The following is a 54,661-nucleotide window of genomic DNA, read 5'->3' on the forward strand; positions in this document are numbered from 1 at the left end:
CTAGTAGCGCGACGAACGCGACTACCAGCAGCCGCAGCACAGATTTCTTCCGTATTGTTTGGTGTGTCATCTTGTTGAGTTACCCCCAAATAAATTGGAAGTCAAGTGGTGCTGCGGTCGTCAGTTGATCAGCCGAGGCCGGTCGAACGACTGCGACTCGGTGTACCAGGTATCCTCGGTCGCGAAGACCCAGTAGGCCTCACCGGGGTTGAAGTTGCTGACCGTGATGTACTGGTATCCGTTGCCAACCTGGCCGTAGACAGCAGTCGAGCCGGAGACGCCGTCGGACACACTAGCGAGCGCTTCGTTAGTGTTAGCGGCCTGCTGACCTTCCTGCCACTGGCCGACGAGGTTCCAGCCCTCTTCGAGCTGGGTGGCCTGCGGCGTGCCGCCGTCGTCGTAGTCGCTCCCGCCGACGACGTTGTTGACGTTGACTTCGAATTCGGCGGACTCGTTGAGGGTCACGATGTACCCCTGGCCGCCCTGCATCGCGTCGAAGTCCTGCTTGTCGTCAGGCTTCGCCGGGTTGTAGGTCTGCCACTCGCCGCCGTCGTAGGTCATGATGCTGTCGACGTTCTCTTCGCCGCCGAGCTGCGTCACGACCTCGCTGGCGGAGAGCTCACCGGACGCGGCGGGCACGGACACGAAGTTCGCGCCGGCCGAGAGCTGACTTTCGAGGGTAGCGACCTCGGTGTGTCCCGTCGTGTCGTCGAAGTCGCCGAATCTCTCGTGGACGCCACTGGTGAACGTGACGTTGGGTGCGTCACCGGTCTGCACTGCTCCATCCACGGTTACCCTGAGTTGGTTCGGCGCGGTCGGGTGCACGGCCAGAACGTTCTGAGTGTCGACGCCTTCGACGCTGGCGTCAATCTCGTCCGGCTCTTCGTGGATCGAGACCGGCTCGTTGAACTGGACGTCGATGTGGGTGGTGTCACCGTCGTAGCTGGCGATCTCGGCGTCGACCGGCATCGGGTCGTTCGCATCAACGGCAGTCGAGCCGAAGTAACCCCAAGCGGACTCACCGCCAACCGCAGTGATGTCCTCCGCGGAGACATCGTAGTCACCGTCGCGCGGGACCTCGTACGTCGCTTCGTACGTGTAGGTACCGTCGTCGTTCTCGGTCTCCTCGAAGTGGTCCTTGTCGAGAGTCACGTCGAGGTTCTCACCTTCGACGACGAAGTCCTCCGACGAAAGGCGGATCGCCAGTGAGTCGACTTCCTCGTCCGCGTCGAAGCTGACAGTGACGTTCTGACCGTCAGCCGAGACGTCTTCGGAGTAGACGTTGAACCCGACTTCGAAGACGACCGAATTTTCGATCTCCTTGCCCACGGAGTCGGTCGCGTTGGACCAGATGTAGTCGTTTTCGCTGAGAGCCTCTGCGGTCACGTTCTCTTCGAGCGTGAGCGTGGCCATGAGGTTCTCTTCGTCGTACTCGACGCCGACGATTTCGTTGTTCTGGTCGCTCTCGTTCTTGTAGGTGAAGTTCGCCGTGGTCAGGTTTCCGCCGGAGCCGTTGAAGACCTGCTCGGAGAACTGCACCGTGATCTCGTTCGAGCCGTTCGTCGTCATCGCGGGACCGAGCATCTTCGGCGCGTCGCCGTCGGTCAGGTTGACGCTGACGGACGAGTTCACGCCGTTGCTGAGATCGTCGGTACCGCTAACAGCGTTGATCTGGACGGACTCGTTGTTCAGGTCGGCCGGCTGGACGACCTCGGTCGTGTGGATCGTGTAGGTCGTGCTCGCGTCACCGTCACCATGATCGGAGATGGAGACGTTTTCACCGTTGAACTCCGCGCTGGAGACCGGCTCGTTGAACGAGACGACGATTTCGTCAGTGCCCGCGTTCGTCTTGGCGGACGTGACATACGGACTCTCGGTGTCCTTCTCGACCGTGGCGATCACCGAGTCGGTGTGCCCCTGAGCCGAGAGGTCTTCGACCTCGACCTTGATGCCGAGGTTGTCAGTGTCCGAGACCGTCGAGAGGTTGAGTTCCGTACTCAGGTCGAGGTTCTCACCCGGACCGACTTTGCTCTGCGAGTCGTTGATGTCCGCGTTCCCCACGACCGACACGGTCACGTCGACCGTCTCGGACGTGGTGATGCTGAGACCACTGTACGGGTCGACGTTGCCGTTGTTGACATCGGCCGCGCTGTCGAGAGTGACCGAGGGACCGGTCGAGTCGCTCAGCGCGACAGCCTCGGTGCCGACGTTCGCACCGCCAGCGTCCTCGATAGCGCCCTGGCGGGCGTTGACGAGGTCGGTGCCGAGGGCCGAAGCGTCGACAGCGTCGTTGAGTTCGAGGGTGACGTGCGTCTTGCCCTCGTCCATGTACGAGCCCGTGACCGCGTCGATAGAGCTCGCACCGGCGTCGTTGTCGTCCTGATACGCGAAGTCGTCGGTGGTGAACGTTCCGTCGTCACCAACCGGGGAGACGCTCTCGTTGAACTCGACGACGACGGTGTTGGTACCGGCGTCAGCGTCGACGGACGTGATCTTCGGGAGGTACTGGTTGACGTGGAACGTTCCAGTCTCGTTGCTCGCGGCCTCGCCGAGTTCGCTGTCGGACGAGAGCGCGACGTAGTACCCGCTACCGTCGACTTCGGGAATTTCGAGCTTCTCGTCGATGTTGTCAGCGGGCTCGACGTCGCTTGCCGAGCCGAGGTCGGCGACGTGGACATCGCCGTTTGCGTTCTCTTGGTAGAGGTCGAAGCTGACAGTGGTGTTGACCTGGTCCTCGTAGTCGTACGTTACGGTGACGTTGTCACCGGGGCGCACGACGTTACCAACTTCGTCGACGGAGACGTCGTTGATGTCGGGACCCTCGTCGTTGATGACGACGTAGGCTTCTTTGGTCTGGGTGCTGTTCTCGTTGCCGGCACTGTCGGTGACAGTGACGTTCACCGCGTACGCGCCGTCAGTGAGGTTCGCCGAACCGCTATCGTAGTCGTCCAGGTCGATGGACAGCGACTTGCGCGTGTTATCGTCGACGTACTGCGAGTCGTCGATAGTGTACGCGTAGTCGTCACTCGAACCGTTGAGCGTGACGACGACCGACTCGGTGTTGTTCTCGTAGTAGTCGTACGTCACGTCGAGCAGTTCGTCGGACGCCGTACGGACCTCGCTGTTCGGCTTCTCGATGTCGAGCTGGCCGGGCGCGATGTCGTCGATTTCGACGACATCAGTCACAGTCGTATTGGCACTGTTACCGAGCGAGTCCGTCACGTTGACCGTGATATTGTAGGTGCCGTTAGTGAAGCCCTGACCGCTGAAGCTATCAGCCGACGCGTTGTTCAGCGTGAGAGTTTCGGATCCGTCACTATCTGCGAGAACGGTGTAGGTCGCGTTGTTACCGTCACCGTCGGCAAACACGACTTCAACGGAACCGGCACCCATGTTGGGTTCGTCGAAGCTGTAGTCGACAGTGAGGGAGTCACCAGTCCGCTTGTACTGAGTTTTGGTCGGACTGTCGAGAGAGACATTCTTCGGAGCCGTACCGTCAACGTCGAGAGCGCCCTTTTGAACGTCCGTCGCCGTGTTACCTGCCTCGTCCGTCACCGTGACGGTGAGGTTGTAGGTATCAGTACTCAGCCCCGTCGTGTCGAGGATGATCGAGTTGACACCAACATTCGTAGTCGTGTTGGTAGCGTACTCCTGCCCATCCAAGGTGAGAGCGGCCTTTACCGATGCGACACTGGATTCAGCATCGCCAGCAGTAAAGGTCGCGTTGACACTAGTCCCGGGCGCAACCGGAGAGGATTCTTTGATACCTTTAGCTGTTGCGGTGGGCTTTTTATCGTCAATCCGGAGTGCGTTTGCTTCCTCAGCACTACCAGTTAGACTGCCCGATGTGGAATTTGTCTCGGCTACGATGTCGTAAGTGCCGTTGGATAGCGCAGTCAGATCATCGATTGTGACTGAGCTGAAACTTTCGATATCCAGCTTCGTAATTTGGTCAGATCCATTCTCCACAGTGATGTCCACAGAGTTGACTTTATTTGCTGCGGAGACTTCCACAGTAAGGCTGTCACCACTCTGTAGAATCGCTTGTGAGCTCTGTGTCGGCGAATCAATAGTAACCGGCGGTGTATACGTCACCGCGTCACTCTTGGTCTTCTCATTCCCGGAGAAGTCAGTAGCAGTGACGGAGACATCGTTATTTCCGTCGTTCGCGGACACGCCCGAGCCATCAGACGGAATCTGGAAGGTACCGTTGTACGTCTTATCGTTAGACGTAGTCAGTTCCTCCGACTCTCCGAAACCGAATGCACTGAGGTCCGTCGTGACCGTATCGACACCTGCGTCGGCGTTGTCAGTGGCATTCGCACTGACGTAGAGCGTGTCACCGTCGGTGACGGTATCGTCACCGGCATTGTCGCGCACGGTGACATCGGAGACGGTCGGCTGAGTGTTGTCGATGAAGTTGAAGTTCGCCGTTGTGCTCTTGCTCGTATCGCCGCTGGTGATGTCATAGGAGACGGAACCGGTGCTGGTCACGCTACTGGTGTCGTACGTGACATCAAACGAGATCTCGGTAGCGCCGGTCTGGCCGCCATCTGCGAGCGATACTTCGGCCGTATTACCAGCCTGTGAAACTCCGGGATCAAGAGACACTTTGTCTGAGTTACCTGTTGCGGCGTTATCAACCTGCTTGATTGTAGCACCTTTGTCAGTTGCCGTCGACAGGTCGACAGTAACAGTGTCCGTATTGCCGGAGTCAATTGCTATATCGAACGATACTGTTTGTGTGGTCGTACCTTCACTGATGGGGACGTTCCCCGCGCTCCCGCCAGAGAGCGATTCCGTGTTCGCAGCCGCAGTCCCCGCGAACGCCACGGTGCCTCCGAAGACGGAGACGACCATGAGCGCCGAGAGGAAGACGGCGCGAAGCTTGTCGCGTGTTTGTTCTCTAGTCATTTTTGTTTTGTTTGACACGTTTAATGTGCCCCGGCTGGGGAGATATCCAGCCTACGTACTGTAGGCACATACTGTCGGTATATAGGCAGAGCATATAAAGCTATGGAAGGGATACATTTCAGAAGCTCTTAAGTAGAGAAGCCTTTGCGACCCCTGCCATCTTAGAGTCGCCTAAACCGGAGACGGGGGTCAGTAGTTCTGATGTCTTATGTTACAGAAATTAGAGGTTTCCGTCTAATTCAGCTCTGATTAATTCCTCGAACTCCTCCGTCTGACCGTACGTTTCCCGGTGGTCGAGCACGATCCGCCCCTTCTGAGTGACCTCGTACAGACCGCTGTTTTCCGCGGGGCCAACACGCCGGACCAACCCCAAGCTCGACAGGTGCGGGAGCCGCGTGTTGATGTATCCGCGATTCTTATCGAGGATCAACGCGAGATTCTGGGCCGTATTTCGGCCCCGATCGTCGAGGATTTCGAGAATCTCGAAGTCCGTCGGCTTCGCGAGCTTCATCGGTCTCGCTCCGCGAAATTGCCTGAGTGCCGATGCATATACTATAGCTACCTACCGATAGTATTCGGTGAGATCGTACAAAAGGGTTGTGAACGGGAGAAAGAGAGTAGACTTCGAAAGTTTGGAGATCGAGCCCTCAGCTCTCGTCGCGTTCTTCCAGAAGATTATCGATTTCGGCGTCGAAGTCAACGTCCTCGGCGTGATACTTCGATCGGTTCTCCGCCACGGCTCGCCCCTTCTCGGTGATGACGTAGAGCCCGCTGTTGGGGGCCGGACCAACCCGCTCGACGAGTCCGTAATCGGCCAAAACCGGCAATCGCGTGTTCACGTAGGCGCGGTTCTTATCGAGTTCGTGAGCCAGATTAACCGCGTTATCGCGTTTTCCGTCGGCGAGGGCCGCCAAGATATCGAAGTCTGTAGGCGTAGTGAGTTTCATTAATATACGCTACGTTGCGCTCCAGCGTATAAAGTCGGTTGATGCCAGCGACAAAAATACTGAGAGTACATACTTTCAGTATGGAACCGACGAGCGATCGATTCGACCGCTAGAACGGAGGGCAAGGGAGTCTAGAAGTGGTAGAGTAGGCGCTCTCTTAGGATGTATCGGGCGAGTCCTGGAACTCGGCTCCGTCGGTTGCCTGCGCAGCGAGTTCGAGATGTTCGATGATCCGTTCGTGTTCTTCGATCGCTCGTTCGATGTGCCGGCACATCTCTTCGGAGTCTCCGTCCGCATCAGCATGATAGGTGTAGAGAAGGTGCTGTTCGAAAGCACGGGAAGAGTGAGCGTTCGCATCGAGTAATGACTTGGCTACGAGCCACTCCCAGTTCTGCCAGTCGTCGCCGTCGGATACCTCTTCCAATATATCGCGTTTGGCCATGTGTCATCAAGTGAACTCTACTCACATATAAAATATTGTCTTTCTGAAATTTAAGCATCGCATACCTCCGCAATTTAAATGGGAAGAGTCATCCGGGGGAGAACACTACCGACATGGAATCGTTTTAACTATCAATATATTTCGAATCGAAATTCTATTACTGGTACCGCCGCATTCGACGGACATGGAAACGGTTTGTGCGAGTGATTATCACGACATCGTACAGGTCGCCGACCCGAGAGTCTCGCCCGACGGCGAGCGAGTCGCGTTCGTTCGGAAGGTACCGAGCGACGACGAGGAGTACGAGGCGACCGTCTACGTCGTCCCGATCGGCGGCGGCGAACCCCGGCAGTTCACGGTCGCCGAGGGAGTCGACAGCAGTCCGCGGTGGAGCCCGAGCGGCGATCGGCTCGCGTTCGTCAGCACTCGGGGGGCCGACGACGGCCGCCCGCAACTGTGGGTGATGCCGACCGACGGCGGCGAAGCCCGGCGGGTCACCGACGTGGCGGGCGGCGTCTCTCAGATCGCGTGGTCGCCCGACGGGGACAAGATCGCGTTCGTCCAGCAGGCGACGGCCGACGACCGCGAGACGGGTCGGGACACCGGGCTCGACGGCGAGGAGTACGAGCCCGACCAGCCCGACCCCCGCGTCATCGACCGGATGGTCTACCGGGCCGGCGAGCGGTACTTCGACGGCCGGCGCGATCACGTCTACGTCGCGGACCTGCGAGCCGACGGTGACGGCTCGGAAGCCGCGAGCGGTCGGTCGCCGCGAGCGGCCGTCCGGCGGCTCACCGACGGCGACTACGACCACACGACCCCCGAGTGGGGCGACGAGTCGACGCTGTACTTCGGCGTCCGGCGCACCGGCGATCCCGACGACAACATCGACCTCGACGTCGTGGCCTACGACCTCGACGCCGACGGGGAGGCCGAGACCGTGGTCGAGACCACCGCGTGGGGCCCGATGCTGGCGGCCACGGGCGACGGCCGGATCGCCTACGCGGAGACCCCCGAGGAGAACGCCACGCTCCGACAGACGGAACTGAAGGTGATCGACCGCGAGACCGGGACCGTTACCACCCCGACCGAGGACCTCGACCGGACGCTCTCGGCGGACGTGTCGGTCCAGTGGGGCCCCGACGAGTCGGAGCTCTACTTCTCGACGCCCGACGAGGGCGACGTCGCGGTCTGGCGCGCGCCCGGCGACGCGAGCGCCGCCCCCGAGCGCGTGGTCGCGGACGGACACGTCTCGGGCGGGTCGGTCGGCGCGGACGCCGTGGCGTTCGTCAGGTCCGAGTGGGACCACCCCGGCGACGTGTTCGTGACGACGCGGGCCGGCGCCGAGACCAGACGACTCACCCGCGTCAACGCCGACTACCTCGACGACCGGGCGATCGGTCGACCCGAGGAGATCCGCTTCGAGAACGAGTCGGGCGAGCAGATTCAGGGTTGGGTACTGACGCCGCCGGACTTCGATAGCGCGGCGTGGAACGCCGCGGAACAGTCGAGCGGCGACGAGCCGCGAGACCCCGACGAGCAGTACCCCCTCGCGGTCGAGATCCACGGCGGTCCCCACGCGATGTGGTCGACCAGCGGGACGATGTGGCAGGAGTTCCAGGTGTTGGCGGCGCGGGGGTACGTCGTCTTCTGGTCGAACCCCCGCGGGTCGACCGGCTACGGCGAGTCGTTCATGTCCGCGGTCGGCGAGGGCGGCTGGGGGCCGGTCGCCGCCGAGGACGTGCTGGCCGGCGTCGACGACGTGGTCGACCGGGAGTACGTCGACGCGGACGACGTGTTCGTCACCGGCGGGAGCTACGGCGGCTACATGACGACGTGGCTCGTCGGCCACACCGATCGCTTCTCGGGCGCGGTCAGCCAGCGGGGCGTCTACGACCTCAACAGCTTCTACGGGTCGACCGACGCGTTCAAACTCATCGAGTGGGACTTCGACGCGACGCCGTGGGACGACCCCGAGTTCCTCTGGGAGAACTCCCCCGCGGCGTACGCCGATCGGGTCGACACCCCGACCCTGCTCGTCCACAGCGACGACGACTATCGCGTCCCGGTCAGCAACGCCGAGATGCTCTATCTCATGTACAAGAAAAACGGCGTCGAGACCCGGCTGGTCCGATACCCCCGCGAGGGCCACGAGCTCTCGCGGAGCGGCGAGCCCGGCCACGTCGTCGATCGGCTAGAACGCATCGTCCGGTGGTTCGACGGCTACTCCGATCACCGCGACGTGGCGCCGGCGCTCGAACGCGGCGACGAGGGGCTGTCGGCGAGCGAGGACGATCCGGAGGCGAACGGCGAGTAGCGCGACGGCCGGTCCCCTGCGATGTTGTCTCACACCGAGGGCCGTTTCCGACCCCCCGAACGATCGGGCAGATCGGGCGACTGCGACGGGCCGTTCACCTGAAACGAAGGGGTTCGATCGGGGCGAACCGCGGGTCGCGACCGATCGGTCGGTCGGGGCCGGCGGTGTGTCAGTCGACGATGATGTTCGAGTCGCCGTCCTCGATCACGGTCGGGTCCGGCTCGGGCTGCATCTCCGCCTCGTAGCGGTCGATCCAGTCGGCGAAACACTCGGGACAGAGACGCTGGCTGTCGATCTGCGACCGGTCGACGGTGAGTCGGACCGTGCGCGCCAGCGCGTCGGAGACGTCGTCGCCGCAGTCGTCGCACGGGGCGGCGTCCTCGCTTCCCATGGTCGGGCGGTGTCGCGGGCGATATTTAGTTGTTCGCGTCCGGGCCGCGCCGACACGGCCCGGCGCGACCGGCCGGGTTCCCAAGCCTTTTGACTGACTAGTCAGTAAGTCCGATAACGAATGGACGACCGACCGACCCGAGACATCCTCGACGCGACGTATCTCGCGCTCTGCGAGCACGGCTTTGCCGACCTGACCGTCCAGGACATCGCCGCCCACACCGAGACAAGCAAGGCGACGATCCACTACCACTACGACAGCAAGCGAGACCTGTTCGTGGCCTTTCTGGCGGACCTCTACGAGGGCTACACCGACCACATGGACGGGGTGACCCGCGAGTCGCCCCGCGAGGAGCTTTTCGCGCTCGTCGAGGCCTCGCTCGAAGAGGGCGACGACGTGCCGGGCGTCGACTTCCGGACCGCGATGCTCGAGATCAAGGCCCAGTCGCCGTACGACGACGCGTTTCGAGAGCGACTCCGGGAGTTCGACGACTACCTGTTCGAGCGCATCCGATCCGTGGTCGCGGCCGGCATCGAGGCCGGCGAGTTCGACGACGACGTCGACCCCGACCGCGTCGCCGAGTTCCTGACGACCACGATCTCCGGCGCCCACACCCGCCGGGTCGCGGTCGACCACTCGCTCGACCGGCTCCGCGAGACGCTGATCGAGTACGTCGAGCGAAATCTGGTCGCCGACGAGACGGCCGAGGTGAGCGCCTGATGGGCGTCCTCGACTCGCTGTTCCGGGGCCGCGAGGAGTTCGACCTCACGTCGGGCGACGTGGGCAAGCCCCTGTTTTTCCTGTCGCTTCCCATCGTCGTCACCAACCTCTTTCAGACCGCGTACAACCTCGCGGACACCTTCTGGCTGGGCCAGTACAGCACGAACGCGCTTGCGGCCATCAGCTTCGGCTTTCCGATGGTGTTCCTGCTCATCTCGCTGGGGATGGGGCTGTCGGTCGCCGGTAGCGTCCTCGTCGCCCAGCACACCGGCGCCGACGAACCCCGGGAGGCCGAGTACGCCGCGTCCCAGACGGTCACGTTCGCCGTCATCGCCTCGATCATCCTCGGCGGGATCGGCTACGTCTTCGTCGAGGAGTTCCTCGCGCTCCTCGGGGCCTCTCCCGACGTGCTCCCGATGGCGACCAGCTACATGCAGGTCATCTCGCTCGGGCTGGTGTTCATGTTCGGATTCTTCGTGTTCATCTCGCTGATGCGGGGCTACGGCGACACCATCACCCCGATGCTGGTGATGTTCGGGTCGGTCGTGCTCAACATCGCGCTCGACCCGTTCCTCATCTTCGGCTGGGGGCCGTTCCCCGAGCTCGGCATCGAAGGGGCCGCCATCGCGACCGTCTTCTCGCGGGGGCTGGCGATGGCGGTCGGGCTGGCGGTCATGTTCCAGGGGACGCGGGGCGTCCAGATCAACCTCCGGGACATGGGGCCGGACTTCGAGTACCTCCGGCGGCTCCTCCGCATCGGGCTTCCGGCCTCCGTCGAGGGGACCGGCAGGGCGCTGTCGATCAACCTCCTGCTTTTCATCGTCGGGATGTTCCCGACCACGGTCGTCGCGGCGTACGGCATCGGGACCCGGGTGTTCTCGGTCATCTTCCTGCCCGCCATCGCGGTGGCCCGCGGCGTCGAGACCATGACGGGCCAGAACGTCGGGGCCGACAAGCCCGACCGCGCGGCGCAGGCGGCCGGGCTCGCGGCCAAGGTGATGTTCGGCGTGCTCACGGGCGCGGGCGTCGTGGTCTGGTTCGGCGCGGGCGCGATTTCGAGCGTGTTCACGACCGACCCCGAGGTGGTCGCGGTGTCGGCGGAGTTCCTGCGATACGTCGCGCTCTCGTTCGGATTCATCGGGATCATGCGCTCGTACACCGGGAGCTTCCGCGGGGCGGGCAAGACCCTGACCGCGGCGGCCATCTCGGTCCTGATGCTCGGATTCATCCGACTGCCGATCGCGTGGTTCGCCGCCGGGCCGCTCGGCGAGACGGGCATCTGGCTCTCGTTCGCCATCTCGAACGTCGCGGGCGCGGCGATCGCCTACGCGTGGTACCGCCGGGGAACGTGGCGTGACGCCGACCTCACCGAGACCGAGGTCGCCGACGACGACGAACCGGGGGTCGCGGCCACCGACGACTGACCGCCGACCACGCGAACGCTTTTGTTGTGAGGCGTCGACGGTTCGGTGATGGAGGACCGCGACAGAGTCGCCGTCGCAGTCGGTAATCCCGACAACGTCGACCAGCTGGTGCGGACCGCGATCGACGTGGCCCGGGACCGCGGCGGCGAGGTCGTCGTGGTCGCGGTCCGGGTCACGCCCCGGGAGTCGCCGTTCGGGCTGTTCACCGACGAGGTCATCGCCCGTGAGTTGGGCGGCGAGCGCCGGGCGCTGCTCGATCGCGCGGTCGACGTCGCCTCCGGCACCGACGTTCCGGTCCGGGGCCGGCTGTTCGTCGCCGGCTCGGTGGCCGACGGCGTGCTCCACGCGATCGACGAACTCGACTGTGGCTGTCTCGTCGTCGGATGGCAAGACCGCACCCGGGAGAACGCGATCCTCGGGACGAACGTCGACCGGATCGTGCGCCGGGCCGACGCCGACGTGCTCGTCGAGAAGATCGGCGCCGTCGCCGACGGGGTCGAGGCGGTGTTGTTGCCCGTCGCCGAGAGCCCGAACGCCGACCTCGCGGCCGCGGTGGCGCGAGCCATCGCGGCCGGCAACGACGCTCGGGTCGACCTGCTTCGGGTCGCCGACTCGCCCGCACAAGAGCCGGCCGCCCGCGAACTGCTCGCCGACGCGAGCGGACGCTTCGGGTCGGTCCCGGTCGAGACCGAGGTCCGGGTCGGCGACGTCGCCGACGCCATCGTGGCGGCGTCGGCCGACCGGGACGTGACCGTCCTCGGGGCGACCCGAACCGGGCAGATTCGGCGGCGGGTCGTCGGCTCGACGCCGCGAGCGGTCGGGCGGCGCGCCGAGGGGTCGGTGATCGTCGCGAAGAAGCGAACGCCGTCGCTGGTGGGGCGACTACTGGGGCGATAGGGAGTCGGGCGCCGATCAGGCCGTCCGGAACGCCCGGTCGCCCGCGTCGCCGAGTCCGGGGACGATGAACCCCTCGTCGTCGAGGTGGTCGTCGATCGAGACCGTCAGCAGGTCGGCGGTCGGGAACTGCTCGCCCACCCGGAGCAGACCGTCTGGCGCGCTGACCGCCGAGAGCACGAACAGGTGCTCGGGGTCGGGCTGTTCGTCGGTGATGCGGTCCATCACCGCACACATCGTCGAGCCGGTCGCGAGCATCGGGTCGGCCACGATGACGGTGTCGTCGGCCGTGATCTCGGGGAGTTTGACGTAGTCGATGGTGATCGGGAACTCGCCGTCGTCGTTCATTCCGGCCTCCTCGTCGCGGCCGGCCGAGATGACTCCCTGCTTGGCCCGGGGGAACGCCTTCAACAGCCCCTCGACGAACGGGGTCGCGGCCCGCAGAACGTTGATGATGACCACGTCGTCGAGCCCCTTGACGCGCTGGCCGGTCGTCTCGGTCAGCGGCGTCTCGATCGAGACGTACTCGGTCTCCATCGCGCCGTCGATGATCTCGTAGCCGCAGATCCGGCCGAGCTTGACGAGGCCCTTCCGGAACGCGACCTGTTCGGTCTCGACGTCTCGGAGATTCGAGAGGGTGTCTTGAGCGAGCGCGTGCGTGATGAGCTTGGCGTCCCCGCGGTCTTCGATGGTCATGTCTGTGCGTATGGCGGTGACGCGGGGGCTTATCTCTTAATATGGCGAGCCGCCCCGGCCGAACGTCACCGAATCACGAGGTGGGTCACCACGGCCAGCAGCGCCGCGACCGCCGCGATCGTCTGCCACTCGTAGGCCAGCACGTCGAGAAACGACAGCCCCCAGACCACCGCGACCGCGAAGAGGCTCGACAGCACGAGGTTCATCGCGGCGAGCACGCGCGGGTCGCCCTTCGAATCGGTCATCCGGCGGGTATCGCGGCCCGATCGACTTATCTCTTGCCCGACACGGCCGGTAGACCGAAGGTCGCGGGCGACGACTCGACGGCCCGTGCTGGAGAACGATCGGGGAGAGGCGGTCGATCCGGTGCCGTTTCTGGTGGTGGCGACGCTGGGCGCACTCGTCTGCTACAGCTTCGGACCGGGGTACCTGCTGGCGTTCGGGGTCGGGGTGGCCGAAGGGCTCGCGGTCTCGACGGTCGCCGCGCTCGCCACGACCGCGGTGGCCTACCACCGGTTCGTCCGGACCCGCCGGCCCGAACACCGGGGCGAGATCCCGGCCGAGGCGCGAGTCCGGCGACTGCTGGTGGGGGCGCTCGCGGTCGCGGGCGTGTTCGTGCTCCTGTCGGTGCCACTGCTCGGACCGTAACGCTTTCGGGCCGGCGTTCGTAGGGCCGACGATGCGCGAAGTCGAGGCCACGACGTTCGTCCCGGAGTCGCCGACGGTCGTCCGACGGGCGCTCGCGCCCGCGGCGGTGGTCGAGTACGAAGGGAGCTTCGACGTCCGGGGCGTCGAGGAGACCGACGACGGGTGGACGGTGACCGCGGGCGCGCGCGGCCTGACCATGCACCTCGACTTCGAGGAGCGCGAGGACGGCCTCGCCTACCGCCAGCGCGGCGACGGCGGCCCGTTCGACGCGATGGAGACCACCGTCTCGGTCGAGCCCGAAGACGAGGGGAGCCGCGTGAGGATGCGGTCGCGGGTGAGCCTCGGCCTCCCGCTCTCGGCGGTCACCGACCGCGTGGCGGCGTGGAAGCGACGCGGCGAGCTACGACGGGCGCTCGACGCGCTCGCGGCCGACCTCTGAGTCGCAATCGCGGCGTCGCCGGCGGCTCGGCGAGCCGCGGGTGCTGAGACCCGGGACCGACCAACGGCACCCTTTTATCGCCGGGACGATTTCGTGATAAACGATGACACTTGCCGACCGAATCGCGACGTTCCGAAGCCAGGTGGAGGAGTGGCTCCACGGCCTCTACCACGGAATGATCGAGCACCCGGCGTTCGAACTCGTCGAGAAGGAGGCCGAGGACACCGAGGACGCCTTCATGTTCGCGTGCTTCGCCGACGCGTTCGGCATCCCGAGCCCGGCCTCCTACTACACCGCCGAGCTCCTGCCGTACCTCGGCGACGAGTTCGAGCAGTGGGAGCGCCGGATGTGGGACCGCGAGAGCCTCATCGAGCGCAAGGGCCAGCAGTACCACTTCTAAGATGAACAAGTTCGTCTTCTTCGGCGGCAAGGGCGGGGTCGGCAAGACCACGGTGTCGTGTGCCTACGGCCTGAAGTGCGCCGACGCGGGCCTGGAGACGCTCGTCGTCTCGACCGACCCGGCCCACAGCACCGCCGACGTGTTCGACCAGCAGTTCGGCGACGACCCGCGGGCGGTCGAGGGCCGCGAGAACCTCTGGGCGATGGAGATCGACCCCGAAGAGGAGGTCGAGCGCCACATGATGGACATCAAGCGGACGATGACCGATCAGGTGAGCGCCGGGATCGTCAACGAGATCGACCGCCAGATAGAACTGGCCCACCGGACGCCCGGCGCCTACGAGGCCGCGCTGTTCGACCGCTTCATCGACGTGATGCGCGAGGCCGACGAGTACGACCGGGTCGTGTTCGACACCGCGCCGACCGGGGGCACTCTCCGACTGCTCGGACTGCCCGACTTCCTCGAAGGGTGGATCGCGCGCCTGCTGGAGAAACGCACAGAGAGCATCGATCTGTTCGAACGGGCGGCCATCGGCGACCGGGAGGCCCGCAAGAAAGCGAGCGAGGACCCCATCATCGCGCGGCTCACCGAGCGCAAGGAGATGTTCGAGTTCGCCGGCGACACCCTCCGGAACGACGCCTCGTTTTACCTCGTGTTGAACCCCGACGAGCTCTCGATCCGGGAGACCGAGCGAGCGATCAAGGACCTGACCGAGTACGACCTCGGAGTCGCGGGACTGGTCGTCAACAAGGTCGCGCCCGCGCCCGACGCCGGCGAGGACGGGACCGGCGCGCGCTACCTCCGGGAGCGCTACGAGAACGAGCGCGACCGCATCGACCGGATCCGCTCGGAGTTCGACGCCCCCGTCGTCGCCCGGATCGAACAGCGCGTCGAGGAGGTCAAAGGCGACCTGCTCGCGGAGGTCGCGGCCGAACTCGACATCGACGTCCCGACGGTGGAAGCCTGAGTCGACAGCCAGAAAGTTTTCATCGGGAGCGTGTTCGGCCATATGACTCTTTTTTCGCTCGAAACGGAACGATACCGCTTCGGGCCGGCGTCTGACGGCGATTTCGAACTGTCATTTCTAGCTAAAAATCAAGACAATCTTTAAGTCCCTATTTTCCGTGTCTCGGAGTGAGGCGACATACCATGGTACAAGTAATGTGGCTGGTGGTTTCGGTGCTCGCAATATTCACCGTGGGGTACTTCGGGTACTCCAGATACCTCGCCCAGTTCGTCGAACTGGACGGGGACAAAGAGACGCCGGCCCACAAGTACGAGGACGGACAGGAGTATGTACCGGCCAAAAAGCCGGTGCTGTTGGGGCATCACTATTCGAGTATCGCGGGCGGGGCGCCCATCGTCGGGCCCATCACGGCCGGACTCATCTGGGGTTGGGTTCCGGCGCTGCTGTGGATCGCGGTCGGGAACCCCCTGATGGGCGCGGTCCACGACTTCGTGTCGCTGTCGGGGAGTCTCCGACACGAGGGGAAGTCGATCGGGTACATCATCGGCGAGTACATCGGCGACGACGGCAAGAACATGCTGCTGTGGTTCGCGTTCCTGACGATCATCCTCGTCGTCGCCGTGTTCGCGTTCGTGGTGGCGCTGGTGTTCCAGGAGTTCCCCAGCGCGGCCACCGCGAGCATCCTGTACATCGGGCTCGCGTTCGTGTTCGGGGTGTATCTCTACCAGCTCGACGGACCGTTCATCCCCGGGACGATCGTGTTCGTTGCGGGCGTGTTCGCGAGCGTCTGGGTCGGGATTCAGTACCCCATCGCGCTGAGTCAGGGGACGTGGATCCCCATCGTGCTGGGCTACGCGTTCGTCGCGAGCGTCCTGCCGGTGTGGATGCTGCTACAGCCCCGTGACTACCTCTCGTCGTTCCTGCTGTACGCCGGCGTCGGCGGCGCGCTCCTCGCGATCATCGTCGGGACGCTCATCACCACGCCGTCCCAAGCGCTCCAGACGAACATCCCGGCCTACAACGGGTTCTGGGGTAGCGACTCGTTCGGCGTCGTGAGCCCGCTGTTCCCGATGCTGTTCGTCACGATCGCGTGTGGCACCATCAGCGGGTTCCACTCGCTGGTCTCGTCGGGGACGACCGCGAAGCAACTCAACAAGGAGACCGACGCCCGGCTCATCGGCTACGGCGGAATGCTCGGCGAGGGACTGCTCGCCGTGGTCGCGCTGTCGGCGGTCGCGGTCGTCGGCATCACCCCCGAGGGCGCGACCGGCGGTATCGGGCTCGCACTGCCGAACTTCGCGGAGGGCGGCGGCATCATGCTCACCAGCTTCGGCATCCCCGTCGAGTACGGCGCGCCGTTCATGGCGCTGGTCATGGTGAGCTTCCTGCTCACCTCGACCGACACCGCGCTCCGACTCGGTCGGTACATGCTCGAAGAGATCATCGGCACTCCCGAGTCGCAGGTCGAGGAGGTCGCGACCAACCGCTACGCGAACGCCGGCTTCCAGTCGCTGGTCGCGTACGGGCTCATCGCGTCTGGCACCTGGACGCCGCTCTGGCAACTGTTCGGCAGTGCGAACCAGTTGCTCGCGGCGCTCGCGTTGCTGACCGCGACGGTGTGGCTGGCCAACTGGAGCGCGAACAAGCAACTGGTCAGCACCGGCGTGCCGATGGCGATCATGTCGACGATCACCATCCTCGCGCTGGTGTACCTCCAGTACTACCAGAACCTCTACCAGGGCATCATCCTGGGCGAGTCGTCGACGGCGCTGTGGTCGCTGGTGCTCCAGATCGCCATCGGGACGGTGCTCCTGGTGTTGGCGCTCGCACTGCTCCGGAAGGGGTACGGTAACATCCAGCAGGCGCGGCGCGGTCGGGCGGGTGCGCCCGCGACCGACGGCGGCCGACCGCAAGAAGACGACTGATCGACCGACGGCGCTTTCTTTTTTATCGCCAGAGCGACCGGACGAGCCGCTCGACCAGCCCGGGCTCGGCCTCGGGGACGGCGTCCCAGAGCCGGAAGGCGGCCGCCGCATCTGCGTTCGTGCTGGCGACGAGTCGCTCGCGGTCGGGGGCCGCGACGACGAGGTTGAGCTCGTAGCGGCCGTAGAAGCCGAACTTGATGAGCGTCCGGTCGCGGAACCCCTCGACGAACTCCCGGACCGGGTCGGTGAGTTCGGGGACGACGAGGACGAACGTGAACTCGGTCTCGAAGTGCTCCTCGTCGGCGACGATCCAGTCGTCGGCGAGGTCGTGGCCCAGTTCGACGAGCCGTTCGAGTTCGGGAACCGTCGCGGCGTCGGCCCGGCGCGCGAACAGGTGCTCTTTGGCCTCGTGGTTCGCGTAGTTGAGCGCCGGGTGGAACAGCTGTTTGCGATTCTCGACCCGAACCTCGCCGTAGAGGTCGAAGCGCTCGCCCCGGACCCGGTAGCCGTTCTCCAAGTCGAAGCTGTACATCAGCCGATCGCTCACGCGGTCGAGGTACTCGTCGTCCCAGTCGGGCACGTCGTCGGGGACGGCCGCGTCCGGGACCCCGTCGGAAGCGACCGGCTCGTCCGGACCCCCACTACTTTCGCTCATGCGTCCGGATCGTAGGGGTGGACGTCGTCGACCGCCGGCGCGCCGACCGCGAGAACCCGAAGCGTCTCGGTCGCGTCCGCGGGGTTGAACGCCCGCTGGGGGCTGTCGGGCTCGACGACGAACAGTTCGTCCTCGTCGGCGACCAGTTCGCCGTCGGGAGTCTCGACGTGGAGCGCCCCGGAGACGACGTAGAACAGTTCCTCCTGGTCGTCGTGGTAGTGGTACGCCAGCGGAATCTGGTCGCCGGGGGCCGCCTCGTAGAGGTTGACCGCCGCGTTCTCCAGCCCCGCGAGGTCGCCGAGCGCGCGCTGGACGCACGGTCGATCGGGCGTCGGGTCGACCGACGACGGGTCGATGACGTGGTATCCCATGTGTGACCACAGTTCGCAGGAGTTTAAATACCCTCGGACGCCGAGAGCCCCCGCGGGCGCCTCGCGGGCCGGCCGCGCGAGCCCTCGAAACCGCCGAAACCTTAAGAGTCGACGCGTCCAACGATCGGACACGACTCACACATGGACGACAAGCGAACCGAGGCGTGTGGTCGGTGTTCGATGACCGCCGTCGTCTCGATGACGACCGACGACGGCGAGCGCGAATCCGCCGGGCACAACCCCTTCGACGGCGAGCGCATCGAGGTCGAGGAGGCCGAGTTGAAGGCGGTCAACCGCCACGTCGTCTTGCTCGGGCGGCTCAAGCGCCGACTCGACGAGATGGCGACCCGGCTGACGTACGGTCGCTGAGGGCGGTTCGACCCGGCCTCAGCCGCCGCCCACCGCGACCGACAGGTTTCGCTCCGCGACGGTCACGTTCGTCCCGCGCACGAACTCGTCGGGGCCGGCGAGCACGACCGTCCACTCCTCGCCCGGCGACCGGACGTCGATCGTCGCGCCGTCGACCGTCCAGGTCCCGTTCGCGGCGGGCGCGCGCGCGTCGAGCGACGCCGCGAACGCCGCGGCGAACTCGCTGGCGTTCGCCGCGTCGTCCCACCGCAACGCCCACACGTAGCTCGCGTTGCCGGACGCGCGCCGGAACGTGTACAGCGTATCGTTGCCCCAGCCGGCGGCCCCGCGGACGGCGCGCGACTCGCCGAGCCCGTTTTCGAGCGCGGTCCGGACGAACGCCTCGCCGAGGGTGTCGGTCCCGACCTGCCGCCAAGCCGACCCGGTGGCGTTCGCGGTCGCGGGGAGCGACCGGGCGGGTTCGGCTCCGGGCGGGTAGCCGTGGAGCACCTGTTCGCTCGTCCGGGGCGGTCGCTCGTAGACCGCCGCCAGCCGGGCGGGCGAGTCGATCCGGCTCGCGACGTAGCGGTGGCCGGCGATGTACTGGCGGTTCGCGTACCGCTGGCGGCTCCCGGGCGCGAGCCGGCGGTCGTACGCGGTGTAGAACTCGGAGTTGAGCCGGTCGCCGTCGGCGTAGCGCCGGAGGTACGCGTCGGTCGCGAACACCGCCGCGCCCTCTATCACGCTCCGGACCACGAAGCTGGTGTCCGTAGTCGATCGCGGGAGCGCGCGCCGGAGTTCGGCGCTCCGGCGGTTCTTGAACTGGACGTAGTGGACGTACTCGTGGGCCAACACCCACTCGATCGAGGCGGCGGTGTGGTTCGCCGGCGGGTACAGCCGGATGCCGCCGAACAGAGTGGTGATGCCGTTGGGAATCCGGCGGCGCTCCGACCGGGTGAGAGTCGACTCGAACTCGACGCCCGCGAGCTTCCAGAACCGGTAGAGATGAGGTCGACGGTCGGGGTCGGCAGTCGTGTTGTCCGTCGGAGTCTCGTCGGTCGCGTCGGTAGCCGTCGTCTCGTTGTCGAACCGGTCGACGACGTGTACGTACTCCGGCGGGGTGACGTTGGTGCCGAGAACGCGCTGGACGCGGGCGAAGACCCGCGTCTGGTTCACCGGTAGCGGCGCGCCCCGGGCCTCGATGGTGTCGTCGTCGCTGTCGGCCGTGCGAGTCTCGCCCGTCGTCGTTTCGGCCGGGTCCGACGCCGTCGGCTGTTCGGTGGCGGTGCCCGGCGCCGCCGTCTCGGAGGGCCGGTCGGCGACGGCACGCTCTTGGTCGCTGACAGCGGTCGGGGCGGTACAGCCGGCGGTCACCAGCAACGCGGCGACGAGTAATGTCGCCGTCCGGGAAGACGCGGCCATGTCAGGCGGTCGTCGTCTGATCGGCGGTCGTGTTTCGGGCGGTCGTCTCCTCGGTCGTCGTGTTCAGTTGGTCGTCGAGCGAGACGGCCGTCTCGGCCGCCGCCGGGAGTTCGACCGACACGTCGTCGCCGTAGCCCGAAAAGCGGAGCCGGAGTTCCTGGTGGAGGTCCATCTCCTGACCGCGGACGGACACGGTGGAGTTGATCGACGTGTCGGACTTGACCGGGAGGTGGGTGTCTTTCGCGATCCAGTACGTGACCGAGACGTTCTCGACCGTGCCGACCTGCCTGTTGGTCACGTTGGCCGAGAGGTTGGCGTACCGCTCCGGATCGGGGGCGGCCCTCAGGACGTAGGTTTCGGTACCGTCGACCGTCTGTTCGCCCACCAACTCGGCGCTCGAGATGTTCAGGAGTTCGCGCTGTCGGGTGAGCGTGTCGAGGGCCGACCACCGCTGGGAGAAGTTACCCGAGAGGTTCTGGCGGACCCACTTCGAGGAGAACGTCCGGGTGAACTGCGGGCTCCGCTGGTAGAGCGTCCGATCCACCACGTAGGTCGAGACGGTGCTCGACCGGCCGGCCACTCGGGCGGTCCGGTTGATGCGGAGTTCGCGGTCGAGTCGGTTCACCGCGCCGGTCGAGTTGGTGACCGTCCGGCGCCGGACGTTGTTCGACGAGACGACGGTGTCGATGTGGGCGCCGATGCGGTACGTCTCGACGTCGGCCATCGCCGAGACGCCGGTCCGCTTGACAGCGGTGGCGTTCGCCGACGACGCGGAGATCGTGTCGTCGGTCGCGGCGGAGTCGGTCTGCGTCTCGGTAGCCGCGGTCGCGTCGGTCGCGGCGGAGTCGGTCGCGGCGGAGTCGGTCGCGGCGGAGTCGGTCGTGGTTTCGAGGTCGGTCGTGGTTTCGAGGTCGGTCGTGGTCCCGGGGTCGGTCCCGCCGCCCGAACAGCCCGCCAGAACGACGAGCGCGGCCAACAGGAAGGCGATGAACGCGTTCCGTGGACGTGACATTCGGAAAGTGGTCGGTTCCTGACAGCATAAAAGCTCCGATTGCGCAACCGACGCGACGTTCACGCGCCGGATCGGCGGGAGAGTGACATCCCAAACCGCCGGAGGACGGAACGGGGCATCGATAGCCCGACTCTCGCGGCCGGGGCAGGCGAGCGCCCCGCGTCATCGGTAGTCGCTACGGCGGGGCGCCGGCGAGGGACAAAAGATAAACCCGCCCGCGCCTTACGGTCGCCGACCAGAATGGAAGAAAGCGTTTCGGGCTTCAAGCTCCGCGGGAACTGGGGCGACATCGTCGAACACGGGGAGCGCATCACCGAAGCCCTCCGCGAGGCCGACGCCTCCGGCGACGCGTACGAGGAGTGGGACGAGTGGCGACCCAAGCACCACGAGCGACTCGGCGAGGACGTCTCGGAGAAGACCTCCGAGCAGGCCTCGGTCGCCGAGGGCAAAGGCGAACAGGAAGGAAAGGCTCCCGACGACGACCTCAAGACCGCGGGCGAGAAGATCAGCGAATCCTACGAGAAACTCGAAGAGGAGAAAACCGACGAGGCCGTCGACAAGTGGCAAGACTCGGTCAACTACGTCGCGCGGGCCGCCGACTCCGCGAGCCGAAAGGCGATCCGGAAGGTCGAGGACACCGTCTACCAGAAGGTGATGACCCGGCTCGCGCCCTACTACTTCGACAACGACCTCATCAGCGCCAACGTCCAGCGGGTCGGCCGCGGCGACGGCGAACCCGAGTTCGTCTTCGAGGTCAACGTCAACGACGACGACCTCAAGGAGATGGTCTCCGAGAAGCTCGCGGACTACGAGAGCGAGATCGACCGCTGGCACGTCGACACCGAGAAGCGCACCGACACCGTCGAGGCCGCCGAGGGCGTCGAGCCTCCGGCCGAGCCCGAGGAGTCGACGCCCAACACGAACTGACCGCCCGGGCGTGCCAACGGGCTCGCACGGAGAGTTCGGCCGCAGGCCGGTACACTATTCTATCGCCGGTGATAGGTTGAGATATGGTCGCGAGCGGCGTCGTCACGTTGGTAATCGCTGGCATCGCTAGCCTGTTCATGGCGTGGGCCATCGGCGCGGGATCGTCGGGGTCCACCCCGTTCGCGCCGGCGGTCGGCGCGAACGCCATCTCGGTGATGCGGGCGGGGTTTCTGGTCGGACTGCTCGGGTTCGGGGGTGCGGTCTTGCAGGGCGCAAGCGTCTCGGAGGCGGTCGGGACCGAGCTCATCGGCGGCGTCGAGCTCACCGCGATCGCCGCGACGACGGGGCTGCTCGTCGCGGCCGCGCTGGTCGCGTTCGGCGTTTTCACCGGCTATCCGATCGCGACCGCGTTCACCGTCACGGGCGCCATCGTCGGCGTGGGGCTGGCGATGGGCGGCGAGCCCGCGTGGGCGAAGTACCGCCAGATCTCGGCGCTGTGGATCCTGACCCCGTTCGTCGGGAGCGCGTTCGCCTACACCACCGCCAAGCTGCTCCGGTCCGAACGCACCGCCGAGCGGGTCGTGATCCCGCTTCTGGGCGGGTTCGTCGGCCTCATCATCGCCAACATCAAGTTCGCGATTCTGGGACCGGGCGACGCGAGCCGGTCGATCGCCCAGAGCGCCGCGGCGAGCCTCGACCTCGCGACGGTCGCGGGGCTCGATCTCGGACAGGTCCTCGCCTCGCTCGCAATCGGCGGGGCCGCCGCCGGGTTGCTCTTCGCGGACGTGAACAGCGACCTCGAAGCCGGACAGCGTCACTTCCTGCTCGCGCTCGGGAGCCTCGTCGCGTTCTCGGCCGGCGGATCGCAGGTCGGGCTCGCCATCGGACCGCTGGTCCCGCTGTTGGACCCGTTCGAGATCCCGCTGGTCCCGGTGCTGGTCGGAGGCGGACTCGGCCTGCTCGCGGGTTCGTGGACCGGTGCGCCCCGCATGATCAAGGCCATCGCGCAGGATTACTCGGCGCTCGGGCCCCGGCGCTCGATCGCGGCGCTCATCCCCTCGTTCGCGATCGCGCAGGTCGCGGTCTTTTTCGGGATTCCGGTGTCGTTCAACGAGATTATCGTCAGCGCGATCGTCGGGAGCGGCTACGCCGCGGAGGGCGGCGGCGTGAGCCGCCGGAAGATGGGCTTTACCGTGCTCGCGTGGCTCGGCTCGCTGGTGTTGGCGATAGCGGTCGGCTACGGCGCGTTCGCGGCGATACGGATGGTGTGAGAAGACCGATCGCAGTCGGGACGCTCGCGGTCACCCCTCGGTTTCGACGCCGTCTTCCAGTTCGGATTCGGCGTCGCCGTCGACTTCCTCGCGCTCGGCCGGGTCGAGTTTCGTCACGCGGGCCTTCATGATCCGGGTGTTCTCGACCTGATCGACGTGGAGGCGGACCCCGTCGTAGGTGATGTCTTCGCCCTCCTCGACCAGCCGGCCCGCTCGGTTGAAGATGAACCCCGCGATGGTCTCGAACTCCTCGCCCTCGGGGAGATCGATGTCGAGTGCCTCGTTGACCTCGTCGATGTTGAGTTCGCCCTGCACGATGACGGTGTCGTCGTCGACGTACTCGACCGGCTCTTCTTCCTCGCCTTCGAGGATGTCGCCGACGATCTCCTCGACCATGTCCTCCATCGTCACCAGCCCCTCCGTGGTGCCGAACTCGTCGATGACGATGACCATCTGCATCCGGTTCTCGCGCATCTCGGTCAGCAGTTCGTCGACGTTCTTGCTCTCGGGGACGTGGAGCGTGGGCTGGATGACATCTTCGAGCGAGAGGTCGTCGTTCTCTCCGTACGTGTTCTCCCGGACGAGGTCCCGGATGTGGATGATGCCGATGACGTTGTCGAGGCTCCCCTCGTAGACCGGGACGCGCTCGTGGCCGCTCTGGACCAGCGTCTCGATGGCCTCGTCGATGCTGGCGGTCTTGGACACCGCGGTCATGTCGAGTCGCGGGGTCATCACCTCCTTGGCGATGGTGTTGTTGAACCGGAAGATGCGCTGGAGCATCTCGCGCTCGTCCTCTTCGAGGACGCCCTCGCGCTCGCCGGTCTCGATCATGTCCTGAATCTCGTCGCGGGTGACGTACGAACTCTCGATTGCCGACCCGCCGCCGGTGACCTGATTGATAACGCGAGTGAGATAATCGAAGAAGACGACCAGCGGGAGCAGGAAGTACTCGGAGTACTTCAGGGGTCTGGCGATGCGAAGCGACCACGACTCGGTGTTCTCGACCGCGTAGGACTTGGGCGCGCTCTCGCCGAACAGCAAGACGAGCGCGGTGATGCCGAAGGTGGCGACCGCGACCGCCTCCCCCTGCGAGAGGTGGAACGCGAGCACCCCGGTCGCGATCGACGACATCGCGATGTTGACGATGTTGTTGCCGACCAGAATGGTGACCAGCAGTCGGTGGGGGTCGCTCTTGAGCGCGGCGACGGTGTCGGCGCCCGGCATCCCGTCCTCGACCAGCGCGTCGACCCGGTGTTTCGGGAGCGAGAACATCGCGATTTCCGACGACGAGAAAAACGCCGAGAGCCCGATGAGAACGAGGATAGCGACTGCTCCGAGCCACGTCAGGAGCCCCTCCGTGAGGGTGACCCCGAGGATCTCGGCGGCGGGGGTCGCCTGCGCGAGCGCGAGTAGGGGTATCTGGGGAGACACCATTTAACAGTCCATCTTCACAGTCGGAAGGATTAACTCTTTATTCTTTTCCCCGGATAGGACTTCGAACTGCCGGGAGCGAAGACCTTACACCCGCTTCGGTCCAATCGTCGTCTATGAGCCACTCGACCGACGATCCGTCGATCACCCTGTATCGCTTGCAGGCGTGTCCGTACTGCGAGCGCGTCGTCCGCAAACTCGACGAGTACGGTCTCGACTACCGATCGCGGTTCGTCGAGCCGATGCACAGCGACCGCAACGCGGTCAAGCGCGCCAGCGGCAAGCGGTCGGTCCCCGCCATCGTCGACGAGTCGACCGGCGTCACGATGAGCGAGAGCGGGAACATCGTCGAGTACCTCGACCGGACCTACGGAGGGGCCGAGTAATGGTCGAGTTCGACGTCGTCGACCTCCCCGAGACCGATCACGTCGCCGAGGGCGACACCGCGCCGGACTTCACTCGACCGCTGGTCACCGACGAGTACTGGGAGGACGCCGCGCTGTCGGACCTCGCCGAGGAGGGGCCGGTACTGCTCGTGTTCTACCCGATGGACGGCGCCTTTCCCGCGACGTACGTCTGGAACGAACTGCGCGACCGGGCGTGGGAGGACGACTACGACGTGACGGTCGTCGGCCTGTCGATCTCCGACCCGTACGCCCACAAACAGCTCGTCGAGGAGCGCGGGATGGACTACCGGCTGTTCTCGGACCCCCAGAACGGGGTCGCCGAGTCGTACGGCGTCGTCCACGACCTCGACGGGATGGCGGGCGTGAGCGAGCCCCGGCCCGCGGCGTTCCTGCTCGACGAGGACCGGACCGTCGAGTACGCGTGGGTCGCCGAGGAGTGGCCCGACTTCCCCGACTACGACGAGATCGAGGCGGCGCTCGACGCCGCGTAGCGTTCTCGACCGACGCGCCTTTTTCGCCCGGACACGAACCGTCTCCCGATGAGTCTCGACCCCGAGGACGTCGACCGGGCCGCGACCGCGATCCGGAACGGCGAACTCGTCGTCTACCCGACCGAGACGGTGTACGGGCTCGGCGCGGACGCGCTCGACGAGTCGGCGATCGAGCGCGTCTTCGAGGCCAAGCGGCGGTCCCGCGACAAGCCGGTGTCGCTTGGGGTGCCCAGCCCGGACGCCGCGCTGGAGTACGTCCGGGCGACCGACCGCGAGCGCCGGTTCATGCGGGAGTTTCTGCCCGGACCGGTGACCGTGCTCTGCGAGAAGCGCCCGACGGTCCCCGACGTGCTGACCGCCGGGCGCGACCGGGTCGGCGTCCGAGTGCCCGACCACGAGGACGCGCTGGCGCTCCTCGAAGCGGTCGCCCCCATCACGGCCACCAGCGCGAACGTCAGCGGGCGACCGAGCGCGACCCGCGCCGCCGAGCTGGACGACGAGATCCGCGAGGCCGCCGCGGCGGTGCTGGACGGGGGCGAGACCGGCGGGACCGGGAGCACCGTCGTGAACGTCGAGACCGACGAGATCCACCGACGCGGACCAAGCGCCGACCGGATCGAGTCGTGGCTGGCGACCGACTCAGAGGCCGAGTAGCGACTTCAACGAGCGCGTTTTCACGCCACACTCTGCTCGGTACTCGCAGGGCTCGCACTTGGCGTCGTCGCCGAGCCGGGGCGGCGGGCCGTCGAGCGCTCGCACGGTCTCGACCGCGCGCCGATAGGCCGCCTTCCGGCGGGTCGTGAGGTCGAGTTCGCGCACGATCCCGTGGCCGGGGTACTCCGCGAACGCGCGTTCGACCGACCGCTCGCGCTCCCACGACAGCGCCTTCGCCGCCGCGACCATCCGGACCGACTGGGGCTCCCAGACCCCTTGTTCGGGCGGCGACCCCGCGAAGACCATCGACGGCGCGGGCGCGAGCTCGGACGCGTCGAACTCCAGCACCTTGTGGACGACGCCGCGACACTCCCGCCCGTCGAGCAGTCGCTCGCGGCCGGTCGGCGCGCGGAGTTCGGGCCACGCCGCCGGGAACCGCTCGCGAGCGCGTTCGAGGTTCCGGCGGAACGCCGCCGGAGTCACCGCGATCGGGAGGTCGGCGAGGCTGTCGTCGGACGCCCCGAGTAGCTCCTCGTACCGGAACGCGAGGTTCCGACAGTCGGCCACCTCGTCGGGAACGGACCGTTCGTCCTCTTTTCGCCGGTAGTAGAGCTTCCGCGGGCAGTAGGCCGCGGTCGCGAGGTCGCTGAAGGCGATGGGTGACACGCCGCGAGTTGCCCCCGGCTTCGGATTTAAATGTACGGACGAAAGGAGGAGGAGGAGGAAACGGCAGACAGCGACATTAGCTCACGCCGGATTGCGGACGCTCGGTTCGGGGGACCTCCGTCCAGCAAACAACACGACAGCGCGCCGAAGGCGCACACACCGACGATTCTCCCGCGAGCGAGGAGCCCTCGGCGAGTGCCCGAGCGGACCGAGGGCGCGAGAGAGGGGGTGAGGACGTGTCGTCGAGAGCGGAGCGACCGACGGCTCGGGAGAACAAGGTTCTCCCGGTGTTTTTGACCGAGCGTTTGCAAGGGCGGCGCGTTTATGCGCCGCCCGCAGGAAAAGGCCCTAGAAGGAAACGTTCGTCTCCATCCCCTCGGTGGCGTCGTCGAGCCCGTCTTTCTGCATCTCTTCGGTCATCCGGTCCGAGAGCTCCCGGTCCCGGAGGACGTTCTCGAACTCGTCGGTGAACCGGTCGTTGACCGTTCGCATCTCCCGCTTGGTCTCGATGATCCGGCGGTAGCGCCGGATCGTCGACTCGCTCACGTCGAGCGCGTCGGCGCAGTCGGCGGTCGAGGCCTCCTCGTCGAGGAGTTCGCGGAGTTCGTCGAGGTCGAACGGGGCGTCGGCGTCGGCGTCCCGGAGGAGGTGGAGGTCGACTCGCGCGCGGGCGACCGTCTTCCCGAGGGAGGCGTCGCCCAGTTCCCGGGCGATCTCGGCGTCCGAGTCGCCCGCGTAGTAGCCGCGAACGACGGTGACGAGCTCCTCGTCCGAGAGCGTCGTCCCGAAATCGTAGCGCTCGCGCATCTGGGCGACGACGGCTTCGAGGCGCTCGTGCAGTTCCGTCTCCGAGCTCAGCGAGCCGTGGGTCTCCTCCTGGCGCTCGGTGACGGTAGATTCGTCGGTGACATCCATGAAGATGTCCCGGAGTTCTTCGGTTTTCTCGTCCATGCCCTCTGATTTCTGCCGGACGCGTCCTCGGGTTAAAAGCCTGTCGCCGACGGCCGACCGGATCGTCAACCGAAGTTTTGATTTCGGTTGACGGCCCAGCCACGCCCATGAGTACGGACACGGCGTCGGTCGAACTGGTCGGCGAAGAGGCGGTCGAGAACGTCGCGCGCGCGGCGCTACTCGCCGCGCTCACGGGCGCGTTCGCGTACGTCTCGTTCCCCAATCCCGTCTCGCCGGTGACGATCAGCCTGCAGGTCCTCGGCGTCTTCCTCGCGGGACTGCTCCTCGGGCCGGTCTGGGGCGGGCTGTCGATGGTGCTGTATCTCGCCGCGGGCGCGGTCGGCGCGCCGGTGTTCGCGGGCGGGTCGAGCGGGATCGGATCGCTGGTGGGCCAGAGCGGCGGCTACCTCTGGTCGTACCCCGTCGCGGCCTTCGTCGTCGGCGCGATCGCCCACGGCGGGCTCGTCATCCGGGATCCCGCCGAGCAGAGTCTCGTTCGACTCGTGGGTGCGATGGTCGTCGGCACCGCGATCATCTACGCGTTCGGGACGATCGGGCTCTCGGTCGTACTCGGACTCTCGCTCCGGGAGGCGTTTCTCGCCGGCGCGGTCGCGTTCATCCCCGCCGAAGCGTTCAAGATCGCGGCCGCGATCGGCATCGTCCGGAGCGACCAGATCGCCGCCGAATAGATGATCGAGACCCGCGACCTCGTGCATCGGTACGGCGACGACGGGCCGCGGGCGGTCGACGGCGTCTCGCTCGCGATCCCTGACGGCGAGTTCGTCCTGCTGGCGGGCGCGAACGGGAGCGGCAAGACCACGCTTGTCCGTCACTTCAACGGCCTGTTGGCGCCGGATTCGGGCGAGGTGCTCGTCGAGGGCACGCCCGTCGGCGAGGACCTCGTCGGCGCCCGGACGACGGTCGCGATGGTGTTCCAACAGCCCCGCGACGCGTTCGTCGCCGCGACAGTGGGCGCCGACGTTGCGTTCGGCCCCGAGAATCTGGGACTCGCCCGCGCGGAGGTCGACCGCCGGGTCGGAGACGCCCTCGATGCGGTCGGGATGGCGGGGCGGGGCGACGAGCGCATCGGCGAGCTGTCGGGCGGCGAGCGCGAGCGAGTCGCGATCGCGGGCGCGCTCGCGATGGCGCCCGATCACCTCGTGCTCGACGAGCCGTTCACCGGGCTGGACGCCCCGTCCCGCGAATCGGTAGTGTCACACCTCCGCGCGCTCAGCGAGTCGGGCACCGGGGTCGTGGTCGTGACCCACGACCTCCGGGACGTGTGGGACCTCGCCGACCGCGTGGTCGCGCTCGCCGACGGGCGGGTCGCGGTCGACGCGCCGCCGACCGACGCCCGCGACCGCCTCGCCGACCTCGGAGTCCGGGCGCCGTGACCCTCTCGTACCGGCCGGACGACACGTTCGCCCACCGGCTCGACCCCCGGGCGAAACTCGGGTTTCAGGCCGCGTTCGCGCTGGCGGCGTTCGCGCACACCACGCCCCGCGGCCTGCTCGCGCTGACCGGCGTGACCGCGGTCGCGCTCCGGGTCTCGGGCGCGTCGGCCCGCGAGGCGATGTGGGCCTATCGGTTCGCGCTCCCGCTCTTGGCGGCGGGCCCGGTGTTCGCGGCCGCGACGCTCGGCCCGCCGTGGGTCCGCCCCGCCGAGGGTTTCGACACCGCGCTGGCGAGCTACCGGGTGGTGCTCGTGTTGCTCGTGAGCGCGGCGTACCTCCGGTCGACGCCGGTCCGGGAGTCGCGGGCCGCGATCCAGCACCTCGTGCCCGGGCGGGCCGGCCAGTTTCTCGGCGCGGGCGTCGGCTTCGTGTTCAGGTTCTTCCCCGTGCTTCGCGGGGACCTCCGGCGGATCCGGGACGCCTCGGCCGCCCGACTCGGCGGCGAGCAGTCGGTGGTCGACCGGATTCGGCGGGTCGGGGTCGCCGGGCTGGCGCGGGCGCTCGCGCGAGCCGACCGGTTCGCGGTCGCGCTCCGGGCGCGGTGTTTCGCGTGGAACCCGACGCTCCCACACCTGTCGCTCTCGCGGACCGACGTGCCGGTGATCGCCGCGTCCGTCGCGCTCGCGGCGTGGGCGGTGGTCTGACCGGAAGCTGTTCACGTTCTTATAGTATCGGATCGAACTATCCCGGAAGCCGTGGTATTTGGCCCCATGGGGCTGTTTCGGGGGACTAAACTGGCAGTCGTGGGCGCTCTCGGTGCGGTGATCGGGTGGTGGATCGACGCCGAGGGAACCGTCCGGCAGTACGAGTCCGTCGAGTGGCTACTCGAACGCCCGGCGCTCCGGGGAGTCGTCTTCGAACACGCCGCGCTGGTCGACTGGAGCGTCGGCGCGTTCGTCGCCGTGGTCGCGATCGACCTGCTCGGAACGATCGGAGCCCGAAACCGAGACGAGACGGTCAGTTCGACGCTGGGCGTCGGAAAGGGCGTCGTCGCGGTCGGGGCGGCCGTCCTCGGAGCGAGCTACGCCGACGCGCTGTTCGGGGCGCTGGTTCGGCGCGCGCCCGCCGCCGCCGAGTTGGTCCGGACGTCTCTGGGCGGCGAGGCGGCGTTCGGCTTCGCGGTCGGGCTCTGGATCGGGGCGGTGGTCGCCGACGAGGCGCGACTCTGAAAAACGATAAACTCGAAGTCTGTTTTTCGAAGGTGGGAGCGTCCGAGTCGGTAAAACTTAAGCGAATCCTGTCCACCGTGTAAGGCATGGACAACTTCGTCGTGATGCAGGCGGGGAGCGAGGTCACCCGCCCGACGTTCTGGAGGATCGGCCACATCGGCGAGGCCATCTTCTACTACCTCGCGTTCGTGGCGATAGCCATCTTCGCGTACGGCGTCTACGACCGGTTCGCCACCTACGCTCGGGGGACCGAATCGTGGTTCGACCGCCTCGACGGGCTGGCCGGTCGGGTCGGGTCGGCCGCGAAGATCGTCTTCTCGAACGAAAAGCAGTTCGATCGGGACCTCTACGCGGGCGTGATGCACGCGTTCATCCTCTGGGGGTTCCTGACGCTGCTCATCGGGACGACCATCCTGATGATCGACATGGACTTCTGGACGAAGCTGTTCGGGCAGGACTCCTTTTTCGTCGACGAGTTCTACCTCTCGTACTCGCTGGTGATGGACGCGATGGGGCTGTTGTTCGTCGTCGGAGTCGGGATGGCGATCTACCGGCGCTACTGGGTCCGGAACGGCCGGCTGTGGGGGAAACACACCTCCGCCGAGGACGACCTGTTCGTCTGGACGCTGTTCTTGCTCGGGGTCGGCGGCTACGTCACCGAGGGCGTCCGCATCCTCGGCACGAGCGCGACCCGCGACGTCTCGTTCGAGACCGTGAGCTTCGTCGGCTGGTTCGTCTACGACGTGTTGCGAGTCGTCGGCGTCGACGCCGAGATGGCGACCGCCGCCTATCCCGTGGTCTGGTGGTCCCACGCGCTGCTGGCGCTGGCGTTCGTCGCCGCGATCCCGTACGCCAAGCCGTTCCACATGATCTCGTCGTTCGCGAACGTCGTGACCCGCGACGAGAAGGCCGGCAAGCGGCTCCCGGGCGTGCCCGACGACGCCAGCCCCGAGGAGATCGGCCACGGCTCGATCGAGGACTTCTCGTGGAAGGAACTGCTCGACCACGACGCCTGTACCAAGTGCGGCCGGTGTTCGTCGGTCTGTCCCGCGAAGGCGTCGGGGCGCCCGCTCGACCCCCGGGACGTGATTCTCGACCTCAAGCAGTACCGCGAGGACCTCGACGCGGGCCGCACCGAGGAAAAGCCCATCGTCGCCGACGGCGGGAGTTCGGTCGTCGCCGCCGAGACGATGGAGTCGTGCATGTCGTGTATGGCCTGCATGGACGCCTGCCCGGTCGAGATCGAACACGTCGAGCAGTTCACCCAGATGAACCGTCGGCTGACCGAGTCGGGCCAGATGGACCCCAACGTCCAGGACGCGATGATGAACGTGTTCCAGAACGGCAACACGTTCGGCGAGCCCGACCGCAAGCGCCCCGACTGGGCCGACGACCTCGACTTCGAGGTGCCCGACGCCCGCGACGAACCCGTCGAGTACCTCTGGTACGTCGGCGACTACCCGAGCTTCGACGAGCGCAACCGGAAGGTCGCCCGGTCGCTGGCGACCATCTTCGAGGAGGCCGGCGTCTCCTACGGCATCCTCTACGACGACGAGCAGGCCGACGGCAACGACGTGCGCCGGGTCGGCGAGGAGGGCCTCTACGAGATGCTCGTCGAGGACAACGCCGCCGCCATCGCGGACTGCGAGTACGACAAGATCGTCTGTACCGACCCCCACAGCTACAACACCTTCCAGAACGAGTACCCCGAGTTCGACGCCTGCGAGTGGACCGCCGAGGACGTGTTCCACTACACCCAGATCGTCGAGGACCTGTTCCGGGATGGCGCGCTCGGGCTCGCCGGCGACGAACTCGACTACACGGTCACCTACCACGATCCCTGTCACCTCGGGCGGTACAACGGCGAGTTCGAGGCGCCCCGCGAGATCGTGGCGGGGACCGGCTGTACGCTCGACGAGATGCCCCGCAACCGCGAGGACAGCTTCTGCTGTGGCGGCGGTGGCGGCGGGCTCTGGATGGACTTCGACGAGGACCCCAAGCCGAGCGAGGAGCGCCTGCGGGAGGCGCTCGAAGACACCGACGCGGGCGGGGCGGTCGAGAAGTTCGTCGTCGCGTGTCCGATGTGCATGACGATGTACGAGGACGGCCGGAAGACCGGCGGCTACGAGGACGACATCGAGGTAGTGGACGTCTCGGAACTCCTCGTGGAAGCCATCGGCGCGAAAGACCGCATCGAGGTCGCGGCCGACTGACCCCGCGGTCCGATCCCGCGGGGCGTCCGTGTTCTACGACCCGCGCCGAAGCGTCGCCACTCCGGAAGAGACGTCCGAAAAAGACCGCGCGTCCCGGCGCGCGGAAGTGCGCCCGCGTGGAGTTTCATTGCATGGCACGCGATGAAGCTGGCACGCGAGCGCGACCGTTGCTACGGTTCGAGCGTTGTTATGTCTGACGCCTCTGCGAACGTCGCCGAAGCGCCACCGCCTACAGGAAGCCGAGGAACCCGATCTCGACGGCGTACAGCGCGGCGGCCGCGAGCCACGTCTGGAAGGCCAGCGTTCCCACCGCTGACAGCACCACGAACTCCCAGTCGCGCATCTCCGCGAACCCCGCCGGGACCGTGAGCATCCCGCGGGTGAAAAGCAGGGCGTTGCTCACCGGCACGACGATCCGACCCCACCGCTGGAACCAGCCGTCGAACCGGTCGAGTTGGCCCTCGTCGATCCGGAACCAGCGTTTGCCGAGGAGGTACTCCCGGCCGCCCCGCTTGGCGAGCAAGAAGAGGGCGTACTGGCCGATCGTCGCGCCGACCACCGCGACGAGGATGACCGCCGCGATCGACGAGAGGTCGCTCGGGCCCTCCGCGAGCAGGGTCACCCCGAGCGGGACCAGACTCTCGCTGGGCGCGAAGTACAGCAGCATCGCGCCCTCGAGGATCAGGATCAAAAACAGCGCGAGCAGTCCGTACTGGTCGAGCCACTGGCGGGCGAGCTCCTCGTTCCCGATGAAAAAGAGACCGACGCCGACCACCGCGGCGAGCACGATGCCGACAGTCAGCAACAACAGCCCGTTGTCCGCGAAAAATTCCCGGATCCGACCGGTGTCGGTCGCGTTCGACAGCACCAGCCCCGCCAGAAGGAGGGCGACTCCGGAAGCGAGCGGCACGTCTGCGACCAGCGCGAGCGAGGACACGTCCATCAGCTACCACGTCAGTGCGGGCGATTAAATGCGTTGTGACCGCGAACGATGCGGTTTTGGGACCGGGGCCGCAAGGGCCGATATGAATCTCACCGACCGACCGCGCCGGCTCCGGCGCGACGGCGTCCGCGGGATGGTCAGCGAGACCGACGTGACCGCGTCGGACCTCATCGCGCCCGTCTTCGTCGACGCGACGACCGACGAGCGAGTCCCCATCGAATCGATGCCCGGCCACGAGCGCGTCCCCGTCGAGGAGGCGGTCGCGCGCGTCGAGGAGGTGCGCTCGACCGGGGTCGAGTCGGTGATGGTGTTCGGGATCCCCGAGTCGAAAGACGAGCGGGGCACTCGGGCGTGGGCCGACGACGGCGTCGTCCAGGAGGCGACCCGCCGGATCGTCGACGACACCGACGCCTACGTCATCACCGACGTCTGTCTCTGTGAGTACACCGACCACGGCCACTGCGGGGTTCTGGAGGAGGGCGCCCGCGACGGCGCCGACCCCCGGCTGACCGTCGAGAACGACGAGACCCTCGATCTCCTCGGGAAGATCGCGGTCTCGCACGCCGCGGCCGGGGCCGACATGGTCGCGCCCTCGGGGATGATCGACGGGATGGTCGGGGCGATCCGGTCGGCGCTCGACGACGCGGCGTTCCGGGACGTGCCGATCATGAGCTACGCCGCCAAGTACGAGTCGGCGTTCTACGGCCCGTTCCGGGACGCCGCCGACGGCGCGCCGGCGTTCGGCGACCGCCGACACTACCAGATGGACCCCGCCAACAGGCGCGAGGCGATGCGGGAAGTGCGCCTCGACGTCGAGCAGGGCGCGGACGCGCTGATGGTCAAGCCGGCGCTCCCGTACCTCGACGTCGTCCGGGACGTTCGCGAGGAGTTCGACCACCCGGTCGCGGCGTACAACGTCTCGGGAGAGTACGCGATGCTCCACGCGGCGGCCGAGAAGGGGTGGCTCGACCTCGAAGCGGCGGCGCTGGAGTCGCTGATCTCGATCAAGCGCGCCGGGGCTGATCTGATCCTGACGTACTTCGCCGAGGACGTGGCCGAACGGCTCTGAGAGCGCCGGGAACAGAGCGCTTCTCCCGGCCGTTCGGATGGGTGCTCACGCGCGAGATGCTCCGACGCCGACCGCCTCGCGCCGGCGATCCCGGTGGACGAACGGTCGGAAGTCGACCGGTCGACCGGGGCGTTTCTGGACGGAATACAGCCTTATATCGGTAGTATCCGATTATGTATCTCACGGGCGTCGACCGACCAGATTAATTTTTGTATCATCTCAACGCGTATCCTTATGTAGCGCTTTGCCGTCACGATATATCGTAATGCAACAACCGAATGCAGAAGAATACGAGATATTCCTGCACAGTCGTCCAGACGATTTGGTCGAAGTGCCGGCCGAGGTGAGAGAATGACGGCCGCGCCGATGCAGGTCGACCCCGAGGTGCTGGCGAACGGCGTCAACCTCGTGTGGGTGTTGGTCGTGTCGTTTCTCATCTTCTTCATGCACGCCGGCTTCGCCATGCTCGAAGCCGGGCAGGTGCGCTCGAAGAACGTCGCGAACCAGCTCACGAAGAACCTCCTGACGTGGAGCGTCGGCGTCGTAGCGTTCTTCTTCGTCGGCGCCGGCCTCTCGTCGGTCGTCGGCGCGGTCACCGGCGCCGGCGAGGCGGCCGCGTTCGCCACGCTCGACGGCGGGGATCCGAACGCGTGGGTCGACTGGCTGTTCGGGGCGGTGTTCGCGATGACCGCCGCGACCATCGTCTCGGGGGCGGTCGCGGGCCGCGTGAAGCTCCGGGCGTACGTCTCGTACACGCTGTTGCTCGCGGCGGTCATCTACCCGGTCGTCACGGGGTTCACCTGGGGGCTGGGCTTTCTCGAACAGCTCGGGTTCACCGACTTCGCCGGCGGCATGATCGTCCACGGGATGGGCGGGGTCGCCGGGCTGACCGCCGCCTACGTGCTCGGCCCGCGGCTGGAGCGGTACAACGACGACGGCTCGGCCAACGTCATCCCCGGCCACTCGCTGACCTTCGCGGTTCTCGGGACCCTCGTCCTCGCGTTCGGCTGGTACGGCTTCAACGTCGGCACCGCCGCGACCGTCTTCGCGGTCGAGGACGGGGCGCTCGCGCTCGGCGACTTCGCGTACGTCGGCCGGGTCGCGCTCAACACCACGCTCGGGATGGCCGCCGGCGCCGTCGGCGCGGCCGCGGTGTCGCTGTACAAGACCGAGAAAGTCGACACTCTCTACGTCGCAAACGGCCTGCTCGCCGGGCTGGTCGGCGTGACCGCAAGCGCCGACCTCCTCACCTGGTACGGCGGGATCGCGTCGGGCTTTCTCGCGGGCGCCCAGCTACCGATCGTCTTCGAGTTCGTGGAGACGCGGCTCAAGATCGACGACGTGTGTGCAGTGTTTCCGGTCCACGGCTCGGCGGGGATGCTCGGCGCGATCCTCCTGCCGTTCTTCAGCGTCGAGGGGTTCACCGTCGGCCAACTGATCGCGCAGGTGGTCGGCGTCGGCGTCATCACGCTCTGGACGGTCGCGGCGACCGGCGCGGTGTTCGGGCTGTTCCGCGCGGTCGGGCAGGCCCGCGTCTCCCGCGAACACGAACTCGACGGCCTCGACAGCGCCGAGCACGGCGTCGACACCTACCCCGAGTTCGGCCGCCCCGACGTGACCGAGGGCGGAGCCAACGCGGTCCGGACCGACGGGGGCGAACTCCCCAACGCCGGCGAGATCAAGCTGGTGACCGCCGTCGTGCGCCCCGATCGCCTCGGGGAGGTCAAGACCGCACTCGCGCGGGTCGGCGCACCGTCGATCACGGTGACCGACGTCTCGGGCCGCGGGAGCCAGCCCGCCAAGACCGGCCAGTGGCGCGGCGAGGAGTACACGGTCGACCTCCACCAGAAGGTGAAAATCGAGTGCGCGGTCGCGGACGTGCCCGCCGACGAGGTCGTCGAGGCGATCCGGGAGGCCGCCGACACCGGCGAGCCCGGCGACGGGAAGATCTTCGTGCTTCCGGTCGAGGACGCGGTGCAGGTCCGGACCGGCGCGCGCGGGACGGAAGCGGTGTAGTCGCGACCGCTCGCTTCGGCGACGACCGTTTTTTGCCAAAATCTATGACATCACGTCCGTGATCGGGCCGTGTGTCCCGCGATCGAGCGACCGCTCGCGACCGCGATCCCGCCCCGGCCGACGAGCCGAGCACACGCCGGAACGTTCTGATCGGGGCCGGTGTCGCCCTCGTGACCGCGCCACTGTTGCCGTTGGCCCCGCTCTGTGGCGGCGGGGTCGCCGGCTACCTCGAACGATCGGACCTCGCCGGGGGCGCGCGGGTCGGCGCGCTCTCGGGCGGCGTCGCCGCCGTCCAGGTGTTCCTGATCGCGTGGTTCGTCGTCAGTTTCTTGTTCGTCGGGTTCGCGCCGTTCTTCGCGATCTCGACGGTGTTCGCCGTCGCGATCGCCGGCGTCGTCGCGGCCTATCTCGTCGTCGCGGGCGCGCTCGGTGGCGCGGCCGGCGCGTACCTCCGACGCGAGCGGTGACCGACGCGCCCGGTGCGGACGTGCCACTTTTTTAACGTCGTGTCGAGACCGTTCCGGTAACCGTGTCCGACGCCGACGGAGAGATCCCACTGTCGCCCGAGTCGCTCGACAGCGGAACGAACGTGCTCGTCGCCGGAGAGCCCCTGACGAGAAAGCGCTCGGTGATGGTGGAACTGCTGGACACGCCCGATCGGGGAGCCATCCTCGCTTCGACCAAACAGCCCGCGGCCCGGCTTCGCGAGGAGTTCGGCCGGCGCTACGACGCCGACGAGTGGGAGCTTCGGTTCGTCGACTGCGTGACCAAGCGCCGATCGATCGACGCCGTCCGGGAGACCGAGACGACCCGGTACGTGACCGATCCCGGCGACCTCACCGGGATCGGGATCGAGTTCTCGGGGTTCATGCGGGAGTTCTACCACAGCGACGACATCGGCCACGCCCGGCTCGGGTTCGACTCGCTGTCGCCGGTGCTCATGTACGCCGACATCCGACGGGTCTACCAGTTCCTCCACGTCATCACCGGCAGGGTCGCGAGCTCCGGCTTCGCGGGGGTGTTCACCCTCGACACCGTCGGGGGCGACCGGCAGGTCGCAAAGCAGTTGACGCAGGTGTTCGACGCGGTCGTGGAGGTCCGAGAGACCGACGACGCCACCGAACTCCGGGTCCGGGGCGACGACTTCGGTCCCCGGTCGTGGACGCGGTTCTGAGCCGGTTACTCGTCCTGGAGGTGCTGTTTCGCCAGATCGACCATCGGAGACTCGCGCCGGTCGAAGACGAACGCGAGCCCGGACCACTCCCGGTAGGGAAAGTGTGCGACCTGCACGTTCTCGTACCACCGGATCGTGGCGTCGAGACTCCCGAAGTCGAACAGCGGCTCCTCGCGGGGCGGGTCGCCCAGCCCCTTCATCACGAGGGTCTCGATGCGGGCTTCGAGTTCGTCGTCGGTGTGGCGCTCGCGGACGTCCTCGCGGACGAACAGCACGTCCGACTCGTCGGCGCTGAACCGGACCGCGAGCCGGAGCGGGGCGTCCTCGCGGTCCCGGAGCTGGTGGATCAGCTCGCGGATGTCGTCGTTGACGTCGGCCATCTCGTCTTCGATCTCGTCCAGTTCCTCGTCGAGGTTCTCGCGGGGGTCCTGTGGCGCGTCGACCATGTCGTTGAACGGACCGAGACGCGGTCGAGACATAACAGTTGGTGAAACCCGCGCCCGTCTCGGCCGGGTCGCCGAGACAGAAATGGACTTCACGCAGGAGTCCGAACCACCGTCCATGCACGACGATCGCTCGCGTGAACTGTACGACCGGGCGCTCTCGGTCCTGCCGGGCGGGGTCAGCTCCCCCGTCCGGGCGACCCGCCCGTACCCCTTCTTCGTCGAGCGCGGCGACGGCGCACACGTCGTCGACGCCGACGGCAACAAGTACGTCGACTACGTGATGGGCTACGGCCCGCTCTTGCTCGGCCACGATCTGCCCCAGGCGGTCGAGTCGGCGATCCAGTCCCAGCTCGCCGACGGCCCGATGTACGGCGCGCCCGCGGAGGTCGAAGTCGAGCTCGCGGAGTTCATCGCGCGCCACGTCCGGAGCGTCGAGATGGTCCGGTTCGTCAACTCGGGGACCGAGGCGACCACCTCGGCGGTGCGGCTCGCGCGCGGGTACACCGGCCGGGACAAGATCGTCGTGATGCAGGGGGGCTACCACGGCGCCCAGCCCTCGACGCTGGTCGAGGGCAAGTCCGGCGGGATCGGCTCGCCCATCTCCGACGGCATCCCAGAGGCGTTCGCCGAGGAGACCATCACCGTCCCGTTCAACGACGCCGAGGCGGTCCGGGCGGTGTTCGAGGAGCGCGGCGACGAGATCGCGGCCGTCCTCGCCGAGCCGATTTTGGGCAACTGCGCGTCGGTCGGCCCGGTCGAGGGGTACCTCGAAACCCTCCGGGAGGTCACCGACGACCACGGGGCGCTGTTGGTCTTCGACGAGGTGATGACCGGCTTCCGGGTCGGCGGCCTCCAGTGTGCGCAGGGGAAGTTCGGGGTCGAACCCGACCTCACCACGCTCGCGAAGGTCATCGGCGGCGGCTTCCCGGTCGGGGCGGTCGGCGGCCCCGCAGAGATCATAGAGCAGTTCACCCCGACCGGCGACGTGTTCCAGGCCGGGACGTACTCGGGCCACCCGCTGTCGCTGACCGCGGGCCTCGAGACGCTCCGGTTCGCCGCGAAAAACGACGTGTACGACCACGTCAACGAACTCGGCGAGACGCTCCGGAGCGGCCTCACCGACATCCTCGAAGACCGCGCGCCCGAGTACACCGTCACGGGCCACGACAGCATGTTCAAGGTCGTGTTCACCCGCGAGGGGCCCCGCGACCCCGAGGGCCAGTGTGAGGCGGGCTGTCGACAGGACCCCGACTGTCCGCGGTACGACCACTGTCCGAAGAACAGCGCCGACGTCGACGCCGCAGAAACCGAGCGCTGGGAGCGGCTGTTCTGGCCCGCGATGCGCGAGCAGGGCGTGTTCCTCACCGCCAACCAGTACGAGTCGCAGTTCCTCAGCTACGCCCACACCGAGGAGGACGTCGAGGAGACCCTCGAAGCCTACAAGGAAGCGCTTTAGCCGACGGTCGTGCGACATCGGTTTACCGATCGGCTCCTAACCACCCGATATGAGTTCCGGCTACGCGCGCAGGACCGACGGCTCACACCACTGGTACTGGGTCGCGGCCATCCCCGGAGCGTTCGTCCTCTGGCTGGCGACGCTCGCGTGGCTCGCCGTCGCGTCGTCGTTCGAGGCGTTCTCGTTCGGGACGCGGATGATCGAGCTCTCGATGGTCGCGCTCGGCGTCCCGTTCGCCTTCCTCACCGCCTACTTCCCGGTGGCGGTGTACCGCGACGCCAGCTACGTCGACCGGACCAGCGGCAAGTGGGCGCCGATGCCGATGCGCCAGGCGCTGGCGGCCCTGCCGGGGCTGGCGTTGCTGGTCGTCACCGGGATCGCGGTGGTCCTCACGTCGGGGAGCCCGGTGGTCCCGATCATCGTGGGGTTCGTCGCGGACGTGCCGTTCGCGGTGTACTACCTCCGCAAGCGGAGCGAGCGCGTCGGGGTCCCCGGGTTCCCGTGAGCCGGCTCAGAGCCCGAGGTCGAGCGCGCGGTTCGTCACGAGGACCGTGAACCCGGTCGCCATCACCGCCGACAGCAGGCCGAACGAGACGCTCCAGCCGGCGAAATCCGCCAGTCCGCCGACCACGACGCTCCCGGTCGCGCCGAGGAGCATGTACACCGTCCGGACGAGGCCGAACCCCGCGCCCCGCTCTTCGTCCGAGAGCTTGTCGATGAACCGCGACTGGACCGGCGCGCCCCAGCTCATCGCCACCCCAGCGAGCACGACGCCGACCGCGAACGTCGCCAGGCCCGACCCGAGCGCGAGCGTCCCGTACCCGAGCACGCCCAGTCCCATCGACAGCGACGCGGCCGCGTCCCGGTCGAACCGGTCCGAGAGCCACCCCATCGCGGGCTGGGTCGCGCCGTGGACAACGAAGTACAGCGAGAACAGCGCGCTGGCGGTCGTCGCGGTCAGCCCGTGGTGGACTTCGAGGAACGTCGGCAGAAAGGAGGCGGTCGCCTGCCAGGTGAACGCCCCCGCGACCGCCAACACCGTGGTGTAGGCGATCTCGGGTCTGGCGAGCAGTTCCGCGACGGGTCCGAGCGCGAACCGATCGCGCATCGGCTGGTCGGGACGGGTAGGCTCGGTCGGGCGGACCCTGGCGGCGAACGCGACGAACGTCGGGGCCGCCACGACGGCCCCGAGCAAGAGCGCGGGCCGCCAGCCGTACCGGGCGGCGACCGCGGCGGCCGCGACCGGGACCAGCAGGCCCGCGAGCGGGCCGCCCGCGACGTGGATGCCGATCGCGCGCCCGATGTTCTGGAAGTGCTTCGAGATGAACGTCGTCGCGACGCTGTAATGGAGCCCCGCCGCGCCGCCGAGGGTCACCGCGAACACCGCGAACGCGGGGTACGACGGCGAGGCCGCGAGCAGTAGGCTCGCCAGCGTCGTGAGCCCGACCGCGGTCAGGATCACTCGGCGCTCGCCGTACCGGTCGCCGAGGACGCCGCTCGGAAACTGCGCGAGCGCGTAGGCCGCCCACATCCCGGAGAGGGCGATCCCGACCCCACCGGTCGAGACGCCGAACGAGTCGGTGATGTCGGGGACGACCGGGCTGATCGCCAGCCGGGCCGCCATCGTGGCGAAGAACGCGACGGTGGCGAGCGCGAGCACTGTGTTGCGGTATCGCCACCTCACTGGTCGTCGGTTCGGCCGGCCCCCCGAAGTGGTTTTCGAGTCCGGCAAGGGCGTCGCCGCCCGCCCGGAGACGGACAGAAGCGGAGACCCCTCAGCGAGGCCACAGCGGCGTCTCGATGCCGCGGAGCGACGCGGCGACCTTCGCCGCGTACAGCGCGACACCGACGAGGAGCCCCGCGACGCAGACCAGATACGCCTCGGTCGGCGAGAGCACTCCGAGGAGCGGATTCGCCGGGAAGGGGTAGAAGGGCCGGACGTCGGCGTACAGTGTGGCGTCGAGGGCGACGTGGGCGTACACCCCGGTCAGGGCGGCGGCCGCGACGCCGACCGTCGAGCGCGGTTGGGCCAGCCCTACCGGTCGGAGAGCGCGGTTCACCCCGGGCTTGGCGACGAAAGCGAGGACGGCGAGAGCGGCCGCGAGGAGCGTCCCGACCGCGAGCGTGTGGAGCGGACCGTGAATCGGCCCCGAGAGGACGCCGAAGAACACCAGTACCGCGCGGGCGTCGACGACGACGTTCGCGGCGAGAAACGTCGGGAAGTCGAGCCACCGGAAACAGAGCAGTCCGAGGCCCGCTCCGACGCCGAGATGCAACGGCGTGAAGGGCATACGCCTGACACGTCTCCGGAGCCACTTGTATCGGGGCGTTCCGAGCCGACGACGGGGGATTGCGAAGGTGGTTTCAACCTCGGACGCGGACACTCGGGCATGAGCACACGCGCGACCCAGATACGCCTCGCCACGCGGGGGTCGGACCTCGCCCGCCGGCAGGCCGCCGAGGTCCGAGCCGCCCTGGAGGACCGGCGCTTCGAGGTCGAACTGGTCGAGGTCGAGACGACCGGCGACGAGATCCGGGACGAGCTCATCCACCGGCTCGGCAAGACCGGGGCGTTCGTCCGGAGCCTCGACGAGAAGGTGCTGTCGGGGGAGCTCGACGGCGCCATCCACTCGATGAAGGACATGCCGACCGACCACCCCGACGACCTGATCGTCGCGGCTATCCCCGAGCGCGCCAGCGCCAACGACGTGCTGATCACGCCCGACGGGGCGACGCTCGACGAACTCCCCGACGGCGCGGTCGTGGGCACGTCGAGCCTGCGCCGGAAGGCACAGGTGTTACACCGCCGGCCCGACCTGACGGTCGAACCGCTCCGCGGGAACGTCGACACGCGAGCCGAGAAGCTACTCGCGCCCGCCCTGCAGGCCGAACACGAGGCTCGGACCGAGGCCGAGAAAGAGCAACGTAGCGCCGAAGCGATGGCGAAGAAGGGCCACAAAAAGGAGTACGAGGGCGAGTTCGACCGCACCGTCGAGGAGTGGTTCAACGACCTCGCCGAGGTCGAGCGCCGGGCCCTAGAGCGGGAGGTCGATACCGAGTACGACGCGATCGTGCTCGCGCAGGCGGGACTCGAACGCAGCGGGCTGGCCCACCACCTCGAGTACGCCGAGCTACCGACCGGCGAGTTCGTGCCCGCGCCGGGGCAGGGCGCGCTGGCGGTGACGACCCTCGACAGCGAGCTGGCGGGCGACGTCAACACCGTGCTCGACCACCCCCGAACGCGGGTCGAGACCACGGTCGAGCGAACCGTTCTGGCGGAGCTTGGCGGGGGCTGTGTCGCCCCGATCGGCGTCCACGGCCTGATTCAGGGCGAGGGCGTCCACGTCGACGTGCAGGTGTTCTCACAGGACGGCACCGAGAAGATCGAGGCGACCCGCGATCTGCCGGTCGAGAACCACGTCTCGGCCGCCAAGGAGCTGGCGGCCGAGCTCCGCGAGCGGGGCGCGGCCGAACTCATCGAGGCCGCCCAACGCGACGAGCCGGCGCCGGAGGGCAAGCGGGAATGAGCCGGGACGTTCGGGTCGCCGTCTTCCGCCCGGACGACGAGCGCCTCGACGACGCGGTCGAGCTACTCGACTCGCTGGGCGCCGACCCCGTGGCCGACCCGATGCTCGAAGTCCGGCCGACCGGGGCGTCCCCCGAGCCCGGCGAGTACGTCGTCCTGACGAGCAAGACCGGCGTCGAGCTGGCGGCCGAGGCGGGCTGGGAGCCCGGCGACGCCGCGGTCTGTGCCATCGGATCGAGCACCGCCGACGCGCTCCGCGAGCACGGCTACGAGGTCGACGTGGTCCCCGATGAGTACACCTCCGCGGGGCTGGTCGCGGCGCTCGAAGACCGGGTCGACGGCGCGCGCGTCGAAGTCGCCCGGAGCGACCACGGGAGCGCGGTGCTGACCGAGGGGCTCGCCGAGGCCGGCGCGGACGTCCACGAGACGGTGCTCTACCGGCTCGTCAGACCCGAGGGCTCGGGCGAGTCGGCCGCGCTCGCGGCCGACGGCGACCTCGACGCCGCGCTCTTTACCTCCTCGCTCACGGTCGAGCACCTCCTCGACGCCGCCGCCGAGCGCGGCGTCCGCGAGGCCGCCGTCGCGGGGCTGAACGACGCCGTCGTCGGCGCGATCGGCCCGCCGACCCGCGAGACGGCCGAGGCCGCCGGCATCGAGGTCGACGTGGTGCCCGAGGCGGCGGACTTCGAGGCGCTCGCGTGCGCGGTCGTGGAGGCGGCCGCCCCGACCTACCACGAGTAGCGCCCTCGGCCGGGCCGGCGACGGCCGACGCCCGGCGAACACCCCGAGGGCGGCAGAGTCGCGACACCGTACCAAAGACCTTTACAGCCGGATTCGGGACATTAAATCGATGGACAGCACCGCCGGAGAGCGGGTCTACTACGTTATCAGCGACCTCCACATCGGCGGGGACGAGCAACTGGAGGAGGTCGAGTTTCTCGACGAACTGCTCGGCTTCCTCGAACGGCTGGCCGAGACGGACGAGAACGCCGAGCTGGTGATCAACGGCGACGCCTTCGGGCTGTGGGAGTTCACCTCGGTCGACGGAATCGAGAAGTTCGACGTCCTCGAGGAGACCTACCCGGCGCTGTTCGAACAGCTCCGGGCGACCGGCGAGAACGTCCAGATCACGCTGTTGGCCGGCAACCACGACCACGAGCTCGCGGCCTACGACGCGTACGTCGAGCGGTTCGCCGAATACAACGTCGAACTCGTCCAATCGGAGTCGATCACCCGTCGCGTCGGCGAGCGCACGATCCACTTCGAACACGGCCACCAGCGCGACTCGAACAACCGGATCGACGACTGGGAGAACCCCAACGCCACGCCGCTCGGATACTACTACAACACGCTCGTTACCAGTCGGGCGGGCAAGCTCTCCGAGCGGGGCCGGTACAACTGGCTGAAGGACGTGCAGGCGGTCACGCCCACCGAGCGGATGCCGGTCTGGCTGTTCTCGAAGTACTTCTACCGGGAGATGAATCCCCTCCTGCGGTACGCGCTCGTCCCGTTCTTGTTGCTGTTCAACGTCAGCGCGCTCCTCGCGGTGCTCGCGGGGCTCGATCTGGTCGGGGTCTGGTCGATGCCCGTCGACTCGCTCGCCGGGTTCCTCGCGCAGTTCGGGGCGGCCGGGACGGCGGTCTACCTGCTCCTCGTGGTCAACGTGGCGGTCACCGGACTCCTGTTGCTGGTGGGCGTCCCGCTGTATCTGCTCCGTCGGGACATCAGACAGACCATCGACCGCTTCGGCGTCTTCGAGACCGAACTCACCGTCGACGCCGAGGCACCCTACGAGGAGGCCGCCCGCGAGATCTTCGCGGAGTCGCCCGAGACGGCGATCTTCTGCTACGGTCACACCCACCGCCCGTCAGTGGGGTCGGTCGGCGACGGCCTGCTGGTCAACACCGGGACGTGGCTCAAGCGCCTCCACCGCCGCGACGGCGTTATCGGGGTCCTGCCGCCGGTGTTTTACCCGTCCTATCAGCTGTGTGCGGTCCGCATCGCCGCCGAGTCCGAGGGCGTGGCGGTCGAGTACGAGGAGATAGAGAAGCCGAGCCCGAGCCCGGAAGAGCTGACGCTCACCGAGCGTCTGCTCACCCTCGGCCGGAAGCCGAACCCCGACCTGCCCGACCGAGCGGTCGTCGAGAACGAAGCGCCCGATTCGACGCCCGACGTCGTCGAGACGGTCGAGCGAAGCGAGCGCGGAGCCGAGCGGCCGCGGACCGATAGCTGAGGTTTATACGTAATACCGACCAAGCCCCTCTCGAATGGCTTGCGCTGGTCCCGTCCCCGCCCTCGCGGAGCGCGCCGCGGCGTGTGCCGGCCGCCTCCGGGGGGCCGACGACGTGCTACTCGCGTCGCACATCGACGCCGACGGCCTGACGAGCGCCGCGATCGCGGCGTCGGCGCTCGAACGCGCCGGAATTTCGTTCGAGACCGTCTTCAGCAAACAGCTCGACGCCGAAGAGCTCGCGGCCATCGCGGCGACCGACTACGACACCGTGCTGTTCACCGACTTCGGGAGCGGCCAACTCGATATCATCAGCGACCACGAGGCCGCCGGCGACTTCACGCCGGTGATCGCAGACCACCACCGGCCCGCCGAGGCCGAGACCGAGTTCCACCTCAACCCTCTCCTGTTCGACATCGACGGCTCCTCGGAGCTGTCCGGGGCGGGCGCGAGCTACGTGCTCGCGCGGGCGCTCGAACCCGAGGCGGGGGACAACCGCGATCTGGCGGCGCTCGCGGTCGTTGGCGCGGTCGGCGACATGCAGACCACCGACGGCGAGCTGGTGGGTGCGAACCGCTCGATCGTCGAGGAGGGCGTCGCGGCCGGCGTCCTCGAGACGAGCACCGACCTCGCGCTGTACGGCAAACAGACCCGCCCGCTCCCCAAACTGCTCGAGTACGCCAGCGACGTCTACATCCCCGGCGTCTCGAACGACCAGAACGGCGCGATCCGGTTTCTCGACGGGCTCGACATCGACCTCAAGGCCGACGACGGCGAGTGGCGCCGGTGGGTCGACCTCTCGGACGACGAGCGCCAGACCGTCGCCAGCGCGCTGGTCCAGCGCGCCGTCTCGAAAGGGGTCAGCGCCGACCGGATCGACGGTCTGATCGGGACCACCTACACCCTCACCGACGAGCCCGCCGGGACGGAGCTTCGGGACGTCAGCGAGTTCTCGACGCTACTGAACGCGACCGCCAGATACGAGCGCGCAGACGTGGGGCTGGCGGTGTGTCTCGGCGACCGCGGGGCCGCCCTGGAGCGGGCCCGGACGCTCCTCGCGAACCACCGCCGGAACCTCTCGGAGGGCCTCCAGTGGGTCAAAGAGTCGGGGGTCACCCGCGAGGACCACGTCCAGTGGTTCCACGCCGGGGATCGGATCCGCGAGACCATCGTCGGGATCATCGCCGGGATGGCGGTCGGGGCCGACGGCGTCGAGCGCGGGACGCCGATCGTCGCCTTCGCCGAGAAGAACGACGAGGAGGTGAAAGTGTCGGCGCGCGGAACGCCGTCGCTCACCCGGCGCGGACTCGATCTCTCGGCCGTGATGGGCGAAGCCTCGCGGGCCGTCGGCGGCGACGGCGGCGGCCACGACGTGGCCGCGGGCGCGACGGTGCCGAAGGGGACCGAAGAAGAGTTCCTCGCGCTGGCCGACGAACTCGTCGGCGAACAGCTGTCGTAGTTCTACGCCACGATCCCACCGTGCGAGGCCGCGACTGTCGCGACGTTTCTCGGGGGTCCTGTCGATCGACGCCTTCCGACGCCGGCCTCCGGACGAGGTTCGGGCACGCCGCCGAAGATACGACGACCGCACGATAGCGTCGCGGCGGGCGTACGCATCTCGATTTTATATCGCGATATGGAGTTTATTACAACGATCGAACACCGTCCCGGCGTCCGGTGCGATCGCCCCGCACCGGCCGACTTTTACCCGCGCTGGTCCAACGCCGACGTATGGCCGACTTCGACCCGGAGCGGTTCGAGGACAAGTACGCGAACTACTTCAACGAGCTCCAGAAGGCGTACAAGAACGCCTTCGAGCGGATGAACGACCGGTACGACTCCGAGCTCGTCCACGCCATCGACCAGCAGGTGCTCAACGAGAGCGAGCCCTTCTACGAGAGTAGCGCGGAGCGGAGCTCCGCGGACGATTCGAGCGGGCGGAGCCCGCGAGAACACGACGGCGAGTTCCGCGTCGAACTCCCCGAGAACCCCGCCGACCGACTGCAGGGCGTGCTCGTCGACGAGGAGAAACTGGACGAACTGCTCGACGTCTACGTCGAGACGATCGAGACCGAACTGCGCCGCGTGTTCGATTTCGAGAAGTGAGTCCCTCGCGAGTCGTGGCCGTGGCCGCTCGGCGCAATAACAGTAGTTGGTAGGACGATTTTTTATTCGACGGGTCGAAACCGTCCGTTCAGTACAGGGCTGTACTGGGCGTTGCACTTAGTTCCTCTTTCAACGCGACCAGTGCTATCCGATGAGCGAATTCGAGCAGTAAGACGAGAACTGAGCGAAGCGGGATACCCCGGATTCGAGTTTCGATAACGGGGAAATCGTCCTCGGATCTCTCCGGTTTGTGGGTGGTCGGGAACTACCGCGAGACGGGAAACTCAACCCAGAGAGTCTCCCACGGCCGTTTCGGATTGTCGAGTGGCTACCACTCGTTTCGGCCACGCCGGCCGACCCGGAGTACGCCCCGGATATAATCCACGGGATTGCAGAGAAACACGGGCTAAAGGTCGTGATCATCGGCGTGGACGAAGCGCAGGTCCGGATCACACTCTGCGATCCCACTGATGAGACTCGGGCAGAGTCGCGATTAGCGACTTCCTTGGGGATTTAGCCACTCCAGCCCCATATCTATTCTGAGTAACTAAACCGGACTACCAGCCTTGGTAAATCACATGGCGCTATATAGAATTGTCGAAGTGGCGCTACGTTTCGCCGAACGGAAAAGAACACGCGAGATACGGCTCGAAGCGCTTCTGGATCGGAACCCCAAACAGAGTAGCTGAACCGGGTCGCGGGGTCGTCTCAGTCGGACGGGCGGCGCGTTCGTGCTCCTTCGGCGTCGGCGGGAGCGAGAGACGGATAGACGAACGCGGCGATCGCTCGCTTCGCCTGTTCGGGCGCGTCGTCGTGATCGAGAGAGATCCTGCGGGCGCGAGCGGCGTGGATGACGTCGGTGATGAACTGAGAGGTGTCCTCGACGTCGACCGCGCGAAAGCTCCCGCGCTCGATGCCTGCCCGCAGGACGTGCTCGATGTTGCCCCGGATGACCTCGTAGTGTTCGTTGAACGCCTCGCGGTGGGCCTCGTTGTGTTGGGCCTGGGCGAACAGTTCGTGGTACACCTTCATGCGCTCCCAGTGGTCGAACCTCTCGCCGAGTTCGGGGCCGAGAAGACACTGATCGATCCGGCCGTCCAGCGCCTCCCACGGGTTCTCGTCGTCGCCGAGTTTCGACTGGCTCTCGTACTGCCCGATGAGGTACTCCAGAAACGACGAGATGAGGTCGTGTTTCCCGTCGAAGTGGTAGTGGATGAGCGTCCGACTCTTCTCGAACTCCTCGCCGATGTCCCGGACCCGGAGGTCGGAGTAGCCGTGCTCGCTGAGCGCGCGGAACGTGGCCTCCATGATCGCTTCCCGCGTGTCGGGGGCCGTCTGCGAGGCGGTCATACCCCTCACTACGCGCGAGGACCCTAAAGATCCGTGGAGACGAAACGACGCGGCTGTGCGGGCGAGGCCTGTCCGATCGTCGGGACGGACTGAGAGGGCTCTCGCCGGACAACTCGAAAGCGTCGCGGCGCGAGACTCGCCTCGTGGGGCTCGAAACGGGATGCCAACCGTTCGTCCTCGACTCGACCCGTCGGAGTCTCACCGCGCGCCGTCGGGACGTTGGGGCTCGGCCGTCAAGTATCTTTACCAAATGGTCAATCTTATCCCGGTCGAGCGCCTCCTCACAGCCATGACATCGCGCGAGGCTACCGACGGACGAGTCGGGCCGGTCGCCGGCCAGACGGTCCGACACGGGACCGGCGTCAACTCGAATCGGGCCTTCCCGACGGACGCCCATCCGACCCACCTCGACCCGTTCGTGCTGTTCGAACGGTTCTACATCGACCCCGAGAAGGGGTTTCCGATGCACCGCCACGAGGGGTTCGAAATCGTCTCCTACATGATCGAAGGCGGGATGGACCACGAGGACTCGCTCGGCGTCGAACACACCGCCTACGAGAACGAGGCGATGCGGATCACGACGGGAAGCGGCATCCGACACTCGGAGTTTCCCGCCGACGGCGCGGCGTGCAACGGGCTCCAGTTCTGGGTCAATCTCCCGCGCGCGGACAAAGACGCCGACCCGGACTACGCCGACGCGACCACCGACGAGCTCCCGATCCGCGAGCTGGACGGCGCGACCGTACGGACCGTCGTCGGCGACGGCTCGCCGATCGAACTCCGCACGCCGATGGAGTACCTCGACGCCCGCGTCTCCGACGGCTGGACGTGGGAGCCCGACGAGGAGTGGACCGGCTTCGTCTACGGCGTCGAAGGCGCGGGGACCGTCGACGGAGACGCCTTCGGCGAGGGCGACGTACTGCCGGTCGCGGACGGCCGGAGCGTCCGACTGGAGAGCGACGAGACGCTCCGGGCGGTCGCGGTGGCGGGGCGACCGCACGGCGAACCCATCCGACAGCGCGGCCCGTTCGTGCTCTGAACTGGCCGGGTCGGCGCCGCAAGCGCCGCCGGGACCGTCCGGGGCCCGCGGGCCGGGAGGGTGAACCAAAGGCCTAAGACCGCGGACTCCCTATCGGTCACCATGAGCACGGACACTCAGGACGACGGGAACGACCTCGAAGAGCGGGTCACCAACTTCCTGCGGCGCAACTTCCCCCAGATCCAGATGCACGGGGGGAGCGCGGCGATCCAGAACATCGACCGCGAGACCGGAGAGGTCCACATCCAGCTCGGCGGCGCGTGCAGCGGGTGTGGCATCTCGCCGATGACGATCCAGGCGATCAAGAGCCGGATGGTCAAAGAGATCCCCGAGATCGAGCAGGTCCACGCCGACACCGGCATGGACGCCGGCGGTCACGGCGGTGGCGGCGGCATGAGCCCGTCGTTCCCCGGCGAGACCACCGACGACGGCGACGACGACGACGAGGGACCGCAGGCCCCGTTCTAAGTCCGGATTTCCGGGCCGAAACGGCCTCGTTCTTCGCGTACAGACCGGCTAACATCAGGATATTTATCCCGTCGCGGGTTGGACGGTGTTCGTATGACCAACGACGACGCCGCGGGGAACGTCGTGTTCGTGGTCATGGACACGGTTCGCAAGAGCCACCTCTCAGTCTATGGCTACGACGAGCCGACGACGCCCGGCCTCGAGCGGTTCGCCGACGAGGCCGCCGTCTTCGAGCAGGCGGTCGCCCCCGCGCCGTGGACCCTACCCGTCCACGCGTCGCTGTTCACCGGGATGTACCCGAGCGAACACGGCGCGAGCCAGGAGAACCCCTATCTGGAGGGCGCGACGACGCTCGCGGAGTCGCTCTCGTCGGCCGGCTACGAGACCGCGTGTTACTCCTCGAACGCGTGGATCACGCCCTACACCCACCTCACCGACGGCTTCGACGATCAGGACAACTTCTTCGAGGTGATGCCCGGCGAGTTCCTCTCGGGGCCGCTGGCGAAGGCCTGGAAGACGATGAACGACAACGACTCGCTCCGGAAGGTCGCCGACTACCTCGTGAGCGTCGGCAACAAGATCCACGAGTACACCGCCTCGGGCGAGGGCGCCGACTCGAAGACCCCGCAGGTGATCGACCGGACCATCGAGTTCATCGACGACGCCGACTCCGAGTACTTCGCGTTCGTCAACCTGATGGACGCCCACCTGCCCTATCACCCGCCCGAGGAGTACAGGGCGGAGTTCGCGCCCGGCGTCGACTCCACCGAAGTGTGCCAGAACTCCAAGGAGTACAACTGCGGCGCCCGCGAGATCGACGACGAGGAGTGGACCGCCATCGAGGGGCTCTACGACGCCGAGATCCGCCACATCGACGCCCAGCTCCAGCGGCTGTTCGGCTGGATGCGCGAGAACGACGAGTGGGACGACACCATGGTCGTCGTCTGCGCCGACCACGGCGAACTCCACGGCGAACACGGCCTCTACGGCCACGAGTTCTGCATCTACGATCCGCTTGTCAACGTCCCGCTGATGGTCAAACACCCCGAGGTGGACGCCGAGCGCCGCGAGTCCCAGCAGGTCGAACTGCTCGACCTCTATCACACCGTGCTCGACCACGCCGGAGTCGACGCCGACCGCGCGACCGTCCCGCTGGACCGGACGCGGTCGCTCCTCGACGCCGACTACCGTGAGTTCGCCGAGAGCGACGCGGGGGCGGCCCCGGGGAGCCACCCCGGCGACGGCGAGTACGCCTTCGTGGAGTACTACCGCCCCGTCGTCGAGCTCAAACAGCTCGAACAGAAGGCCAGCGACGCCGGGATCACCCTCGACGAGGACTCGAGATTCTACTCTCGGATGCGGGCCGCCCGCCGCCCCGACGCGAAGTACATCCGCAACGAGCGCATCGCCGACGAGTTCTACCACCTCGATTCGGACCCCGGCGAGCGCGACGACGCGCGCGGAGCGGACAGCGACGAGGAGGTCGAACTCGAAGCCGCGCTCTCGACGTTCGAGGAGAGCGTCGGCGGCGAGTGGAAGGCGGTCGACGACGAGGACGTGCTCGGCGAGATGAGCGACGACGCGAAAGACCGCCTGCAGGATCTGGGGTACATCGACTGACCGCCCGCGTGCTTACACCGAGTCGACGCCGACGACGCTCACCACGGCGCCCCCGATCCCGATCGGAACCCAGTAGATTGCCCCCCGAAAGAGGATGACGGCGGCGAACGCCGTCTCCCAGCCGACCCCGATCCCCGGGAGACTCGAGAGGAGCGTGACCAACACCGCCTCGATCCCGCCCGCGCCGCCCGGGAGCGGCGTGACCCCCGCGATCGCGCCGACCGGAACCACGAACAGGAGCACGTCGAACGGGATCGGCGAGCCGATGGCGACGAACGCCAGCCAGAGCGCGATCATCTGGAACACCCACCCGAGCGTCGAGGCGCCGAGGGTGAGCGCCAGCCCCCGCCGGTTGGTCGCCACGCGCTCGATCGAGTCGAAAAACTCCGACACCCGGTGTTCTATCTTCTCGGGGCTGAGCGCGACGTCGACCGGCAGGACGCGCGAGACCCACTCGAGGGCGGGCGCGAGCACACGCGCGACGGTCCGTCGGAGCGCGCTCCGGTGGCGCCACCCGAAGAACGCCGCCACCGGGACCGCGACCGAGAGGCCGACGATCGCGGCCGTGGCGATCCGGAGCTGGCGGCCAAACGACGTCTGGGTCGCGTAGAACCCCGCCCCGAGCAACGAGAGCGTGATCGAGGGGACGAAGTTGAGCGAGTCGACGCTCGCGATGGCCGCCAGTCCGCGCTCGTACTCGGTGTCGGCCACCTTCGAGATCAACAGCGCGGTAACCGGCTCGCCGCCGGCCTGTCCGAACGGCGTGATGTTGTTCGAGAACATCGCGCCGTTCAGGACGAAAAACGACTTCGCGAACGAGATGTCCGATCCGAGAACGTGGAGGACCGTCCGGAGGCCGTACCCCCAGGCGGCGAGCCACCCCAGCGTGGCCGCGACGAGCAACGCGACCGTCTCCGGGTCCGCCTGCCGGAGCTCGCGGAGCAGGTCCTCGACTCCGACGAAGTAGAGCAACAGCCCCAGGATGGCGAAGGTGCCGAGGAATCCGAGCGCGGTTGTGCGCAACTGCGCGCCGTTCATGGGCGATGCTTGCCGCCTGCACTAATCAGTATGTCGGAACTCCCGCTCGAAACGCGGGCGAGAGCCGCTTCGCGCCGGGTTAGGGGCGGCTTTCGGCGTTGGCGTCGGCCCACGCCCCCAACAGGTTCGCCAGCGTTCGGTTGACCGGGGCCGCGACGCCGAGTTCGTCGGCGTGGGCCGCGACGTGGCCGTTGATCGCTTCGACCTCGGTGTGGCGGCCGGCGAGCACGTCCTGGAGGGTCGAGGACGCGTTCTCGGCGGTGTCGGCCGCCACCGCGTCGAGCGCTCGGACCGCGTCGGCGTCCGAGAGTTCGATCCCGGCGGCCCGCGCGACGCGGGCGGTCTCGCGGGCGGCGTCGGTCGCGACCGCGCGAGCGGGACCGGACCGAACCCCGCCGTTCTGCGTCCGGGCGAGCGCCGTGGTCGCGTTGATGCCCGCGTTGACCGCGAGCTTCCGCCAGCGCCGGCGGGGCATGTCGTCGGCGACGGTCGTCTCGATGCCGGCCGCCCGGAAGGCCCGCCCCGCCTCGTCGGCGACTTCGGCGGTGCCGCCCCCGCGGGGGCCGAGGACGACCTCGCCCTCGCCGGTACACGCGACCACGCCCGGCCCGGTCAGGCGCGCGCCGTAGGTCGCGGTGCCGGCAAGCACCGGACACTCGAGGCGGTCGGCGAGGATCGCCTCGTTTCCCATCCCGTTCTGGAGCGAGAGCGCGGCGTCGAACGCGCCGGTGGCGAGCGCCTCGGCGGCCGCCTCGGTGTCGAACGCCTTGACCGTCACCACCGCGAGGTCGGCCCCGAGGCCGGTCCCGTCGGTGGTGGCCGCGGGCGAGACCGAAAAGTCGTACGTCCCCTCGACGCGGAGTCCCGACTCGCGGACGGTCGCGACGTGGGGGTCCCGGCCGACGAGCGTGACCGCGTGCTCGCGGGCGAGCAAGCCCCCGACGAGGCTCCCGAGGCTCCCCGCACCGAAGACGACGATCTCCATGTCCGAGCCTTGTGCTCGCGGGTAGAAAAGTCGCCCCGTCTCGGGTCCGCGCGAGTGGCCGTGGCGGGCGAGGTCGCTGGTAGCCCAACCGTTAACCCGCCGAGTCCCCGAGGGCGGGGCATGGAACTCTCCGTCGTCGACCTCTCGCCGGTCCCCGAGGGCGGGACCGCGACCGACGCCTACGCGAACACCGTCGAAGCCGCACGACAGGCCGAACGACTCGGCTACACGCGGTTCTGGGTGGCCGAACACCACGGCATGGCCGACACGCTGGCGGGCACGACGCCAGAGGTAGTGCTTGGCCACCTCGCGGCCGAGACCGACGCCATCCGGCTCGGGTCGGGCGCGGTGTTGCTCAACCACTACAGCCCGTTCAAGGTGGCCGAGCAGTTCGGCGCGCTCGACGCGCTGGCGCCCGGGCGCGTCGACGCCGGGCTCGGGCGGGCGAACGGCTCGCCGGCGGTCGACCGGGCGCTCGGCACCGAGCGCCACGTCCAGAACCCCGACGAGGACCACGCCGAGAAGGTCGAGGCGGTCGTCAGCCACCTCTACGACGAGTTCCCCGACGACCACGCCTACGCCGACCTGCAGGTCCCGCGGTCGGGCGACGATCCCCCGGCCCCGTGGCT

56 protein-coding genes (1 of these 56 cut by a window edge) are annotated in these 54,661 nt (G+C 67.4%); 35 read left to right on the forward strand and 21 right to left on the reverse strand.

The window, feature by feature from the left end:
- Positions 1-120: 120 nt before the first annotated feature.
- The 4 genes from EPY72_RS16675 to EPY72_RS16690 form a co-directional block, all read right to left on the reverse strand.
- A complete protein-coding gene (locus EPY72_RS16675) occupies positions 121-4,914 on the reverse strand; it encodes a surface glycoprotein (protein WP_135807154.1) in 4,794 nt (1,597 codons plus the stop codon).
- A 220-nt stretch (positions 4,915-5,134) separates the two neighbouring features.
- Complete coding sequence (locus EPY72_RS16680) at positions 5,135-5,425, reverse strand: winged helix-turn-helix domain-containing protein (RefSeq protein WP_135807155.1); 291 nt, start codon at positions 5,423-5,425, stop codon at positions 5,135-5,137.
- 136 nt (positions 5,426-5,561) lie between these two features.
- Positions 5,562-5,861: a MarR family winged helix-turn-helix transcriptional regulator gene (locus EPY72_RS16685; protein ID WP_135807156.1), complete on the reverse strand. Its 300-nt coding sequence runs from the start codon at positions 5,859-5,861 to the stop codon at positions 5,562-5,564.
- Positions 5,862-6,018: 157 nt separating this feature from the next.
- Positions 6,019-6,303 carry a DUF8103 family protein gene (locus EPY72_RS16690; RefSeq protein ID WP_135807157.1) on the reverse strand — a complete coding sequence of 95 codons (285 nt, stop codon included), beginning with the start codon at positions 6,301-6,303 and terminating at the stop codon, positions 6,019-6,021.
- A gap of 184 nt (positions 6,304-6,487) precedes the next feature.
- Here EPY72_RS16690 and EPY72_RS16695 point away from each other — a divergent pair, with 184 nt between their 5' ends.
- Positions 6,488-8,620 carry an alpha/beta hydrolase family protein gene (locus tag EPY72_RS16695; protein WP_135807158.1) on the forward strand — a complete coding sequence of 711 codons (2,133 nt, stop codon included), beginning with the start codon at positions 6,488-6,490 and terminating at the stop codon, positions 8,618-8,620.
- Positions 8,621-8,789: 169 nt separating this feature from the next.
- On the opposite strand, the gene EPY72_RS16700 is transcribed toward EPY72_RS16695, so the two are convergent.
- Positions 8,790-9,011 carry a DUF7569 family protein gene (locus EPY72_RS16700; RefSeq protein WP_135807159.1) on the reverse strand — a complete coding sequence of 74 codons (222 nt, stop codon included), beginning with the start codon at positions 9,009-9,011 and terminating at the stop codon, positions 8,790-8,792.
- Between the two features lie 120 nt (positions 9,012-9,131).
- Between EPY72_RS16700 and EPY72_RS16705 the strand changes: the two genes are divergently transcribed.
- Genes EPY72_RS16705 through EPY72_RS16715 form a run of 3 tightly spaced genes read left to right on the forward strand, consistent with a single transcriptional unit; the run spans position 9,132 to position 12,052 of the window.
- Positions 9,132-9,731, forward strand: a complete 600-nt coding sequence (locus EPY72_RS16705; RefSeq protein ID WP_134671192.1) for a TetR/AcrR family transcriptional regulator — start codon at positions 9,132-9,134, stop codon at positions 9,729-9,731.
- The gene (locus EPY72_RS16710; RefSeq protein WP_134671193.1) at positions 9,731-11,155 is read left to right on the forward strand and encodes an MATE family efflux transporter; all 1,425 of its coding nucleotides are present in this window, start codon (positions 9,731-9,733) and stop codon (positions 11,153-11,155) included. Before EPY72_RS16705 ends, EPY72_RS16710 begins: the two co-directional genes overlap by 1 nt.
- 48 nt (positions 11,156-11,203) lie before the next feature.
- Entirely contained in the window at positions 11,204-12,052 is an 849-nt protein-coding gene (locus EPY72_RS16715; RefSeq protein ID WP_134671194.1) for a universal stress protein, read from the forward strand.
- Positions 12,053-12,067: 15 nt separating this feature from the next.
- Here the strand turns inward: EPY72_RS16715 and upp are convergent, their stop codons facing one another.
- Positions 12,068-12,745 carry a uracil phosphoribosyltransferase gene (upp, locus tag EPY72_RS16720; protein ID WP_134671195.1) on the reverse strand — a complete coding sequence of 226 codons (678 nt, stop codon included), beginning with the start codon at positions 12,743-12,745 and terminating at the stop codon, positions 12,068-12,070.
- Between the two features lie 65 nt (positions 12,746-12,810).
- Positions 12,811-12,990, reverse strand: coding sequence for a DUF8107 family protein (locus EPY72_RS16725; RefSeq protein ID WP_134671196.1), 180 nt, complete (start codon positions 12,988-12,990; stop codon positions 12,811-12,813).
- Positions 12,991-13,075: 85 nt separating this feature from the next.
- Here EPY72_RS16725 and EPY72_RS16730 point away from each other — a divergent pair, with 85 nt between their 5' ends.
- From EPY72_RS16730 to EPY72_RS16750, 5 genes are all read left to right on the forward strand, one after another.
- Positions 13,076-13,393 (forward strand): hypothetical protein, encoded by a 318-nt coding sequence (locus tag EPY72_RS16730; RefSeq protein WP_134671197.1) that lies wholly within the window; start codon positions 13,076-13,078, stop codon positions 13,391-13,393.
- Positions 13,394-13,424: 31 nt separating this feature from the next.
- Positions 13,425-13,832 (forward strand): SRPBCC family protein, encoded by a 408-nt coding sequence (locus EPY72_RS16735; RefSeq protein WP_135807160.1) that lies wholly within the window; start codon positions 13,425-13,427, stop codon positions 13,830-13,832.
- Positions 13,833-13,935: 103 nt separating this feature from the next.
- Positions 13,936-14,232, forward strand: a complete 297-nt coding sequence (locus tag EPY72_RS16740) for a DUF7990 family protein (protein WP_134671199.1) — start codon at positions 13,936-13,938, stop codon at positions 14,230-14,232.
- Between the two features lies 1 nt (position 14,233).
- Positions 14,234-15,199 carry an ArsA family ATPase gene (locus EPY72_RS16745; protein WP_135807161.1) on the forward strand — a complete coding sequence of 322 codons (966 nt, stop codon included), beginning with the start codon at positions 14,234-14,236 and terminating at the stop codon, positions 15,197-15,199.
- Between the two features lie 182 nt (positions 15,200-15,381).
- Positions 15,382-17,124 carry a carbon starvation CstA family protein gene (locus tag EPY72_RS16750; protein ID WP_134671201.1) on the forward strand — a complete coding sequence of 581 codons (1,743 nt, stop codon included), beginning with the start codon at positions 15,382-15,384 and terminating at the stop codon, positions 17,122-17,124.
- A 22-nt stretch (positions 17,125-17,146) separates the two neighbouring features.
- On the opposite strand, the gene EPY72_RS16755 is transcribed toward EPY72_RS16750, so the two are convergent.
- Together EPY72_RS16755 and EPY72_RS16760 are read right to left on the reverse strand one after the other, a co-directional pair.
- Positions 17,147-17,779 carry a DUF8052 family protein gene (locus EPY72_RS16755; RefSeq protein ID WP_134671202.1) on the reverse strand — a complete coding sequence of 211 codons (633 nt, stop codon included), beginning with the start codon at positions 17,777-17,779 and terminating at the stop codon, positions 17,147-17,149.
- Positions 17,776-18,150 carry a cupin domain-containing protein gene (locus EPY72_RS16760; protein WP_134671203.1) on the reverse strand — a complete coding sequence of 125 codons (375 nt, stop codon included), beginning with the start codon at positions 18,148-18,150 and terminating at the stop codon, positions 17,776-17,778. The genes EPY72_RS16755 and EPY72_RS16760 overlap by 4 nt, the downstream gene beginning before the upstream one ends.
- A 141-nt stretch (positions 18,151-18,291) precedes the next feature.
- On the opposite strand from EPY72_RS16760, the gene EPY72_RS16765 reads away from it, so the two are divergent.
- Positions 18,292-18,519 carry a DUF8007 family protein gene (locus EPY72_RS16765; protein ID WP_134671204.1) on the forward strand — a complete coding sequence of 76 codons (228 nt, stop codon included), beginning with the start codon at positions 18,292-18,294 and terminating at the stop codon, positions 18,517-18,519.
- A gap of 18 nt (positions 18,520-18,537) precedes the next feature.
- Here EPY72_RS16765 and EPY72_RS16770 read toward each other — a convergent pair whose 3' ends face one another.
- Both EPY72_RS16770 and EPY72_RS16775 read right to left on the reverse strand, forming a co-directional pair.
- A complete protein-coding gene (locus tag EPY72_RS16770) occupies positions 18,538-19,920 on the reverse strand; it encodes a hypothetical protein (protein WP_135807162.1) in 1,383 nt (460 codons plus the stop codon).
- A gap of 1 nt (position 19,921) precedes the next feature.
- Positions 19,922-20,932 (reverse strand): DUF6612 family protein, encoded by a 1,011-nt coding sequence (locus tag EPY72_RS16775; protein WP_135807163.1) that lies wholly within the window; start codon positions 20,930-20,932, stop codon positions 19,922-19,924.
- Between the two features lie 240 nt (positions 20,933-21,172).
- Here EPY72_RS16775 and EPY72_RS16780 point away from each other — a divergent pair, with 240 nt between their 5' ends.
- Positions 21,173-21,859 carry a DUF5828 family protein gene (locus EPY72_RS16780; RefSeq protein WP_134671207.1) on the forward strand — a complete coding sequence of 229 codons (687 nt, stop codon included), beginning with the start codon at positions 21,173-21,175 and terminating at the stop codon, positions 21,857-21,859.
- Between the two features lie 83 nt (positions 21,860-21,942).
- Positions 21,943-23,130 carry an inorganic phosphate transporter gene (locus EPY72_RS16785; RefSeq protein ID WP_134671208.1) on the forward strand — a complete coding sequence of 396 codons (1,188 nt, stop codon included), beginning with the start codon at positions 21,943-21,945 and terminating at the stop codon, positions 23,128-23,130.
- A gap of 30 nt (positions 23,131-23,160) precedes the next feature.
- On the opposite strand, the gene EPY72_RS16790 is transcribed toward EPY72_RS16785, so the two are convergent.
- On the reverse strand, positions 23,161-24,564 hold the full coding sequence (locus tag EPY72_RS16790) for a hemolysin family protein (RefSeq protein WP_134671209.1): 1,404 nt from the start codon (positions 24,562-24,564) through the stop codon (positions 23,161-23,163).
- Between the two features lie 113 nt (positions 24,565-24,677).
- Between EPY72_RS16790 and EPY72_RS16795 the strand changes: the two genes are divergently transcribed.
- From EPY72_RS16795 to EPY72_RS16805, 3 genes are read left to right on the forward strand one after another with little or no spacing between them, the layout of a single operon-like run.
- A complete protein-coding gene (locus EPY72_RS16795) occupies positions 24,678-24,947 on the forward strand; it encodes a glutaredoxin family protein (protein WP_134671210.1) in 270 nt (89 codons plus the stop codon).
- Positions 24,947-25,459: a redoxin domain-containing protein gene (locus tag EPY72_RS16800; protein WP_134671211.1), complete on the forward strand. Its 513-nt coding sequence runs from the start codon at positions 24,947-24,949 to the stop codon at positions 25,457-25,459. Before EPY72_RS16795 ends, EPY72_RS16800 begins: the two co-directional genes overlap by 1 nt.
- A gap of 48 nt (positions 25,460-25,507) precedes the next feature.
- Positions 25,508-26,113, forward strand: coding sequence for an L-threonylcarbamoyladenylate synthase (locus EPY72_RS16805; protein ID WP_135807164.1), 606 nt, complete (start codon positions 25,508-25,510; stop codon positions 26,111-26,113).
- Here the strand turns inward: EPY72_RS16805 and EPY72_RS16810 are convergent.
- Both EPY72_RS16810 and EPY72_RS16815 read right to left on the reverse strand, forming a co-directional pair.
- On the reverse strand, positions 26,099-26,779 hold the full coding sequence (locus EPY72_RS16810) for a CRISPR-associated protein Cas4 (protein ID WP_135807165.1): 681 nt from the start codon (positions 26,777-26,779) through the stop codon (positions 26,099-26,101). The two genes, EPY72_RS16805 and EPY72_RS16810, sit on opposite strands and share 15 nt — an antisense overlap.
- Positions 26,780-27,127: 348 nt before the next feature.
- A complete protein-coding gene (locus tag EPY72_RS16815) occupies positions 27,128-27,730 on the reverse strand; it encodes a conditioned medium-induced protein 4 (protein ID WP_134671214.1) in 603 nt (200 codons plus the stop codon).
- A 107-nt stretch (positions 27,731-27,837) separates the two neighbouring features.
- Here EPY72_RS16815 and EPY72_RS16820 point away from each other — a divergent pair, with 107 nt between their 5' ends.
- From EPY72_RS16820 to EPY72_RS16840, 5 genes are all read left to right on the forward strand, one after another.
- Positions 27,838-28,419, forward strand: a complete 582-nt coding sequence (locus EPY72_RS16820; protein ID WP_135807166.1) for a biotin transporter BioY — start codon at positions 27,838-27,840, stop codon at positions 28,417-28,419.
- Positions 28,420-29,124 (forward strand): energy-coupling factor ABC transporter ATP-binding protein, encoded by a 705-nt coding sequence (locus EPY72_RS16825; RefSeq protein WP_135807167.1) that lies wholly within the window; start codon positions 28,420-28,422, stop codon positions 29,122-29,124.
- Positions 29,121-29,828 carry an energy-coupling factor transporter transmembrane component T family protein gene (locus EPY72_RS16830; RefSeq protein ID WP_134671217.1) on the forward strand — a complete coding sequence of 236 codons (708 nt, stop codon included), beginning with the start codon at positions 29,121-29,123 and terminating at the stop codon, positions 29,826-29,828. The genes EPY72_RS16825 and EPY72_RS16830 overlap by 4 nt, the downstream gene beginning before the upstream one ends.
- Positions 29,829-29,894: 66 nt before the next feature.
- Positions 29,895-30,353: a hypothetical protein gene (locus EPY72_RS16835; protein WP_168216062.1), complete on the forward strand. Its 459-nt coding sequence runs from the start codon at positions 29,895-29,897 to the stop codon at positions 30,351-30,353.
- A gap of 86 nt (positions 30,354-30,439) precedes the next feature.
- On the forward strand, positions 30,440-32,566 hold the full coding sequence (locus EPY72_RS16840) for a heterodisulfide reductase-related iron-sulfur binding cluster (protein ID WP_135807169.1): 2,127 nt from the start codon (positions 30,440-30,442) through the stop codon (positions 32,564-32,566).
- Positions 32,567-32,795: 229 nt separating this feature from the next.
- Here the strand turns inward: EPY72_RS16840 and EPY72_RS16845 are convergent, their stop codons facing one another.
- Complete coding sequence (locus tag EPY72_RS16845) at positions 32,796-33,509, reverse strand: DedA family protein (protein WP_134672416.1); 714 nt, start codon at positions 33,507-33,509, stop codon at positions 32,796-32,798.
- 82 nt (positions 33,510-33,591) lie between these two features.
- Between EPY72_RS16845 and hemB the strand changes: the two genes are divergently transcribed.
- The 4 genes from hemB to EPY72_RS16865 all read left to right on the forward strand — a co-directional run bounded on the left by hemB (position 33,592) and on the right by EPY72_RS16865 (position 37,768).
- The gene (gene hemB, locus EPY72_RS16850; RefSeq protein WP_135807170.1) at positions 33,592-34,578 is read left to right on the forward strand and encodes a porphobilinogen synthase; all 987 of its coding nucleotides are present in this window, start codon (positions 33,592-33,594) and stop codon (positions 34,576-34,578) included.
- A gap of 351 nt (positions 34,579-34,929) precedes the next feature.
- Complete coding sequence (locus tag EPY72_RS16855; RefSeq protein ID WP_135807171.1) at positions 34,930-36,594, forward strand: ammonium transporter; 1,665 nt, start codon at positions 34,930-34,932, stop codon at positions 36,592-36,594.
- Between the two features lie 71 nt (positions 36,595-36,665).
- Positions 36,666-37,061, forward strand: a complete 396-nt coding sequence (locus EPY72_RS16860; RefSeq protein WP_135807172.1) for a DUF5518 domain-containing protein — start codon at positions 36,666-36,668, stop codon at positions 37,059-37,061.
- 62 nt (positions 37,062-37,123) lie between these two features.
- Entirely contained in the window at positions 37,124-37,768 is a 645-nt protein-coding gene (locus tag EPY72_RS16865) for a DUF7504 family protein (RefSeq protein ID WP_134672420.1), read from the forward strand.
- A gap of 5 nt (positions 37,769-37,773) precedes the next feature.
- Here EPY72_RS16865 and EPY72_RS16870 read toward each other — a convergent pair whose 3' ends face one another.
- Positions 37,774-38,214, reverse strand: coding sequence for a DUF7522 family protein (locus EPY72_RS16870; RefSeq protein ID WP_134672421.1), 441 nt, complete (start codon positions 38,212-38,214; stop codon positions 37,774-37,776).
- Positions 38,215-38,329: 115 nt separating this feature from the next.
- On the opposite strand from EPY72_RS16870, the gene hemL reads away from it, so the two are divergent.
- Positions 38,330-39,670: a glutamate-1-semialdehyde 2,1-aminomutase gene (gene hemL / locus EPY72_RS16875; protein ID WP_135807173.1), complete on the forward strand. Its 1,341-nt coding sequence runs from the start codon at positions 38,330-38,332 to the stop codon at positions 39,668-39,670.
- A gap of 49 nt (positions 39,671-39,719) precedes the next feature.
- Positions 39,720-40,175: a hypothetical protein gene (locus EPY72_RS16880; RefSeq protein ID WP_135807174.1), complete on the forward strand. Its 456-nt coding sequence runs from the start codon at positions 39,720-39,722 to the stop codon at positions 40,173-40,175.
- A 6-nt stretch (positions 40,176-40,181) separates the two neighbouring features.
- Here the strand turns inward: EPY72_RS16880 and EPY72_RS16885 are convergent, their stop codons facing one another.
- Positions 40,182-41,354 (reverse strand): MFS transporter, encoded by a 1,173-nt coding sequence (locus tag EPY72_RS16885; protein ID WP_135807175.1) that lies wholly within the window; start codon positions 41,352-41,354, stop codon positions 40,182-40,184.
- A 91-nt stretch (positions 41,355-41,445) separates the two neighbouring features.
- Positions 41,446-41,961 (reverse strand): hypothetical protein, encoded by a 516-nt coding sequence (locus EPY72_RS16890; RefSeq protein WP_134672425.1) that lies wholly within the window; start codon positions 41,959-41,961, stop codon positions 41,446-41,448.
- Between the two features lie 99 nt (positions 41,962-42,060).
- Here EPY72_RS16890 and hemC point away from each other — a divergent pair, with 99 nt between their 5' ends.
- From hemC to EPY72_RS16915, 5 genes are all read left to right on the forward strand, one after another.
- Positions 42,061-43,197 carry a hydroxymethylbilane synthase gene (gene hemC, locus EPY72_RS16895; RefSeq protein ID WP_135807176.1) on the forward strand — a complete coding sequence of 379 codons (1,137 nt, stop codon included), beginning with the start codon at positions 42,061-42,063 and terminating at the stop codon, positions 43,195-43,197.
- On the forward strand, positions 43,194-43,937 hold the full coding sequence (locus tag EPY72_RS16900; RefSeq protein ID WP_135807177.1) for a uroporphyrinogen-III synthase: 744 nt from the start codon (positions 43,194-43,196) through the stop codon (positions 43,935-43,937). The genes hemC and EPY72_RS16900 overlap by 4 nt, the downstream gene beginning before the upstream one ends.
- Before the next feature lie 109 nt (positions 43,938-44,046).
- Positions 44,047-45,429 (forward strand): metallophosphoesterase, encoded by a 1,383-nt coding sequence (locus tag EPY72_RS16905; protein ID WP_134672428.1) that lies wholly within the window; start codon positions 44,047-44,049, stop codon positions 45,427-45,429.
- Between the two features lie 34 nt (positions 45,430-45,463).
- On the forward strand, positions 45,464-46,885 hold the full coding sequence (locus EPY72_RS16910; RefSeq protein WP_135807178.1) for a RecJ family nuclease: 1,422 nt from the start codon (positions 45,464-45,466) through the stop codon (positions 46,883-46,885).
- A gap of 272 nt (positions 46,886-47,157) precedes the next feature.
- Entirely contained in the window at positions 47,158-47,532 is a 375-nt protein-coding gene (locus EPY72_RS16915) for a DUF5783 family protein (RefSeq protein ID WP_134672430.1), read from the forward strand.
- Between the two features lie 708 nt (positions 47,533-48,240).
- Here EPY72_RS16915 and EPY72_RS16920 read toward each other — a convergent pair.
- Complete coding sequence (locus tag EPY72_RS16920) at positions 48,241-48,882, reverse strand: TetR/AcrR family transcriptional regulator (protein WP_210423561.1); 642 nt, start codon at positions 48,880-48,882, stop codon at positions 48,241-48,243.
- Between the two features lie 289 nt (positions 48,883-49,171).
- Here EPY72_RS16920 and EPY72_RS16925 point away from each other — a divergent pair, with 289 nt between their 5' ends.
- The 3 genes from EPY72_RS16925 to EPY72_RS16935 all read left to right on the forward strand — a co-directional run bounded on the left by EPY72_RS16925 (position 49,172) and on the right by EPY72_RS16935 (position 52,009).
- Positions 49,172-49,921, forward strand: a complete 750-nt coding sequence (locus tag EPY72_RS16925) for a pirin family protein (RefSeq protein WP_135807179.1) — start codon at positions 49,172-49,174, stop codon at positions 49,919-49,921.
- Positions 49,922-50,023: 102 nt separating this feature from the next.
- The gene (locus EPY72_RS16930) at positions 50,024-50,389 is read left to right on the forward strand and encodes a NifU family protein (RefSeq protein WP_134672432.1); all 366 of its coding nucleotides are present in this window, start codon (positions 50,024-50,026) and stop codon (positions 50,387-50,389) included.
- A gap of 93 nt (positions 50,390-50,482) precedes the next feature.
- Entirely contained in the window at positions 50,483-52,009 is a 1,527-nt protein-coding gene (locus tag EPY72_RS16935; RefSeq protein WP_135807180.1) for a sulfatase, read from the forward strand.
- 12 nt (positions 52,010-52,021) lie between these two features.
- On the opposite strand, the gene EPY72_RS16940 is transcribed toward EPY72_RS16935, so the two are convergent.
- Both EPY72_RS16940 and EPY72_RS16945 read right to left on the reverse strand, forming a co-directional pair.
- Positions 52,022-53,047 carry a lysylphosphatidylglycerol synthase transmembrane domain-containing protein gene (locus tag EPY72_RS16940; RefSeq protein ID WP_135807181.1) on the reverse strand — a complete coding sequence of 342 codons (1,026 nt, stop codon included), beginning with the start codon at positions 53,045-53,047 and terminating at the stop codon, positions 52,022-52,024.
- 79 nt (positions 53,048-53,126) lie between these two features.
- Positions 53,127-54,032, reverse strand: coding sequence for a ketopantoate reductase family protein (locus tag EPY72_RS16945; protein ID WP_135807182.1), 906 nt, complete (start codon positions 54,030-54,032; stop codon positions 53,127-53,129).
- Between the two features lie 120 nt (positions 54,033-54,152).
- Between EPY72_RS16945 and EPY72_RS16950 the strand changes: the two genes are divergently transcribed.
- Positions 54,153-54,661, forward strand: partial view of an LLM class flavin-dependent oxidoreductase gene (locus EPY72_RS16950; RefSeq protein WP_135807183.1) — the start only. Its footprint extends 520 nt past the window's final position; the window shows 509 of its 1,029 coding nt (coding positions 1-509); its start codon is at positions 54,153-54,155; its stop codon lies beyond the right edge, outside the window.

The organism is Halorussus marinus, assembly GCF_004765795.1.
In the GTDB taxonomy this organism is placed as follows: domain Archaea; phylum Halobacteriota; class Halobacteria; order Halobacteriales; family Haladaptataceae; genus Halorussus; species Halorussus marinus.

Coding starts and splice junctions, on each gene's coding strand:
- EPY72_RS16675 (WP_135807154.1), bottom strand. CDS start 4,914: ATGACTAGAGAACAAACACGCGACAAGCTTCGCGCCGTCTTCCTCTCG.
- EPY72_RS16680 (WP_135807155.1), bottom strand. CDS start 5,425: ATGAAGCTCGCGAAGCCGACGGACTTCGAGATTCTCGAAATCCTCGAC.
- EPY72_RS16685 (WP_135807156.1), bottom strand. CDS start 5,861: ATGAAACTCACTACGCCTACAGACTTCGATATCTTGGCGGCCCTCGCC.
- EPY72_RS16690 (WP_135807157.1), bottom strand. CDS start 6,303: ATGGCCAAACGCGATATATTGGAAGAGGTATCCGACGGCGACGACTGG.
- EPY72_RS16695 (WP_135807158.1), top strand. CDS start 6,488: ATGGAAACGGTTTGTGCGAGTGATTATCACGACATCGTACAGGTCGCC.
- EPY72_RS16700 (WP_135807159.1), bottom strand. CDS start 9,011: ATGGGAAGCGAGGACGCCGCCCCGTGCGACGACTGCGGCGACGACGTC.
- EPY72_RS16705 (WP_134671192.1), top strand. CDS start 9,132: ATGGACGACCGACCGACCCGAGACATCCTCGACGCGACGTATCTCGCG.
- EPY72_RS16710 (WP_134671193.1), top strand. CDS start 9,731: ATGGGCGTCCTCGACTCGCTGTTCCGGGGCCGCGAGGAGTTCGACCTC.
- EPY72_RS16715 (WP_134671194.1), top strand. CDS start 11,204: ATGGAGGACCGCGACAGAGTCGCCGTCGCAGTCGGTAATCCCGACAAC.
- upp (WP_134671195.1), bottom strand. CDS start 12,745: ATGACCATCGAAGACCGCGGGGACGCCAAGCTCATCACGCACGCGCTC.
- EPY72_RS16725 (WP_134671196.1), bottom strand. CDS start 12,990: ATGACCGATTCGAAGGGCGACCCGCGCGTGCTCGCCGCGATGAACCTC.
- EPY72_RS16735 (WP_135807160.1), top strand. CDS start 13,425: ATGCGCGAAGTCGAGGCCACGACGTTCGTCCCGGAGTCGCCGACGGTC.
- EPY72_RS16740 (WP_134671199.1), top strand. CDS start 13,936: ATGACACTTGCCGACCGAATCGCGACGTTCCGAAGCCAGGTGGAGGAG.
- EPY72_RS16745 (WP_135807161.1), top strand. CDS start 14,234: ATGAACAAGTTCGTCTTCTTCGGCGGCAAGGGCGGGGTCGGCAAGACC.
- EPY72_RS16750 (WP_134671201.1), top strand. CDS start 15,382: ATGGTACAAGTAATGTGGCTGGTGGTTTCGGTGCTCGCAATATTCACC.
- EPY72_RS16755 (WP_134671202.1), bottom strand. CDS start 17,779: ATGAGCGAAAGTAGTGGGGGTCCGGACGAGCCGGTCGCTTCCGACGGG.
- EPY72_RS16760 (WP_134671203.1), bottom strand. CDS start 18,150: ATGGGATACCACGTCATCGACCCGTCGTCGGTCGACCCGACGCCCGAT.
- EPY72_RS16765 (WP_134671204.1), top strand. CDS start 18,292: ATGGACGACAAGCGAACCGAGGCGTGTGGTCGGTGTTCGATGACCGCC.
- EPY72_RS16770 (WP_135807162.1), bottom strand. CDS start 19,920: ATGGCCGCGTCTTCCCGGACGGCGACATTACTCGTCGCCGCGTTGCTG.
- EPY72_RS16775 (WP_135807163.1), bottom strand. CDS start 20,932: ATGTCACGTCCACGGAACGCGTTCATCGCCTTCCTGTTGGCCGCGCTC.
- EPY72_RS16780 (WP_134671207.1), top strand. CDS start 21,173: ATGGAAGAAAGCGTTTCGGGCTTCAAGCTCCGCGGGAACTGGGGCGAC.
- EPY72_RS16785 (WP_134671208.1), top strand. CDS start 21,943: ATGGTCGCGAGCGGCGTCGTCACGTTGGTAATCGCTGGCATCGCTAGC.
- EPY72_RS16790 (WP_134671209.1), bottom strand. CDS start 24,564: ATGGTGTCTCCCCAGATACCCCTACTCGCGCTCGCGCAGGCGACCCCC.
- EPY72_RS16795 (WP_134671210.1), top strand. CDS start 24,678: ATGAGCCACTCGACCGACGATCCGTCGATCACCCTGTATCGCTTGCAG.
- EPY72_RS16800 (WP_134671211.1), top strand. CDS start 24,947: ATGGTCGAGTTCGACGTCGTCGACCTCCCCGAGACCGATCACGTCGCC.
- EPY72_RS16805 (WP_135807164.1), top strand. CDS start 25,508: ATGAGTCTCGACCCCGAGGACGTCGACCGGGCCGCGACCGCGATCCGG.
- EPY72_RS16815 (WP_134671214.1), bottom strand. CDS start 27,730: ATGGACGAGAAAACCGAAGAACTCCGGGACATCTTCATGGATGTCACC.
- EPY72_RS16820 (WP_135807166.1), top strand. CDS start 27,838: ATGAGTACGGACACGGCGTCGGTCGAACTGGTCGGCGAAGAGGCGGTC.
- EPY72_RS16825 (WP_135807167.1), top strand. CDS start 28,420: ATGATCGAGACCCGCGACCTCGTGCATCGGTACGGCGACGACGGGCCG.
- EPY72_RS16835 (WP_168216062.1), top strand. CDS start 29,895: ATGGGGCTGTTTCGGGGGACTAAACTGGCAGTCGTGGGCGCTCTCGGT.
- EPY72_RS16840 (WP_135807169.1), top strand. CDS start 30,440: ATGGACAACTTCGTCGTGATGCAGGCGGGGAGCGAGGTCACCCGCCCG.
- EPY72_RS16845 (WP_134672416.1), bottom strand. CDS start 33,509: ATGGACGTGTCCTCGCTCGCGCTGGTCGCAGACGTGCCGCTCGCTTCC.
- hemB (WP_135807170.1), top strand. CDS start 33,592: ATGAATCTCACCGACCGACCGCGCCGGCTCCGGCGCGACGGCGTCCGC.
- EPY72_RS16855 (WP_135807171.1), top strand. CDS start 34,930: ATGACGGCCGCGCCGATGCAGGTCGACCCCGAGGTGCTGGCGAACGGC.
- EPY72_RS16870 (WP_134672421.1), bottom strand. CDS start 38,214: ATGGTCGACGCGCCACAGGACCCCCGCGAGAACCTCGACGAGGAACTG.
- hemL (WP_135807173.1), top strand. CDS start 38,330: ATGCACGACGATCGCTCGCGTGAACTGTACGACCGGGCGCTCTCGGTC.
- EPY72_RS16880 (WP_135807174.1), top strand. CDS start 39,720: ATGAGTTCCGGCTACGCGCGCAGGACCGACGGCTCACACCACTGGTAC.
- EPY72_RS16890 (WP_134672425.1), bottom strand. CDS start 41,961: ATGCCCTTCACGCCGTTGCATCTCGGCGTCGGAGCGGGCCTCGGACTG.
- hemC (WP_135807176.1), top strand. CDS start 42,061: ATGAGCACACGCGCGACCCAGATACGCCTCGCCACGCGGGGGTCGGAC.
- EPY72_RS16900 (WP_135807177.1), top strand. CDS start 43,194: ATGAGCCGGGACGTTCGGGTCGCCGTCTTCCGCCCGGACGACGAGCGC.
- EPY72_RS16905 (WP_134672428.1), top strand. CDS start 44,047: ATGGACAGCACCGCCGGAGAGCGGGTCTACTACGTTATCAGCGACCTC.
- EPY72_RS16910 (WP_135807178.1), top strand. CDS start 45,464: ATGGCTTGCGCTGGTCCCGTCCCCGCCCTCGCGGAGCGCGCCGCGGCG.
- EPY72_RS16915 (WP_134672430.1), top strand. CDS start 47,158: ATGGCCGACTTCGACCCGGAGCGGTTCGAGGACAAGTACGCGAACTAC.
- EPY72_RS16920 (WP_210423561.1), bottom strand. CDS start 48,882: ATGACCGCCTCGCAGACGGCCCCCGACACGCGGGAAGCGATCATGGAG.
- EPY72_RS16925 (WP_135807179.1), top strand. CDS start 49,172: ATGACATCGCGCGAGGCTACCGACGGACGAGTCGGGCCGGTCGCCGGC.
- EPY72_RS16930 (WP_134672432.1), top strand. CDS start 50,024: ATGAGCACGGACACTCAGGACGACGGGAACGACCTCGAAGAGCGGGTC.
- EPY72_RS16935 (WP_135807180.1), top strand. CDS start 50,483: ATGACCAACGACGACGCCGCGGGGAACGTCGTGTTCGTGGTCATGGAC.
- EPY72_RS16940 (WP_135807181.1), bottom strand. CDS start 53,047: ATGAACGGCGCGCAGTTGCGCACAACCGCGCTCGGATTCCTCGGCACC.
- EPY72_RS16945 (WP_135807182.1), bottom strand. CDS start 54,032: ATGGAGATCGTCGTCTTCGGTGCGGGGAGCCTCGGGAGCCTCGTCGGG.